26 protein-coding genes (2 of these 26 cut by a window edge) are annotated in these 57,671 nt (G+C 65.8%); 10 read left to right on the top strand and 16 right to left on the bottom strand.

The genetic code is table 11. From position 1 onward, the window contains the following. The 3 genes from A5766_RS01545 to A5766_RS01535 form a co-directional block, all read left to right on the top strand. Positions 1 to 26,469: the 3' portion of a non-ribosomal peptide synthetase gene (locus tag A5766_RS01545; protein ID WP_156527330.1), read on the top strand. The gene continues 6,444 nt to the left of window position 1, outside the view; the window shows 26,469 of its 32,913 coding nt (coding positions 6,445–32,913); its start codon lies off the left edge, out of view; it ends in the stop codon at positions 26,467 to 26,469. A 76-nt stretch (positions 26,470 to 26,545) separates the two neighbouring features. Further along, entirely contained in the window at positions 26,546 to 26,779 is a 234-nt protein-coding gene (locus A5766_RS01540; RefSeq protein WP_064903141.1) for an MbtH family protein, read from the top strand. A gap of 308 nt (positions 26,780 to 27,087) precedes the next feature. Beyond that, complete coding sequence (locus A5766_RS01535; RefSeq protein WP_064903119.1) at positions 27,088 to 27,393, top strand: hypothetical protein; 306 nt, start codon at positions 27,088 to 27,090, stop codon at positions 27,391 to 27,393. A gap of 15 nt (positions 27,394 to 27,408) precedes the next feature. Here A5766_RS01535 and A5766_RS01530 read toward each other — a convergent pair whose 3' ends face one another. Together A5766_RS01530 and A5766_RS01525 are read right to left on the bottom strand one after the other, a co-directional pair. Beyond that, the gene (locus tag A5766_RS01530) at positions 27,409 to 28,023 is read right to left on the bottom strand and encodes a DUF4190 domain-containing protein (protein WP_005208424.1); all 615 of its coding nucleotides are present in this window, start codon (positions 28,021 to 28,023) and stop codon (positions 27,409 to 27,411) included. A 104-nt stretch (positions 28,024 to 28,127) separates the two neighbouring features. Continuing rightward, positions 28,128 to 28,634, bottom strand: coding sequence for a hypothetical protein (locus A5766_RS01525; RefSeq protein WP_005208423.1), 507 nt, complete (start codon positions 28,632 to 28,634; stop codon positions 28,128 to 28,130). A gap of 146 nt (positions 28,635 to 28,780) precedes the next feature. On the opposite strand from A5766_RS01525, the gene A5766_RS01520 reads away from it, so the two are divergent. Beyond that, positions 28,781 to 29,890: an LLM class flavin-dependent oxidoreductase gene (locus A5766_RS01520; RefSeq protein ID WP_005208422.1), complete on the top strand. Its 1,110-nt coding sequence runs from the start codon at positions 28,781 to 28,783 to the stop codon at positions 29,888 to 29,890. After that, positions 29,887 to 30,552, top strand: coding sequence for an FMN reductase (locus A5766_RS01515; protein WP_005208421.1), 666 nt, complete (start codon positions 29,887 to 29,889; stop codon positions 30,550 to 30,552). Before A5766_RS01520 ends, A5766_RS01515 begins: the two co-directional genes overlap by 4 nt. Positions 30,553 to 30,584: 32 nt before the next feature. On the opposite strand, the gene A5766_RS01510 is transcribed toward A5766_RS01515, so the two are convergent. Both A5766_RS01510 and A5766_RS01505 read right to left on the bottom strand, forming a co-directional pair. Further along, a complete protein-coding gene (locus tag A5766_RS01510) occupies positions 30,585 to 31,598 on the bottom strand; it encodes a pirin family protein (protein ID WP_005208420.1) in 1,014 nt (337 codons plus the stop codon). Positions 31,599 to 31,733: 135 nt separating this feature from the next. Beyond that, positions 31,734 to 32,480 carry an acetoacetate decarboxylase family protein gene (locus tag A5766_RS01505; protein ID WP_005208419.1) on the bottom strand — a complete coding sequence of 249 codons (747 nt, stop codon included), beginning with the start codon at positions 32,478 to 32,480 and terminating at the stop codon, positions 31,734 to 31,736. 442 nt (positions 32,481 to 32,922) lie between these two features. Between A5766_RS01505 and A5766_RS01500 the strand changes: the two genes are divergently transcribed. Then, positions 32,923 to 33,255: a LuxR C-terminal-related transcriptional regulator gene (locus A5766_RS01500; protein WP_051994091.1), complete on the top strand. Its 333-nt coding sequence runs from the start codon at positions 32,923 to 32,925 to the stop codon at positions 33,253 to 33,255. 4 nt (positions 33,256 to 33,259) lie between these two features. On the opposite strand, the gene A5766_RS01495 is transcribed toward A5766_RS01500, so the two are convergent. The 7 genes from A5766_RS01495 to A5766_RS01465 all read right to left on the bottom strand — a co-directional run bounded on the left by A5766_RS01495 (position 33,260) and on the right by A5766_RS01465 (position 51,778). Next, positions 33,260 to 34,252: an alpha/beta hydrolase gene (locus tag A5766_RS01495; RefSeq protein ID WP_005208417.1), complete on the bottom strand. Its 993-nt coding sequence runs from the start codon at positions 34,250 to 34,252 to the stop codon at positions 33,260 to 33,262. A gap of 78 nt (positions 34,253 to 34,330) precedes the next feature. Then, entirely contained in the window at positions 34,331 to 35,203 is an 873-nt protein-coding gene (locus A5766_RS01490; RefSeq protein ID WP_005208416.1) for an anti-sigma factor, read from the bottom strand. Beyond that, positions 35,196 to 35,855, bottom strand: coding sequence for a sigma-70 family RNA polymerase sigma factor (locus A5766_RS01485; RefSeq protein ID WP_005208415.1), 660 nt, complete (start codon positions 35,853 to 35,855; stop codon positions 35,196 to 35,198). Before A5766_RS01485 ends, A5766_RS01490 begins: the two co-directional genes overlap by 8 nt. Positions 35,856 to 35,902: 47 nt before the next feature. Then, positions 35,903 to 36,685, bottom strand: a complete 783-nt coding sequence (locus A5766_RS01480) for an ABC transporter permease (RefSeq protein WP_005208414.1) — start codon at positions 36,683 to 36,685, stop codon at positions 35,903 to 35,905. Beyond that, positions 36,675 to 37,778, bottom strand: coding sequence for an ABC transporter ATP-binding protein (locus A5766_RS01475; protein WP_005208413.1), 1,104 nt, complete (start codon positions 37,776 to 37,778; stop codon positions 36,675 to 36,677). Before A5766_RS01475 ends, A5766_RS01480 begins: the two co-directional genes overlap by 11 nt. Further along, positions 37,771 to 38,016, bottom strand: coding sequence for an MbtH family protein (locus A5766_RS01470; RefSeq protein ID WP_005208412.1), 246 nt, complete (start codon positions 38,014 to 38,016; stop codon positions 37,771 to 37,773). Before A5766_RS01470 ends, A5766_RS01475 begins: the two co-directional genes overlap by 8 nt. Before the next feature lie 13 nt (positions 38,017 to 38,029). Continuing rightward, positions 38,030 to 51,778: a non-ribosomal peptide synthetase gene (locus tag A5766_RS01465; protein WP_064903117.1), complete on the bottom strand. Its 13,749-nt coding sequence runs from the start codon at positions 51,776 to 51,778 to the stop codon at positions 38,030 to 38,032. 442 nt (positions 51,779 to 52,220) lie between these two features. On the opposite strand from A5766_RS01465, the gene rplN reads away from it, so the two are divergent. The 4 genes from rplN to A5766_RS01445 are packed head-to-tail and all read left to right on the top strand — an operon-like array spanning position 52,221 to position 53,673. Further along, positions 52,221 to 52,589, top strand: coding sequence for a 50S ribosomal protein L14 (gene rplN / locus A5766_RS01460; RefSeq protein ID WP_005208410.1), 369 nt, complete (start codon positions 52,221 to 52,223; stop codon positions 52,587 to 52,589). 1 nt (position 52,590) lies between these two features. Continuing rightward, on the top strand, positions 52,591 to 52,908 hold the full coding sequence (rplX, locus tag A5766_RS01455) for a 50S ribosomal protein L24 (protein ID WP_005208409.1): 318 nt from the start codon (positions 52,591 to 52,593) through the stop codon (positions 52,906 to 52,908). A gap of 1 nt (position 52,909) precedes the next feature. Continuing rightward, on the top strand, positions 52,910 to 53,488 hold the full coding sequence (gene rplE, locus A5766_RS01450) for a 50S ribosomal protein L5 (RefSeq protein WP_005208408.1): 579 nt from the start codon (positions 52,910 to 52,912) through the stop codon (positions 53,486 to 53,488). After that, positions 53,488 to 53,673 carry a type Z 30S ribosomal protein S14 gene (locus A5766_RS01445; RefSeq protein WP_005170384.1) on the top strand — a complete coding sequence of 62 codons (186 nt, stop codon included), beginning with the start codon at positions 53,488 to 53,490 and terminating at the stop codon, positions 53,671 to 53,673. Before rplE ends, A5766_RS01445 begins: the two co-directional genes overlap by 1 nt. 210 nt (positions 53,674 to 53,883) lie before the next feature. Here the strand turns inward: A5766_RS01445 and A5766_RS01440 are convergent, their stop codons facing one another. The 5 genes from A5766_RS01440 to A5766_RS01420 form a co-directional block, all read right to left on the bottom strand. Continuing rightward, positions 53,884 to 55,572 carry a signal peptidase I gene (locus tag A5766_RS01440; RefSeq protein WP_051994089.1) on the bottom strand — a complete coding sequence of 563 codons (1,689 nt, stop codon included), beginning with the start codon at positions 55,570 to 55,572 and terminating at the stop codon, positions 53,884 to 53,886. A gap of 25 nt (positions 55,573 to 55,597) precedes the next feature. Then, positions 55,598 to 56,242 (bottom strand): SipW-dependent-type signal peptide-containing protein, encoded by a 645-nt coding sequence (locus tag A5766_RS01435; RefSeq protein ID WP_005208406.1) that lies wholly within the window; start codon positions 56,240 to 56,242, stop codon positions 55,598 to 55,600. Further along, positions 56,239 to 56,766, bottom strand: a complete 528-nt coding sequence (locus tag A5766_RS01430; protein WP_141630949.1) for a hypothetical protein — start codon at positions 56,764 to 56,766, stop codon at positions 56,239 to 56,241. Before A5766_RS01430 ends, A5766_RS01435 begins: the two co-directional genes overlap by 4 nt. A gap of 50 nt (positions 56,767 to 56,816) precedes the next feature. After that, positions 56,817 to 57,464, bottom strand: coding sequence for a signal peptidase I (locus A5766_RS01425; protein WP_005208404.1), 648 nt, complete (start codon positions 57,462 to 57,464; stop codon positions 56,817 to 56,819). 159 nt (positions 57,465 to 57,623) lie between these two features. Next, positions 57,624 to 57,671: the 3' portion of an alternate-type signal peptide domain-containing protein gene (locus tag A5766_RS01420; protein WP_082933578.1), read on the bottom strand. The gene runs 522 nt beyond the window's last position; the window shows 48 of its 570 coding nt (coding positions 523–570); the start codon falls outside the window, past its right edge — the gene reads right to left on this strand; its stop codon occupies positions 57,624 to 57,626.

Raw genomic sequence — 57,671 nt, 5'->3', positions numbered from 1 at the left:
ACGGCGTTTTCGCCGCTGTTCCAGGTTGGACTCACTTACCAAGCGCGTGACGTCGACTTTGGAGAATCGTTCGACATCGGCGGCCTCACCGTAGAGCCGGTCGTGGTGCCGACGACGACGACAAAGGTCGACCTGGCCTTCTCGTTCGTCGAATCCGGGCGCGGGGCGAGTGCGCGGCTGAGCGGCGAGATGTCCTATGCGACTGCACTGTTCGACGATGTGACCGCGACCCGAATCCGTTCGATCTTTCTGCGCGTGCTGCGTGCGCTGGCGCTGCGCTCTGCGAGCGCGATTCGCGATATCGACATCATCGACCAGGACGTCGACAGCGTTGCCGTCCCAGCCGTCGGTGACGCACCGCCGCCACCTGGAACGATCCGAGAGCTGTTGTCACGCAGGGCGATCGTCGAAGGCCGACCAGCCATTGTCTGTGGCGATCGCGAAGTATCCTATGCCGAGTTCGAATCGGTGACGAACACGTATGCACGTCGGCTCGTCGGTGAAGGGATCGGACCCGGAAGCGTTGTGCCCGTTGCCATCGAACGCTCCGTCGAGTCGGTGACAGCGGTGTGGTCGATCCTCAAGGCGGGTGCCGCGTATCTGCCCGTCGACCCGCGCTATCCACGGCACCGCGTCGAGCACATGCTCACCGATTCGGGAGTAGGGATCGGTCTGACCACGACCGAGTTCATCGACAACGTCCGGGGTGGCGACGTCCGCTGGACGTGCCTCGACGACTCGTCGAACCCGCCGGTCGACGACGCAGGTGCCCCCCTCGCCGACGACGAGCTGCTCGCACCCCTGACGATCGATCACCTCGCCTACCTGATCTACACATCTGGCTCCACAGGATTGCCGAAGGCCGTGGCCGTCAGCCAGCGTGGTCTGGCCGCGTTGGCAGCAGCGCAGCAGCGCATGTCGGGTTCCGCGGACGACACGCGTGTCCTGCACGTCGCCTCTCCGAGCTTCGACGCCGCCTTCTTCGAGATGATCTGGGCGTACGCGGGTGGCCACACACTCGTGGTCTCGCCCGCGGAGGTCTACGGCGGTGACGACCTGCGGGCAGTCATCACGGCGGGACGCGTCACGGACATGGTCGTGACGCCGACAGTTCTCGCCACCCTGACATCGGCGTCGAGCAAGGCAGGGTCGACGGAGTCGGTAGCCGGTGGACACGCTGCACTCGACGGTGTTCGCCATCTCACGACCGCGGGCGAGGCGTGCCCTCCCGAGTTGGTCGAGGTCTTCGGCACCACCACCGAGATGCTCAACCTGTACGGCCCCAGCGAGTCGACCGTCTGGGCCACGGTGGCGAGATCGATTCCAGGGCAGTCGATCACAATCGGACGACCGATCACCGGATCCGCCGCAGTCGTGCTCGACGCGTGGCTACGCCCGGTTCCCACGGGCGTCGTTGGTGAGCTTTACCTCGCTGGAGACGGCCTGGCCCAGGGCTATCTGCATCGCGCAGGGCTAACCGCGTCGAGCTTTGTTGCGAACCCGTACGGGCAGCGCGGTGAACGCCTCTATCGCACCGGCGACATGGTCCGCTGGACATCGTCGGGTGATCTGGAGTTCGCAGGACGGTCAGATCATCAGGTGAAGATCCGCGGTCAGCGAATCGAGCTGGGCGAGATCGACGCCGCGCTGGGCTCGCATCCGCTTGTCGCGCAGGCCGTCACGATCGGTCGGTCCGATCAGTCCGGCACCGACAGGCTCGTGTCCTACGTCGTGGCCGCCGACCCCTCGCAGGTGCCCAGCGAGTCGGCGTTGATCCATCACGTCGAAGGGCTACTCCCGCATTACATGGTGCCGGTGAGCGTCATCGCGCTGCCTGCTCTGCCGTTGACCCCGGTCGGGAAACTTGATCGCGATGCGCTACCGGAGCCCGAGATCAGCGCGGAGACAACGGCATCCGAGCCGACCAACGATGTCGAGGCGCGGGTCGCCGATATCATGGCGGCGACGCTTGGTGTCGACAGGGTCTCGACCGATGCGTCGTTCTTCGCACTCGGCGGCGACTCGATCATGTCGATCCAGTTCTCGTCGGCACTTCGTGCTGCCGGATTCGACTTGCGCCCACGAGACATCTTCGAGGCCAAGACTGTTCGTGCATTGGCTCGCGCCGTGGACGAGGCCGGGGTCGACGTCCTGCCTGAGCTTTCTGGCGGAGCATACGGCGAGATCACGCTCCCCCCGATCATCAGGTGGCTCGTTGATCGCGTCGACCAACCTTCTGAACTGGCAGATTTCTCGCAGGCCGCGATCGTCCTGCACCGGGAGGACGCAACGGTTTCCGACGTCGTCGCGGTGCTCGGGGCACTCGTCGAGAACCACCCCATGTTGTCGGCAGACCTCGGCGTCGACGCATCGGGAGCGTGGCGACTGACCGCAACGGGACGTCGCTTCGACGACGACATGGCCAGTATCCGTCATACCGAGAGCCATCCGGGCACAACAGAGTTCGAAGAGGAACTCGTCGCCGAGCACGCCGCGGCCGTGGGTCGACTCGACCCGACATCCGGTCGAATGCTCTCCTATGCCGCGCTGCTCCCGGCGTCCGGAGGGCCCGGTCGGGGCATCGTCGCGATCCATCACGCCGTCGTCGACGCTGTGTCGTGGCAGACCATCATCACCGCTGCCGTGACCGGATTCGCTCAGCGTGCGGCAGGCTCGCCGGTTGTACTCGCGGCAGAGGTTACGTCGGTGCGACGGTGGTCGGCGGCTTTGGCTGACACCGCAGCCCAGCGATCGGACGAAGTCGCAGGGTGGCTCGAGGCCCTGCCCGCACAGGTCGAGCCGGGGCTTCGGCCCATCGATCGCGGTACCGATCGCGAATCTCGCGCCCGGACCTTGCGTCGCACCCTGCCCGCCGAACTCGGCGAGCGGGTTCTCACCTCAGTGGCCAAGTCGTTCCGGACGACGCCGCAGACGGCGATGCTCGCCGCACTCGGTGCGTCGATCGGTCGCTGGCGGGTCAGCCAGGGCGTGACGTCGACGTCGCCGGTGGCGATTCTCGTCGAAGGGCATGGGCGCGAGGAAGATCTGGCGCCGGGCGCCGACCTCGCGCGCACCGTCGGATGGTTCACCAGTCTCGCTCCTGTCACCGTGGATCCCTTCGTCGATGCCGAACCGCTGGCGCTTGTCAAGCAGGTCAAGGAATCACTTGCGTTCCAGCCGGATCGCGGCGCCGCCTACCTCGCCCTCTACTATTCCGACGCCGGGCACGCGCTCCGGGAGCGGCCCGCGCCGCTGATCACCTTCAACTATCTCGGCAACCGGGTGTCGCTCGAGGCAGAGACCACTGAGCAGGCCGACGACGCGCCGACGATGACATTCGTACCTGCCGCCGAGCGTGTGGCATTCCCTGGTTCGGTATCGGGGAGCATGGTTGCCGCGGGTGCGCTGTCTGTCAATCTATCGAGTACACCCGGCCCTGACGGACGTTCATTCGACGCCGATTTCACCTTCCTCGACACCATGCTTGACGCCGACGCAGTTGCGCAGATCGCGGCTGATTTCGAGGACCAACTACGCGCGATCGCCGACCTCGTGGACGCGCTCGGGGACGTGGGTCGCACCCCTTCCGATGTGGCTGGCATCGGACTGACCCAGTCCGAGATCGACGACATCGAAGATGCGCATCCAGGTGCCGACCTCGTGCCGCTCGCACCGCTGCAGGCCGGTCTGCTGTTCCAGAGCGACATCGCGGACGGACGCTCGGGCGCCGACGTCTATGTCGCCCAAGTGATTCTTGAGTTGTCGGGCGAGGTGGACGCGGATCGGCTGCGGGCGGCCGCGCACGCGGTCGTGCGCCGACATGAGGTCCTGCGAACCGCGTACGTACGAACGCACGAGGGGACACCTGTCGGCGTCGTCGTCGACGATATCGAGCTTGCGTGGCGGGAGATCGACTCATCGGAGTCCGACGTCGCTGCCATCGCCGCAGACGATCGGATGGAGCCTTTCGACCTCGCCCGACCGGGCCTGATCCGATTCACGTTGGTGCGCAATGGTGTTGGCCGGTCTGCGTTCATCGTCACCAACCACCACATCGTCCTCGATGGTTGGTCGGGGCCGATCGTCCTCAACGATCTATTCCTCGCGTACGCCGACCCGACGCTCATTGCCACTCCGACAGTCGGATTCGGCGCATTCCTCGAATGGCTGTCGGCTCGTGATCGCGACGCCGACACCGCCGCGTGGCAGGAGGCGCTGCGCGGATTCGCAGAACCGACCCTCATTGCTCCCGGCGCGTCCCGGGACGTTGTCGTCGAACCGCTCGATGTCGCGACGGAACTCGACGAGGAGCTCGCATCCGGGATCGCGGAGCTCGCGCGCAGTACCGGGGTGACGGGGGCGACGATCATTCAGTTCGCCTGGGCCGTCGTGCTCTCGCGGGCGACCGGACAGCAGACCGTCGTATTCGGCGAGACGGTGTCGGGTAGGCCAGCCGACCTCGACGGTGCCGAGCAGATCGTCGGCTTGATGATCAACACGCTTCCCGTCGCGGTGAACGTCGACGACGAGCGGCCGCTGACCGATTGCCTGGTCGAATTGCACCAGCAGAAGATCGCGGTCCTCGACCATCAGCACATCGGGCTCTCGGAAATCGCCGAGACGCTCGGTACGCCGGTGCTCTTCGACACATTGACTGTGTACGAGTCGTATCCAGTCGACGCCGCGGGGATCGGAATGGCCAGCGGCGCAGGTGGTCTGCACATCGCCGGGGTCGCGGCCTCCGACGCCAGCCACTACCCCCTCACAGTGGTGGCAGCACCGATGGGGGACGGACTACGTCTCACTCTGAAGTTCCGGCCCGATGCAGTTGCCGACCCTTTCGCGAACGCGTTGCTGGAGTCGCTTCACTACGTGCTCGACCAGATGATTGCTGCTCCAGATCTCGGGTGCGGCGACATTCGTGTGGTGACGGCCGCGCACGCGCGAATGCTCCTCCCGAGCGGACCCGAACCCACGGAGCCTGCGACACTCGCCGAACTCCTGCGCGCGGCCGCGACCACTCACCCCACTGCCGGCGCGGTGTCTGGGCCGGACGGGAGTGCCACCTATGCAGAACTCGATGCGATATCGGATCGGCTGGCAGCCTGGTTGATCCGACGCGGTGTCGGCCGTGGCGACCTCGTTGCGCTGGCCATGCCGCGCGGTCGCCGACTCCTGACGGCGATCTGGGCGGTGACCAAGACGGGTGCGGGGTTCCTGCCGATCGATCCGGGTTACCCGGCCGAGCGCGTCGCCCACATGGTCACCGACTCCGAGGTCGGTATCGGTTTGTCTGCTGCCACATCGGCCGATGAACAAAGCGCCGAAATGAGATTCGACGCTGCACACGGCCATGTGGACTGGGTCGACATCGACGTCGTCCTGGCTGGCGATGAGCTGCCGGATCACGCTGGCGTCGCTCGACTGAATCCCGGTACATCGGTCGACGAGATCGCTTACGTGATCTACACGTCTGGATCGACGGGAACCCCTAAGGGTGTTGCGGTCACGCACAGAGGTTTGGCGAACTTCGCTCTGTCGCAACAGCAGAACGCGCAACTCGATGCAGGCTCGCGCGTCCTCGGCTTCGCATCACCGAGTTTTGACGCGTCGATCCTGGAGGTGTTGCTCGCGGCAACTGTCGGCGGTGAGCTCTACTACCGAGCCGCCGATGTCGTCGGGGGACGTGCACTGGCCGACCTCATCGGGACCGCAGAGATCAACGCCACGTTCCTCACTCCGGCGGTGCTCGAGACACTCGATCCCGCTACCGTGCCCGGCCTGGGCGTCGTACTCGTCGGCGGCGAGGCGATACCGCGTGCGCTGGTCGAACGGTGGGCTGACCACACGCGCCTGGTGACGGTGTACGGGCCTACCGAGACGACGATCGCGGTGATGCTGGGTCAGCTGGAGGCAGGAGAACCCGTTGTCCCGCTGGGCAATGCCACCCGGGGGATCGAACTCCGCATACTCGACCGGCGCCTGCGACCGGTGCAGGTGGGTATGGTCGGTGAACTCTATGTCAGTGGTCCTTCGCTTGCTCGGGGATACCTGCACCGTCCTGGCTTGACTGCTGCGTCGTTCATCGCCGATCCCGACAGTGATTCGGGTAAGCGTCTCTATCGCACAGGTGATCTCGTTCGCGTGGAGGTCGACACGAGTGGCTGGCGAACCGTTGTATATGTCGGTCGCTCGGATCATCAGATCAAGGTTCGCGGATTGCGGATCGAGCTCGGCGAGATCGAATCGGCCATCGGCGATCAGCCGGGGATCGAGGCGGCGATCGTCGTCGGGATAGGGGTACCGGCTGTCACCGAGTTGGCCGCCTACGTCGTACTCGATGGCGACGCCGATCCGGAATCCACCATCGGGTCCGCTCGTGCTTCTGTGGCGCAGCGGCTTCCGGAGTTCATGGTCCCCGCCACCTTCACCGTCCTCGATACATTCCCGCTGACCCCGGTCGGGAAGATCGATCGTCGAGCGCTTCCGCAGCCACAGCGGGCGGTCGCAGAGATCGACGTACCCGCAACCGAAACCGAGCGTGTGATTGTCTCGGTGTTCGCCGACGTGCTCGGGGTCAGCGACGTCTCGGTGACGGCGTCGTTCTTCGACATCGGCGGCAACTCGTTGTCGGCCACCCGTGTGGTTGCTCGGGTTGCCGATGCTCTCGAGGTGGAAATCGGTGTGCGTGAGCTCTTCTCGGCGCCGTCGGCACGCGCTCTCGCGGCCGTTGTCGGCGCAGGAGGTGTGCGACCGACCGTCGCGCTGACGCGTGGATTGCGTCCGCAGTATCCGCCGTTGTCGTACGCCCAGCAACGGATGTGGTTCATCAATCAGTTCGATACCGCGGCCTCCACGTACACCGTGCCGATCGCGCTCGAACTCACCGGCACGCTCGACGTCGCGGCGCTGGAACGGGCGGTGTTCGACGTGGTCGAGCGCCACGAGATCTTGCGCACGGTTTTCCCGATGGATCCCGACGGAGCGCCCTATCAGAACGTCGTGGACATCGAGACCGCGACAGGCCTACTGGAATGGCGCACCACCCTACGAGAAGACGACATCAGCGACTTCGTGTCCGTGGGCTTCGACGTGTCGCGCGACCTGCCCATCCGCGTGCTGCTGTGCTCGCACGACGACGAGCGCCACCTACTCGTCTTCGCGTTGCACCACATCGCAGCTGACGGCGAATCGTTGACCCCGTTGGTATCGGACGTCGTCGCAGCCTATCTCCGACGCCGCTCGCCTGACGCTGCCACTGACCTGCCGCAACTTCCGGTACAGTTCGTCGACGTCGCGCTGTGGCAGCGCCGCGTGCTCGGCGCGCTCGGCGACCCGGAATCGCCGCTTGCGCAACAGATGTCGTACTGGACTCGTCAACTCGACGGCATTCCCGAAGTCATCGAGCTACCGACCGACCGACCGCGGCCCGCAGTAGCCTCGCATCGCGGCGCGATGCTCGACTTCGATATCCCAGGCGATCTCTCCGCCGGAATCGCTTCGCTCGCCAAAACTCTCGGCGTCACCGAGTTCATGGTCACCCATGCAGCTTTCGCGCTTCTGCTCTCGCGTATAACCGCAACCGATGACGTGGTTATCGGAACGCCGGTGGCCGGGCGCGGCCGTGCGGAACTGGACCCGCTGATCGGGATGCTGGTCAACACTCTTGTGCTTCGGACAAGCGTCGACCCTGCCGCAGGTTTCGCCCACTTGGCGCGGAGCATCAAGGCGCGCGATGTCGAGGCATTCGCGCACGCCGATGTCCCGTTCGAGTCGCTGGTCGACGCGATGAAACCGACACGCTCGGAGGCATTTTCGCCGCTGTTCCAGGTGATGTTGACCTACTCCGCCGACCACGGCGCGGCGTCGCGCGAATTGGCAAGACTCGGCGACCTGACCGTTCGCCGGGTCGACACCGACGTCGTACCCGCGCAAGTTGATCTGACGCTGGGTATCGTGGCCACACCGAACGGTTGGCGCGCAAGCCTCGTCTACGCCACCGACCTGTTCGACGAGTCGACAATCATCGGTCTGCGAAACATGTTCCTGCGCATAGTGCGTGAGGTTCTCGACGATCCATCACGTCCCGTCGGCGACATCCCGGTGCTCACCGACGCCGACCAATGTGACATCGTCGCACTCGGCGAGGGGCCGCGGGTGCAGATCGAGCCGCGCACACTTGTTGACGTTATCGGAGCAGATCGGGGTGCCGCGCCGCACGTACTGCGGGCGGGTGACCGGACGGTCGTGCGTGACGAGTTCGACGCACACGTCGCCGTGCTCGCACGCAGACTGATCGCGGCAGGCGTCGGGCCGGATGTAGCGGTCGGGGTCTGTATCGACCGATCTGTGGAGCTGCTGGTCGCTGTACACGCCGTGATCGCCGCGGGCGGGCACTACGTGCCGATCGACACCGATGCGCCGGTAGAGCGCGCGGAGTACATGGTGCAGACGGCCGGCGTATCCGTGATGCTCGTAGCCGCCGGACTGCTTCCGGTGCCGGTCGGCGCCCTGGGGAACGTCGACGTCGTCGAGGTCGACTGCAACGCAGCCGAACTCGCTGAGGATGCTGATCGGCGGCCGATCACCGACGACGAGCGCATCCGGCCGTTGGGGCCAGACGACGCGGCCTACACGCTGTTCACGTCGGGGTCCACTGGCCGGCCCAAGGGCGTCACGGTGTCACACCGCGCGATCACCAACCGCATCGCGTGGATGCAAGGTGCGTACGGGCTGACCGCCGACGACGTCGTCCTCCAGAAGACCCCGTACACGTTCGATGTCTCGGTGTGGGAGTTGTTCTGGCCGTTCATGGTCGGCGCAACTCTGGTGATCGCTGCGCCGAGGGCGCATGGCGACGCGGAGTACTTGGCGGATGTCATTGCGGCAGAAGGTGTCACCGTGGCGCATTTCGTGCCTTCGATGCTCGCCGCGTTCGTCGCTGCGCATGGAAACACGCATGCCCCGTCCACCACTACCCCGTCCACCGATCCGCTGAACTCCATGCGTCAGATCTTCACCTCGGGTGAGGCGCTCACTCCGGCGACGGCGTCTGCGGCAGTGGCGCGCATGCGTGGCGTCGAACTCCACAACCTGTACGGGCCAACCGAAGCTGCGGTCGACGTGACCGCGCAGGTGGTTAATGAAGGTATGGCGACCGTGCCGATCGGCACGCCGGTCTGGAACACCGACGTCTACGTGCTCGACGACCGCCTGCATGCGGTTCCCCGGGGCGTCGTCGGAGAGTTGTATCTCGGTGGCGTCCAGCTGGCGCGTGGATACGCATCCCGACCCGATCTCACAGCCGAGCGATTCGTCGCGGCACCGGTGGGCGAGGGGAGCGGGCGACGCCTCTACCGAACCGGTGATCTCGTGCGGTGGAGCGCCGCCGGAGAGCTGGAATACCTGGGGCGAAGCGATTTTCAGGTCAAGTTGCGCGGACAACGCCTCGAACTCGGCGAGATCGAGGCGGTGCTCGACACCGCTCCAGGAGTGATTCATGCGGCAGCCGCCGTGGTGAGAGCACCTGGTGGAGCTGACCACCTCGTCGGGTATGTGTCTGGACCCGGCGTGGTAGATCTCGACGCTGTCGTCGAGTCGCTCGGTGCACGGCTACCCGAATACATGCGACCAACCATGTGGGTTGTGCTCGACTCCATGCCGAGGAGCTCGTCCGGCAAGATCGATCGCAAGCTGCTACCGGCACCAGACTTCGGCGAGACCACCGCGTTCGTGGAGCCTGTGACAGAGAGCGAGCGGCTTGTCGCGTCGGTGATGGCGGCCGTCCTTGGCATGTCGGCGATCTCGGTGACGGAGTCGTTCTTCACGCTCGGCGGCGATTCGATCATGTCGATCCAGTTGTCGTCGCTTTTGCGAGCGGCCGGCGTTGCTGTCACGCCGCGACAGATCTTCGAGCATCCGTCTGCGCGTGCACTCGCGCAGGTGTCCGGACATGTCGTCGCACCACCTCTGAACGAACTTCCCGGCGGCGCGAGGGGCCGTGTCGCGGTTCCCCCGGTCGCACAGTGGATGATCGACCTTTCCTCGAAGCCGGCTGATCTCGACGATTTCGCGCAGGCGGCTGTCTTCACACTTCCCGAGTCGGTGTCGACCGACGACGTGCGTGAACTCCTGACCGCGATGATCGAGAACCATCCGTCACTCGCATCGGCGATGAGGGCTGACGATGCCGGACTCTGGTTGGACATCGGTGTGGGACAGCTGACGGCTGGCGTCACCGAGGTGCGTACCGACGCACGTCCTGGTGAGATAGCGTTTTCCGACGCGATCGAACGCGCGCACCGCGATGCCGCAGGACGCCTGCATCCCGAGACGGGCACCCTCCTACACGCGGTCGTGGTGCGCGCCGAAGCGCCGTCGTCGGGTCGGCTGCTGATTGTCATCCATCACCTCGGGGTTGATGCGGTCTCGTGGGGAGTAGTGGCAACCGAACTGGCTCTGGGTGTCGCGCAACTGCGAGCGGGCGAGGCGATCGCGCTACCCGCGGAGCGGACGTCGTTCCGTAGGTGGTTGGTGGCCCTGACCGAACTTGCAGAGGATCGACGCGCCGACGTCAAGTTCTGGGAGCGACAATTGCCCACGGGCACACCGCTGTTCGGTGTTGCTGCCGATCCCGTCCGCGATCGGATGTCGGAGGTGTCGTCGCTGCGTCGTGAGTTGCGGCCCGACATCGGTGAGGCGCTTTCCGATACCGCGGCGGCGTTCCGCGCCGGTCCGTCGGATCTACTCCTCGCCGCGTTGGTCGCAGCCCTAGGCGATGCGGCGGGTCGTGAGCGCGTGTCGGTTCTTGTCGAGGGCCACGGTCGCGCGGAACAGGCGGTCCCCGGTGCCGACGTCTCGGGAACCGTCGGATGGTTCACCTCGGTGGTACCCGTCGAGCTCAACGCGACCGGAACGCCCGCCGCCGTCGCCAAGAGTGTCAAGGACGCCCTTCGTACGCTTCCCGACGGCGGCCTGTCGTTCGGACCGTTGCGTTACCTCGTCGACGACTCGCCGCTAGCTGGTCGTGCGCTCCCTGAGGTTGTCTACAACCACCTCGGCGTCACCGGCCGAGGTTCGAAAGATACTGCGGGACAAGACAGTGTGATGCCAGCGCCGGAGCGGTACAGCTTGCCGCCATCGGCGTCGGGGCGTGCCGGCGCACAGGGCGTGCTTTCGGTGACCTCCGAGATGACCGGTGACGGCCGCGTGATCGCACAGTTCGACTCCTCGTCGCACCGCGTCGACGACGCGACCGTGGCACGTATCGCAGATCGATGGGAAGAGGTTCTGGGCCGGCTCGTCGCGCATGTGGCCGAGGTCGGCGACCCCGGGCTCAGCACGAGCGACGTGATCGGTGCACAGCACTCCCAGGCAGCTCTCGACGACATCGCTGTGCGCTACCCGGCAGCTGGCGTGTGGCCGACGACGGCGCTGCAAACGGGGCTCTATTTCGAGTCTGCAACGACCATGACGTCGGGGCTCGGTGACCTCGACGTCTATGTTGTGCAGACTGCGATCGATCTCACGGGCCCGCTGGATGAGACGAGGCTCAACGAGGCAGCCGACGAGTTGCTTCGCAGGCATCGGGTGCTGCGCGCGGGCTTTACGACGACCCTGTCCGGTCACGTCGTGAGCGTCGTCCCAGATGTGCTGTCGGTCCCGTTCGAGGTCGTGGACCTGTCGGCGGATGCGGCAGACGACGCCGCCGCGCGCGCCGACGAGATTGCAGATGAGCAGCGCCGCAATCCATTTGACCCTGCAGACCCGCCGCTCATCCGGTTCGTCGTCGTGCGTCTGCCCGACAATCGATCCCGACTGTTGGTGACCAATCACCATCTTATTCTCGACGGCTGGTCGGGCCCGATCGTGCTCGCCGATCTCTTTGCGCTATACCACGGAGCGACGCCGCCGCCGCCCGAGCGGGACTTCGAGGACTTCCTGCGTTGGCTCGACACGCGTGACCGCGCCGCGGCCCGCCATGCGTGGGCGAGACTGCTCGCCGAGGTCGAGGGACCGACGCTGCTCGCGGGAGGACGTGACGCGGAGACCGTCTCACTGCCAAGAGATCTCGAACTCCGAGTGGCCCCGGACGTGACAGGGCAGCTTACTGATCTTGGAAGACGGGCGGGCGCGACACTCGCGACCGTTCTGGAGTACGCGTGGGCTCTTGTGCTGTCGCGACTGACGGGTCAGAGCACCGTTGTGTTCGGCGAGACCGTGTCCGGCAGGCCTGCAGACCTCGACGGTGCGGAGTCGATGACCGGCCTGTTCATCAACACACTGCCGGTTGTCGTGGACGTCGACGGCTCGCGCACTTCGGTTGAAGAGATCGCAGATCTGCAGTCGCGCAAAGCATCTCTGCTCGACCACCAGCACCTCGGCCTCGGCGAGATACTGTCACTCACCGACGAGCAGGCGTTGTTCGACACGCTGACCGTGTACGAGTCGTACCCCGTCGACGCCACCGCGTTCGACACACCTGCGGAGAATACCGATGCAGGAGGCAACTCGGGGTCCCGCGACGTATCGGGAGCTGATGAGGTCAATTCGACCGCCGGTCACGACACACTCGCGATCACCAAAGTGTCGGGATCCGATGCGACACATTATCCGCTGAACATGGCGGCCGCGCCGATCGACGGCGGGCTCCGCGTGACCCTCAAGTACCTCGCCTCGGTGTTCGGCGAGCACGAAGTCGAGAGGCTCGGGCTGCTTTTGCTCCGTGTCCTCAGCGGCCTGGCCGCCGGTCCGGAGCGTGCGGTGGGTGACATCGCGTTGATGACCCAGCAGGAATCACAACGGCTTGCTCCGGTCCGCGGCGATGGTGGGGGCCAACAGCCTCTACCAGTGCACAGCTGGCTGGCCTCACGGCCGTTGAATCCGCAGCGTCACGCACTGGTATGCGGTGCAGAGCAGATGACCTACGCATCGTTTGACGCGGCCCGAAATCGCCTGGCACGTGCCCTGATCGCGCGCGGCATCGGACCCGGATCGGTTGTGGCGGTCGGAATCGAGCGTTCCATCGACTCGGTCGTCGCGATGTGGTCAGTGCTCTCGTCCGGAGCCGCGTACGTGCCCGTCGATCCGACGCTGCCCGCTGATCGAATCGCCTACATGCTCGCCGATTCCGGTGTCACGGTCGGTCTGACGACGACCGGAGCCATCTCGTCGCTCGACACATCCGAGGCCGAATGGATCGTGATCGACGACGAGCGCGAGGTAGGAGTGCTCGCAAAGCTGCCCGCCACGCCGATCCTCGACAGTGAACTTGCGCGGCAACCGACCGTCGACGATCTCGCCTACCTGATCTACACGTCGGGTTCCACCGGGCTGCCCAAGGCGGTCGCGGTCACTGCTCGCGGCATCACCACTATGGTGGCCGCCCAGGCAGCGGTTTCGGGGCGTGGCGACGACGTTCGCGTGCTGCACGTCGCTTCCCCGAGTTTCGACGCCTCGTTCTTCGAGATGGCGTGGGCGCTGGGAACGGGTGCGACACTGGTGATCTCGCCGGCAGGCACCTATGGCGGAGCCGGTCTGGAGGCGGTCATCGCCGAGCATGCGGTGACCGACATGGTGATCACGCCATCGGTGCTGGCAACCCTCGACCCCGATCGCGTGACAACGCTGCGCCATCTCGCCACGGCAGGCGAGGCATGCCCGCCGGAACTCGTCGCCCGCTGGGCGCGCGACCCGCGGACGATGGTCAACCTCTACGGTCCATCGGAATCGACGGTGTGGGCGACGTCGGCTGTGCTCGTGGCCGACGAGCCGGTCACCATCGGACGGCCGATTCCCGGATTCTCTGTCTGTGTGCTCGACGAGCGGCTGCATCCAGTCCCTGTCGGCATGGTGGGGGAGTTGTACCTGATGGCCGACGGCCTCGCGCGCGGCTACCTCGGACGCGAGTCGCTGACCGCGGCGACGTTCGTAGCGAACCCGTGGGGCGAGTCCGGTTCCCGGATGTATCGCACCGGCGATCTGGCGCGGTGGGACGAGTCGGACAAACTGTCATTTGCGGGGCGCGCCGACTTCCAGGTCAAGATCAACGGTCAGCGTGTGGAGATCGGCGAAATCGACGCGGCACTAACCGATCTCGACGATATCGCGACCGCTGTCACGATCGGTGTGGCCGGGCCGCGATCATCCACGAGGCTCGTTTCCTACGTGGTCCCGATGGTCGGCGCGACGCTCGTCGAGGAGTCTGTCCGCGAGGCGCTTTCTGGCCGTCTCGCCGCTTACATGGTGCCCACTCGGATACTCGTTATTGACGAGCTCCCACTGACGCCGACCGGCAAGTTGGACCGAAACGCACTGCCGAAAGCCGAGTTCGGAGGCAGCGAGCACGTCGCACCCGTCGACGCCGCCGAAGCGCGTATCGCGGCGATCTACGCCGACGTGCTCGGTGTCGAGCATGTTTCTGTCGCTGATTCGTTCTTCGCGCTCGGCGGAGACAGCATTCTGTCGATCCAGCTCACCCAGGCGCTGCGCGCCGTCGACGTCCATGTGACACCGCGCGAGATCTTCGAACTACGCTCGCCGCGCGCCCTCGCACGTTCCGCCCGAACCCAGGCGCCGACGCTGCCGGAGCTACCCGGCGGAGGGACCGGGCAGGTGCCGATCGGCCCGATGATCGCATGGATGCTCGAACATGCCGACAGTCCGGCGGATTATGTGGATTTCGCGCAATGGCTGGTGTTCACTCTGCCGGAAGCGGTCGATGAGACGCAGCTTGCCGATATCGGGCGCGCGTTAAGCTCGGCGCACCCGATGCTGACCGCGGCGCTGACGGTCAACGGCGAGAGTGTCGAACTGATCGCAGGTGCAACGGAATTCGACGACGATGCGGCTCGCATAGTGACGGTCGACACCACGGATGTCGGCACGCAGGCGTTCGCGTACGCGCTCGACGCCGAGCACGCGGCGGCACTGTCGCGCCTCGATCCGGCCCGCGGTCGTCTGATGCAACTGGTCGGTCTGAGGCCTGAAAACGGTTCGGTTGGACGACTTCTCGTCGTCGCTCATCACCTCGCCGTCGACGCCGTGTCGTGGTCGATCCTGGCTACCGATCTCGCCGTCGCATGGGGCAGGCTGGGCTCGGGTGAACGAATCGAGTTGGGTTCGCAGGCAACGTCATTCCGTCGTTGGGAGACGGCGCTCGCGCAGTTGGCCATGGACCGCGAAGCGGAACTGCCACTGTGGAGCGACGCGCTACGCGGAGCCGACGTCTTCGGTCCGCTCGACCGAGTGCGTGACAGACTGTCGACAATGCGGGTGACGACGGTAGTTGTTCCGTCGGGCATCACGCACAGTGTCCTGGGGTCGACCGCAGCGGCATTCCGCACCGGGCCATCGGAGATCTTCCTCGCCGCGCTGGCACTCGCGCTGTCGGGTCACGTTGACGTGCAGGACGAGTCGACGGGAATCGGCGTACTCGTCGAGGGCCACGGTCGTGAGGAACACGCGATCGCTGGCGCCGACCTCTCGAGAACAGTCGGCTGGTTCACCGCTCTGGCGCCCGTTGTGCTGCCAGCGGTCCCCGGCCGTCCAGGGGCTACAGAACTCGAACAAGCGGTTATCGGAGCAACGGTGAAGGCCGTCAAGGAGGCGCTTGCGGCGCAACCGGACAAGGGACTCGCCTTCGGTGCGCTGCGCTATCTCGGCGACGCCCCGTTGCGTGACGCCGCGCTTCCCTCGATCACCTTCAATTATCTCGGTGCTGGCGCCGCGGGTGCAGGTGACATCGACCTCGACGAGGTCGGGCGGAGCGCGATCGTGCCGGTGGCGGACCAACCGCGACTGACGTCGGCGGGCTCCGGTGCGATGGTGGCGCCGGCGGCACTCGCGATCAACGTTTCCACTGTTCCCGGTGCGAATGGCCGAGAGCTGCGTGCCGAGTTCGCATTTCCCGTCGGTGCGGTCGACGCCGCCACAGTCGACGAGATCTCGGCGGCGTGGGCGCGCGCGGTCGGCGCGATCGCTGACTACGCGGAGTCTGTCGGTGATCCTGGACTCAGCCCGTCCGATATCGCGGGGATGGAACTCACCCAAGGTGACCTCGACGCCGTGGACGCCAGGTATCCAGGTGCGGAAGTCTGGGCGGTGTCGCCGCTGCAGGCCGGTCTGTACTTCGAAGCGGGCATGGCGTCGCAGCGCCGTGTCGGCGACGTCTACGTGGTGCAGTCGGCGATCGAACTCGGCGGCGACGTCGATGCCGAGCGGTTCGAACGGGCGGTTGCCGCGCTGATGCAGCGACATCGCGTTCTGCGATCGGCTTTCGTCGAGACGTCGGGCGGCGAGGTACTCACGGTGGTGCCGCAGTCGGTGCAGACACCATGGCGCTTTGTCGAGCTGCGGGACCGCGACGATGCTGACGCCGCGCTCGCCGACCTGGCGCGGGAAGAACTCGAGCGTCCCTTTGATCTCGCGGTGCCGCCGTTGATCAGGTTCGCACTTGTCGCACTGCCCGCCGGTGACCACCGGCTCCTGATCACCAACCACCATCTCCTTCTCGACGGTTGGTCTGGTCCGCTGGTCATCGCCGATCTGTTCACCGCGTATGCCACGGACGCGCCTCTGGCGAATGACGACACCGCGCCCGACTACGAGAGTTTCCTCGTGTGGCTGGCCCGCACCGATCGTCGCGCCGGCATCTCAGCCTGGCGCGATCTGCTCGCCGAGATCGACGGACCGACACTGGTTGCGGGCGGGCGCGTCGCCGCAGTTGCAGAACCCGCCGACCACACCGTCGACCTCGACGCTGCCACTGCTGATGCGCTCACCGATCTGTCGCGCTCGACCGGCGCGACGATGAGCAGCATCTTCCAATTCGCCTGGGCCACACTGCTCGCCAGGCTGACGGGACGGTCGACAGTCACCTTCGGCGAGACCGTGTCGGGCAGGCCGGCCGATCTCGACGGCGTCGACTCGATGGTCGGTCTGTTCATCAACACGCTGCCTGTTGTCGCGAACGTGGCTCCAGGACAGCAGATCTCGGCGGCGCTGCGCGACTTCCAGACTGTCAAGTCGGGACTGCTCGATCATCAGCACGTCGGGCTCGCGGAGATCATGGCAGAGTCGGGCGCCACACAGCTCTTCGACACCCTCACCGTCTACGAGTCGTATCCGGTGGATACCAGTGCCGCAACGGGGCTCGACCTGGCAGGCATGAGTGTGCTCGGCGTCGAGGGGCATGACGCAACGCACTATCCGCTGAATCTTGCCGTCTCGCCGATCAGTGGCGGACTGCGCGTGACGGTGAAGTATCTGCGCGGTGTGTTCGACGACGCCGAGGTCGACCGATTCGGCGACATGCTCGTCACGATCCTGAAGGCGTTCGCCGCGAGTCCAGATAGCGCCGTCGGCGACATCGACATGCTCTCCGTGTCAGAGCGTGCACGACTCGTACCTGCCACCGGAGGGGTCGCCGTCGAAGGCATCCCCATGGTCGACTTACTGGCGACTCGCCCAGGACAACCGCATTCCGTTGCAGCGATCTGTGGTGACCGCGAGCTCGACCACGACGAATTCGAAGCCCGCACCAACGAGCTTGCCCGACTGTTGATCGCGCACGGAGTTGGACCGGGAGTCGTTGTCGCCGTTGCGATCACACGGTCGATTGAATCGGTGATCGCGGTCTGGTCTGTTCTCAAGACCGGCGCCGCCTATCTACCGGTCGATCCGGCGCTGCCTGCTGAGCGCATTGGGCACATGCTCAACGATTCCGGAGTGCGGACCGGGCTGACGGTGTCGAGATACGCCGCCGGCCTGGTGAGTGCGACGTCCGAACCGGAGTGGATACAACTTGATGACCCACGCACCGTCGGACGTCTCGACGTGCTCTCCTCGGCACCGATCGGGCGCGGAGAAGTGCTCGGCACGCCACGCGTTGACGACGCGGCATACGTCATCTACACCTCGGGCTCGACCGGCAAGCCGAAGGGTGTCGTCGTCTCGGCGCGCGGTGTCGCCAATCTTCTCGCGGCCCAACGGGATATCTCCGGAACCGGTGACGACGTGCGGATTCTCCATGTCGCGTCACCGAGTTTCGACGCCTCGTTCTTCGAAATGGTGTGGGCCATCGGACTCGGTGTCCCGCTTGTGGTCTCGCCCGCCGATGTCTTCGCTGGAGCAGAGCTCGAACGCGTGATCGTCGAAGGCAAGGTCACCGATCTCGTCGTGACCCCGTCGGTGTTGGCAACGCTGTCGCCCGAGGTGCTGCGCACGGTCCGGCACGTGACGACCGCCGGCGAGGCGATCTCTCCCGATCTCGTGGAGCGGTGGATCTCGGCCGGACACACCATGATCAACCTCTATGGGCCGTCGGAAGCCACGGTGTGGTCGACGTCCGCGCGGCTACGAACGGGTGCGCCGGTAACCATCGGAGCCCCGATCCGGGGCGTTGATGTCGTCGTTCTCGACGAACGCCTCCATCCCGTGCCCGTGGGAGTGATCGGCGAGCTCTACATATCGGGGGAGTCCACCGCTGTGGGCTACCTGAACCGTCCGGGTCTGACCGCTCAACGCTTCGTCGCCAATCCCTTCGGTGCCCCGGGGAGTCGTCTGTACCGCACCGGGGACATGGTGCGCTGGCGCACCGCGGGCGATCTCGAGTTCGCCGGCCGCGCCGATTTCCAGGTGAAGGTGAACGGCCAACGCGTCGAACTCGGTGAGATCGACGCTGCGCTCGCCGCCGACCCGGCGGTGGCCTCCTCGGTCACCATCGGTGTCAAGGACCGCGACGGCACCACTCGGGTAGTCGCCTACGTGGTGGCCGCGGAGGGCGACGCCCACGCGGCGGCGAACGGCAATCTGTCCGACGACCTCACCGCGGCGCTGGCGCGTCGGCTGCCGAGTTATATGGTTCCCGCGGCCATCATGGTGATCGATACGATGCCGGTCACGCCGCTGGGCAAACTCGACCGGAAAGCGCTCCCGGCGCCTGAGTTCGTCGTCGGGGAGCGGGTGTCACCCGCCGATAGCACCGAGCAGGCGATCGCCGACATCTACGCCGACGTGCTCGGTGTCGACGACGTCTCGGTCACCGACTCGTTCTTCGACATCGGTGGTCATTCGTTGAGCGCCACCAAAGTTGCGGCCAGAGTCGGTGACCATTTCGGTGTCCAGGTGGGTGTGAGAGACATCTTCGACGCCCCGAGCGTCCGGGCCTTGGCGGTGCGCGTACGGCCGGTATCCGGGGACCCGGCAGGTGTGCGAAGACGCGCCATTTCGGCTTATCGGCCGAGACCGCACCGTATTCCGCTGACATTCGCACAGCAGCGGATCTGGTTCATCAACCGTTACGATCCTAGTTCGCCCGCGTACAACATCCCGGTTGCGCTGCGTCTGCGCGGAGAAGTCGACCCGGTCGCACTCCGGTCGGCCCTGATCGACGTCGTCGGCCGCCACGAGGTGCTGCGCTCGACCTTCCCCGCTGACGAGGTCGGTCCACACCAGGTGGTTGTCACCGTCGACGAGGCCGCTCGCCTGCTGGACTGGGAGGTGGGCACCGACGCTGCCGCCGCGCTTGCGACAACGGCCACGGGGTTCGATGTCGCCCATGAGCTACCGATCCGGGCGCGTCTGTGTCAGAGCACTGCCGGTGACTGGCTGTTCGTGCTCGTCGTCCATCACATCGCCGCCGACGGTGAGTCGATGGGGCCGCTCGTGCGTGACTTCGTGACCGCATACGCGGCGCGCCAGGCGGGCAGCACCACGCCGTTAAACACACTCGAGGTCCAGTTCGCCGACGTCGCATTGTGGCAGCGCGACGAGCTCGGTTCCGTCGACGACGCCAACTCCGTGGTCGCACGTCAACTCGATTACTGGACAACGCAGTTGAGTGGCATCCCGGATGTCCTGGAACTGCCGACGGATCGGGAGCGGCCCACAGTCGCGTCGATGCGCGGCGCGCTGGTCCGCTTCGACATCCCGGCCACGACGGCGTCATCGATCGCCGCTGTGGCGGCGCGCTACGACATGACGCCGTTCATGGTCGTCCACGCAGCACTTGCGGCGACTCTGGGCCGGTTGGCGGCTTCCGACGACGTCGCCATCAGTGTTCCCCTCGCGGGTCGGGGAAGCAGTGTGCTCGACGACATGGTCGGGATGTTCGTCAATACGCTCGTCTTGCGTACACGGCTTGACTCGGCGCAGACGTTCGCCGAGTTGCTCGCGCAGGTGCGCTCCGATGATCTGGCGGCGTTCGCGAACTCGGACGTACCGTTCGAGTACCTCGTCGACAGAATCAATCCGGTTCGCTCGCAATCCTTCTCGCCGCTGTCCCAGGTGCTTCTGACCTTCGAGCAGCGTGCACTGCCCGAGTTCGCGGGTGGCGAGGTCGGCGGTGGCGAGGTGGCTGGTCTGCTCGTCGAGCCAGTTGCTCCAGCAGTAGTTCCCGCAAAGGTGGATCTGACCGTCGGCATCGCGACGGCGCCTGATGGCCACGACTGGCAGGCGTCGATCATCTATGCCACAGATCTTTTCGACGCAGAGACCGTCGAGACACTCGCGGACCGGCTGGTGAGTGTGCTCGATGCGGCTACCTCCGACGTCGCAACGGCGCTCGGTGACCTCCCGGTTCGTACAGGTGCCGAGATCGCCCGCGACGCACAGACGCCCGCGCCGATCGTGGACAACCCGCACGCCAAGGCGACGCTCGTCGACCTGTTCGCGCAAACCGTCGAGAGGTATTCCGATTCGGTGGCCGTGAGTGACGGGGTCTCGTCGCTGACCTACGCCGAACTCGACACGATGTCGACGCGTGTCGCGGGAGCGTTGCGGACAGAGGGTGTGGTGCCCGGCACCGCGGTCGGGATCGCGCTGTCGCGCGACCCGATACTCGTCGTCGCCATGCTCGGCGTACTCAAGGCTGGCGGAGCGTACGTCCCGCTCGACATCTCGAATCCGCCTGAGCGACTTCGACACATCGTCGACGACTCCGATCCCGCATGCATCCTGGTCGACGACCAGACGGCGAGCACGTTCGCGGCCGACGCGCGGCTGCGCGACATCGCCGGACTGCTGAATCGGGCCGAGACGTTGCCGCCAACACTCCAGGATCCGGGTGCACCGGCCTACATGATCTTCACGTCTGGATCGACCGGCGTGCCCAAGGGCGTTGTCGTCTCACATCGCAACGTCGTCGCGTTGCTCGACAGCGCCTTCGACCATTTCGAGGTCGACGAGAACGACGTTTGGTCGGTCTTCCACTCGTACGCGTTCGACTTCTCCGTCTGGGAGATATGGGGTCCGTTGACCACCGGCGGCCGTGCGGTGATCGTCGGTCGTGACGTCGCGCGAGTGCCGTCGGAGTTCCTCGATCTGCTTGCGGCACAACATGTGACGGTGTTGAGCCAGACGCCGTCGGCCTTCTACCAGCTGATCGATGCGCGAGAGCAGGCGCCGGGAGTCGAACTCGACGTCCGCTACATGGTCTTCGGCGGTGAGGAACTCCGATTCGATCAGGTCGACCGATGGTTCACCTCCTTCCCGACCGATCAGGCACGACTGGTGAACATGTACGGGATCACCGAGACGACAGTCCACGTGACGTTCCGCGAACTCGATCCGACGATCGTGCGGGAGGCCCGCGGCAGCATTGTCGGTGAGCCGCTGTCGTCGTTGGCCATGCTGATCCTCGACGACAGGTTGCGTCCGGTACCCGACGGCACAGTGGGGGAGATCTACGTCCACGGCACGCAGGCGGCGCTTTACTACCACCGACGAGCAGGGCTGACCGCAACACGATTCGTCGCGAATCCCTTCGGGGACAAAGGCGCGCGAATGTATCGCACCGGCGACCGCGGCAGGCGGGTCGGTGCGGAGATCGTGTACCTCGGACGTGGCGACGCTCAGGTCCAGTTGCGAGGCTTCCGAATAGAACTGGGCGAGGTCGAGGCAGCGCTGCGATCCGCGCCCGATGTCTCTTCCGCGGCTGCTCGGGTTGTCTTGATCGACGGCGCGGGCGACCTCCTGGTCGGATACATCGTGGGCGCAGATGATCTCGACTCCGCGGCCGTGCGAGAAGTTGCACGGGTACGGGTTCCGTCGTACATGGTGCCCGACGTCGTGATGCAGATCGACGGACTGCCACTGACCGGAAACGGCAAGCTGGACAGGGCAGCCCTGCCCATCCCCGCACGCACGGGCACAACCGCTTTCGTCGCGCCCGAGACAGCGAACGAACAGATCGTCGCCGGTGTCTTCGCTGACGTTCTCGGACTCGATGAGGTGTCGGTGATCGCGTCGTTCTTCGACCTCGGCGGCAATTCCCTGAGTGCCACTCGGGTGGCGAGCAGGGTCGGCGAAGCCACCGACACCGATGTCTCGGTGCGAGACCTGTTCGACGCGCCGTCCGTCCGCGCGTTGGCGAACCGACTGGATTCAACGTCGTCGGCGTTGCCTCCCATCGAGGCGGTCGACCCGCGACCGCGGATCGTTCCGTTGTCCTTTGCGCAGCAGCGGATGTGGTTCATCAATCAACTCGATCCCGCGTCGCCCGCGTACAACATCCCGCTCACCTTCCGTGTCGACGGCGACCTCGACGTCGCAGCAATGCACGCGGCGGTTCGCGACGTGGTGTCGCGTCACGAGGTCCTCCGAACCTCGTACAGGGTGGTCGACGGTATCGCTTCGCAGTACATTCACTCGCCACAGGATGCGAACGCGATGCTCGATTGGGCGGTGGTGTCGACGTTCGACGACGTGGCGTCGGCTGCGGCGATGGGATTCGACGTGGGTCGAGAACTCCCGATCAGGATCAGGGTGCTCGACGATCCGACCGAAGACGAGACGATACTGCTCTTCGCGCTGCATCACGTGGCCGCAGACGGTGAGTCGCTTCGCCCGTTGACAGCGGATGTCCTCACCGCATACGCGGCGCGCGCGGCCGGTGATGAGCCGCGCTTCACTCCGCTCGACATCCAGTTCGCCGACTACGCGCTGTGGCAGCAGCGAGTGCTCGGATCCGTGGACGATCCGACATCGATTGTCAGTGAGCAACTTTCGTACTGGATGCGAACTCTCGAGGGAATGACCGATGTTCTGGCGCTGCCTACCGACCGGCCGCGTCCAGCCGTCGCGAGCATGCGTGGTCGCCGGATCGAGTTCGAGATCCCGGCCGCCGTCGCACGTACTGTCGACGAGCTGGCACGAGCACACGACGCAACGACTTTCATGGTGATCCACACCGCGCTCGCCACCCTCCTCGCGCGACTGGCGAATTCGTCGGACATCGCGATCGGTACCCCGATCGCGGGGCGCGGCCGAAGTGTGCTCGACGACCTCGTAGGTATGTTCGTGAACACGCTCGTGCTGCGCACCGAGATCCGCGGGGCCGACACCTTCTCCGAGCTCCTCGACGACGTACGGCGAGTCGACCTCGAGGCTTACGCACAACCCGACGTGCCCTTCGAGATGCTCGTGGAGAAGCTCAATCCCACCCGCTCACAATCGTTTGCGCCGCTCGTACAGGTACTTTTGTCGCTCGATCAGAGCGCGGGACCGTCGGGCGATGTGATCGTGTCGACCGACGAACTGACGCTGAGGGCCGTCGACCCGGGTGATCCGCCGGCGCAGGTTGACCTCACCGTCGGCGTGAGTACCCGACCAGACGGCGAACCGTGGCACGGTTCGATCATCTACGCCACCGACCTGTTCGACGAGGCGACGGTCGGGACCCTTGCGCAACGGTTCGTCGCCGTTCTCGCGGCCGCCGGATCGTCGTCCGAACTTCGCGTGGGTGACCTCGATCTGCGGACGCCGACGGAGACACGACTTCTCGACGAATTGGCGGTCGGCGCAGAGGTGGCCGTCGATTCCCGGCTGGTTCCCGACGTCATCGCCGACCAGACACGGCGCAGCCCGAATGCGGTTGCCTTGATATGGGAGGGACGCAAGATCTCGTTCGCAGAGTTCGCGTCCCACGTGAACTCCCTTGGGCGTCGTCTCATCTCGATGGGAGTCGGTCCCGACATCGCGGTTGCGGTATGCATGCCTCGTTCCGCCGCAATGGTCGTGGCAATTCACGCGATCGTCGCCGCAGGTGGGCAATACGTGCCCATCGAAACCACCGTTCCGGCCGAACGAGTGCGCTACATGCTCGACACCGCCGGTGCTGCACTCGTTCTCGCCGATGCCGCCGGAACGCCGGACGCGATCGTCGAACTGGCCACTCACACCCGTGTGGTGCCCGTGGCGCTGGCTGAATCGGCACCGGAAACCTCGCCCATCACCGACGCCGAGCGACTGGCGCCGCTGCATCCCGACAACGCCATGTACACCCTGTTCACGTCCGGGTCGACCGGACGGCCAAAGGGTGTCACGCTGTCGCACTCAGCCGTTGCCAACCGACTGTGGTGGGGACTTGCGCAGCTTCCGATCGACTCGTCGGACGCGGTGATGCTCAAGACGCCATACACATTCGACTGTTCCGTGCCAGAGCTCTTCGCGCCGATGATGGTTGGCGCGCAACAGGTCATCGCTCGCGCCGACGGTCATCTCGACCCGGTGTATCTGTGCCAGCTCATCGAAGAAACCGCCACCACGATGGTGCATTTCGTGCCGTCGATGCTGTCGGTGTTCCTCGACATAGCCGGTGCCGACCGACTTGCCCGCCTCACCACGGTGCGGTTCGTGTCCACGACCGGTGAAGCGTTGCCTCCCAACGTCGCAACCGCGACGCGCGCTCTGATGCCCGAAGCAGCGCTGTTCAACCTGTACGGACCAACCGAAGCCGCAGTCGAGATCACCTACGCCCAGATCGATTCGGTCGCCGGACCGGTCGTTTCCATCGGCGTTCCGGTGTGGAATTCGACAGCCCACGTCCTCGACGCACGTCTGCGCCCGGTCCCGCCGGGCGTGGCAGGCGAGTTGTATGTCGGCGGCGTTCAGCTTGCCAGGGGATACGCCGAGCGGTCTGATCTGACCGCGGAGAGGTTCGTCGCCAATCCCTTCGACTCGAGGGGCGAGCGGATGTACCGGACCGGAGATTTGGTGCGGTGGAACAGCGCAGGCGAGTTGGAGTACCTGGGGCGCACCGACTTCCAGGTGAAGCTGCGCGGTCAGCGCGTCGAGCTCGGGGAGATCGAGGCGGTACTCGCGGCGGCGCCGGGAGTGATTCATGCTGCGGCCACGGTCGCTATCGCCCCGTCGGGTGGCGATCACCTCGTTGCTTACCTTGCGGGCGAGGATCTTTCGCTTGCCGAGGTCAAAGAGCATGTGGCCGGGGTGCTTCCGGAGTTCATGCGGCCGACGGTGTGGATGATGCTCGACGACATCGCGCTCAACTCAGCCGGAAAGCTCGACCGGCGTGCGCTTCCGGCCGCTGAGTTCCGTGAGGAGCGCTACGTCGCTCCCGCGGACGGAACCGAGCAGATCGTCGCTGATGCCTACGCTGCGGTGCTGGAGTCCGACCGAGTGTCGGCGACCGCAGGGTTCTTCGATCTCGGCGGCAACTCGCTGACGGCCACGCAGGTGCTCGCCCATCTACGCGAACGCCTGGGCCCCGACATCGAGTTGGCCTGGGTCTTCGAGGATCCGACGGTCCGTGGTCTTGCCGCGCGCATCGACGGGGATCGCAAGTCCGACCAGGTCTTGCTTCCGCTCAGGGTGGACGGAGCACTGTCTCCGCTGTTCTGCGTTCACCCCGCAGGCGGGCTGGCCTGGTTCTACGGAGGACTCGCACCATATCTGCCCGATCGGCCGATCTACGGACTGCAGGATCCGAACGTCGCCAACGGCGAGCCCAGCCTCCACTCTGTGGAGGATCTGGCGCGCCGTTACGTCGACGAGATTCGCGCCGTGCGTCCCCACGGTCCTTATAGTCTGCTCGGCTGGTCACTCGGCGGCTACATCGCACATGCGATGGCGGTGCTTTTGCAGGAGAGCGGCGAGCGCGTCGAATTCCTGTCGATCATGGATGCGATGCCTGTCGACGACGAGAAGCCGAGGGCAGCCGAAGAAGATCGCGGGGGCCGCGTGAACAACGATCTTGGGCAGCACGACCTCGGAAAGTACGAACTCGGAGAGAACGTGCGCGATGTCCTCGGCGGGTGGCGCGAACTGTTCGACATTCCGGATGACGTGTATGCCGAAACGTCGGACGATCTCGCGACCGTCATCGGGAACGCCATCGCGAAGACCGGACTGCTGACCGGAGACCAGGTTCGACGGGTGATGGACAGCTTCGAGCGATCCGACGATATGGTTCCCCGCCATCGTGCCGGGGTGTTCGACGGTGAACTGCTGTTGTTCACAGCTACTCGGGACCGGCCGGCGGAGGCCGATCTCGCCGCGGCATGGCGCCCGTACGTGACGGGTCGGATCGACAACGTCGATGTGGACTCGCACCATCTCGGGATGGCAGATGCGGAATCTCTCGCCGTCGTGGGCCCACGCCTCGCCGAAGGTCTGCGAAGGCAGAGTAACCGGCAACAGCGCAACTGGCCGGGGAGCGAATCGGGCAGCTGATCGGACCGGCAGGCGACTAATTAGGCTGTACTAAGGGACCGGGCGGAACGACCGCCGACGATTGGAAGGATTCATCATGACAAACCCCTTTGACGACGAAAACGGACGCTTCTTCGTGCTTGTGAACGATGAGAACCAGCACTCGCTCTGGCCGACGTTCGCCGACATCCCGGCCGGATGGACAAAGGTTTTCGGCGAGGACAGTCGGGCGGCGTGTTTGGAGTATGTCGAGCAGAACTGGACGGATCTTCGTCCGAAGAGCCTCATCGACGCGATGGAAGCGGACAAGTCCGCCGGAGAGGTGAACTGAACGTCGCGTCGCCAGGGACGGAGCTCGATGGCGAAGACCGCCTGGTGGACGCCCGGCGGTAACGAGAAGTATCACGACGGTGTCTCAAGTTCACTCCAGCATCGTTGGTCCCCTTGGTGAAGATTTGTCTCCGGAGTTACATTTGCGGAGGGTTGGACTTCTCTCTCTGATGTGTTATAGGTCACAATTTGCAAACGAGCTGTTTCTCAATTCGTTACCGACAGGGAATGCTTGGTGGTACCAGAGCCGCCGCGTCCACTGGGGAGAGTGGTTGAGGTGTTGTCATCATCGACTCGGGGGACGGGCATATGAACGATTTGCTACAGGACATCGAGTCCCGAGCGCAGGTGACGCCGTGGATGCCCGCCGTCCGTGTGTCGGGCACCATGGTCACCTATGGCGAGCTCGGTAGCGCGCTGTCGTCTTACGGCACAGTCGTCGAGAAGTACGGAATGTCGCGCGAGTCCGCGTTCTACGCGGCCATCATGCACACGATGCCAGCGCTTGCCTCGCTTGATGACGTCGACGAGCAGAGCGTGATTGTCGACCAGGTCGTCGGGTGGCTCAGTCGCCACCTGCCGCCCTCTGCGGGTGGCCTGCAGGTCGCGGGCTGAGCGACCCACAGCTCGTCACAACCCGGCGATCGCCAGCACGAGCAGCAGGATCGGAATGCCGATCACGGCCGCGATGGTTCCGAGGATGATTCCGGTGACCGCGCGGCCGCTGCCGCGATAGCGGGTCGGGTGTCGATGGATCTGTCGAACACCTGCGGCACCGAGCGCGATCGACATGAGCCCCGCGACCCCGCCGATGCCCAGTACCGGAATGAGCGGGAACGCCGCCAACGCGGTCACCAACGACGCCGTCGTCAAGGGAGACGTTCGTGGCTGCGCAGGCACCTGGCCCACGAGCGATACCGGATGAACCGTCGGGATCACCGTCGGCATGAGTATCGCGTTTTCGCGATGGGCGAGGTCCCAGTAGTCGCCGACCTCCGGTAGCGGAGTATCTCGGGATGTATCTCGTGTCCGTACGCGAAGGCCCTCAATGGGCACCGGATTGCGTTGCGGCCGCTGCGCGTGGGTCGTGACCGGCCCGGAGTGGCTGTCGGGGGTATGAGAACCCGACGGGGAATCCGGTAGTAAGGGCAGCGACATCGACTCGAGCACGTTCGATTGTGGCCAGCGCTGGTAACGATCGGTGATCGCCGGTTCGATCGGCGCGGTGTGGTGTTCGGTTCGCATCGGCCCTCCTCGCAACGAGTCTACCGACGCACACCGCGCCGCCCCGGAGAAGAAAATCCGGAACGGCGCGGTGTGGGTGTATCGGTGTTGCCCGAGACGGCGAATCAGCCGCCGTGCTGGCCCATCATCGACGAGAGCTGCGTGACGGCATTGCCGGACAGCTTCCACTCGCCGTCGACCTTTACGTACGAGAGCGTGATGTTGGCGGGGTTGGACGTGTGCGGGCTCTTGACCTCCACGCTGGCATCAGCAGCGTTGTCGCCGGTCTTCTTGACCTCGGTCACGGTGTAGACATCGGGTCCGTAACCCGCTGCAGACGCGCCCTTGGCGTACGCCTGGATCGCGGTCTTGGTGACCGGGTTGCTGGTGTCGACGACCTTCTCGAGCTCATCGGACGAAGTGTTGGGGTCGACGGCCTTGCGGAGGATGCCCTGGGCGTCGGAGTTGGTCAGGCCCGCGATGGCCGCGGCGGCCTGGCTCGTCGCCTCGGTGACCTTGCTGGTGGCGCTTGCGACGGTATCGCTGGCGCTGTCCGAACCTGAACAGCCCGCTACAGCGACAAGTGCGGCGCCCGCGATCATGGCTGCCGCGAGAGACTTCCGAAGCTTCATTGCTACTCCTGACGACGAATTGTAAGGCCACACTAACCGATCGCTTGACGTCGACAAGGGGCGGTACCTCGCGTGGGAATTAACCGGACCGTGGTCCGGTTATGGCGAGTGAAAGGTTTCGTATCCGTCATTCCAGGAGGCATGACATGCAGTTCGGACTGTTTTCCGTCAGCGACATCACGGCCGACCCTACGACGGGAGTCGAGCCGACAGAACATGAGCGCATCAAGGCGTCGGTGGCGATCGCGAAGAAGGCCGAGGACATCGGCCTCGATGTGTATGCCATCGGCGAGCACCACAATCCACCGTTCTTCTCGTCGTCACCGACGACGACGCTCGCCTACATCGCAGCTCAGACAAGCAAGCTGCACCTCTCCACCGCGACGACTCTGATCACCACCAACGACCCGGTCAAGATCGCTGAGGACTTTGCCATGTTGCAACACCTTGCCGATGGCCGCGTCGACCTGATGCTCGGTCGTGGCAACACCGGCCCGGTGTACCCGTGGTTCGGCAAGGACATCCGTCAGGGCATCCCGCTGGCCATCGAGAACTACCACCTGCTGCACCGGTTGTGGACCGAGGACGTCGTCGACTGGGAAGGCAAGTTCCGCACCCCGCTGCAGTCGTTTACCTCGACGCCGCGTCCGCTCGACGACGTCGCGCCGTTCGTGTGGCACGGGTCGATCCGCAGCCCGGAAATCGCCGAACAGGCCGCCTATTACGGCGACGGCTTCTTCGCCAACCACATCTTCTGGCCAGCTGAGCACTCAAAGCGACTGATCGATTTCTATCGGGAGCGCTACGAGCACTACGGACACGGAAAGGCGCACCAGGCGATCGTCGGACTCGGCGGTCAGTTCTTCATCAGGAAGAACTCCCAGGACGCCGTCAACGAGTTCCGTCCCTACTTCGACAACGCGCCCGTGTACGGGCACGGACCGTCGTTGGAGGACTTCAGTCGCGAGACGCCGCTCACCGTCGGCAGCCCGCAGGAGTTCATCGACCGCACGCTCTCGTTCCGCGACACCTTCGGCGACTACCAGCGCCAGCTGTTCCTCGTCGACCACGCGGGCCTGCCGCTCAAGACGGTCCTCGAGCAGCTCGATGAGCTCGGCGAGGTGCTCCCCGAACTCCGCAAGGGGTTCGCGGAAGGGCGCCCGGCCGACGTTCCCGACGCTCCTACGCACGCCTCGCTCGTCGCGGAACGCGACGCAGAGGAGCTTGCAGGGCAGGAAGCACAGGTGAACGCATGAAGCCGGTAACGCTCGTCGCGGTCAACGCCGGACTCAGTGAACCGTCGTCGACGAGGATGCTCGTCGACCGGCTCACCGACGACGCCGCGTCGCTCGTGCGATCGCAGGGCGGCGATGTCGACGTGCAGATCATCGATCTGCGTGATCTCGCCGTCGACATCGGGCGTTCGCTGGCAACCGGTTTCGCGACCGGTGCTGCCGGTGACGCCATCCGGTCCGTGCAGGACGCCGACGCGCTCATCGTCGCGACCCCGGTGTTCAACGCGTCGTACTCAGGCCTGTTCAAGTCGTTCTTCGACCTCGTCGATGTCGATGCGATGGAGGGTAAGCCGGTACTCATCGCGGCGACCGGTGGGAGCCCCCGGCACTCGATGGTCCTCGACCACGCGCTGCGTCCGTTGTTCGGCTACCTGCGCACCGTCGTCGTACCGACCGGCGTCTACGCGGCGTCGGAGGACTGGGCGTCGACCTCCGGCGACACGGCAACGCTGTCCGACCGAATCCGTCGGGCCGCAACACAATTGGTGGCGCTCATGCCCACCGGAACGAATCGGCGGGCGGTTGCGTCGCAGGCCTCGGACGCTGATCGCGGCGAGCAGCGGATATACGCGGGCGAGGAGGCGGGCATCGCCAACTTCGCTCGCCTGCTGGCCGGCGACTGAGCGATAGAGACTGGCCGAAACAGACTGACCGTCTATGCGCGCCCGGGAGTGTTCTCCCGGGCGCGCAGTCGTGTGCCAGGAAGTGTCGGCGCGGGCAGATGCTGCACCTCGCCGGTGTACCCCTGCACCTGGCCGAAGCGTTCACTGTGGGCCATCCACTCCTCGCGCGCTGCCACGATCTCCTCGTGCGTGCGGCCGACGAAGTTCCACCACATGATGATGTCGTCGTCGAACGGCGCGCCACCGAGCACGATGACCCGCGCGTCGTCGTCGCCGCGATTGGCGAGGACGACGGTTTCGGCACCGACTCCGACGTAGCCGAGTTCGGTGCGCTCGAGCGGGCCCGTCGTCGAATCGACGATCTCCACGCGTCCCGAGTCGACGAGGAATCCGTGTTCGAATCCGGGGTCGACGTCGAGGGTGACGTCGGTTCCCGGCGGGATGCGCAGTTCAGCGCCCAGTAGCGGCGTGAACGTCTCGACCGGCGACGTGCTGCCGAGCAACGTCCCGAGAAAGACGAGTGCCGTCACGCCGCCGACGGTGATCGCCGGCGGCGCGTAATGGGCGAAGTAGCGAGCGGTGTTCGCCGCGTCTGCCGGGAGTGCGACCCACAACTGCACGCCGTGTAGGACCGTGGTGTCGGGAGTGGAGACCTCGGTATGGGCAATGCCGTGGCCCGAAGTCATCAGGTTCAGTTCGCCCGGACGCACCATCGCATGATTGCCCATCGTGTCCCGATGCTCGATCTCACCGGTGAAAAGCCAACTGACCGTTTGCAATCCGATGTGCGGATGCGGAGGCACATCCATGCCGCCGGTGGCCGAGACGTCGTCGGGTCCGTAATGGTCGGCGAAACACCACGCTCCGATCAGCGACCGCTCCCGCTGCGGCAGGGTGCGGTGGACAGTCATGGCACGCGGGCCGCCGAGCGGTACGTCGCGCGCGGTGAGCACCTCGACCCGCAGCGATCCGTCGTGATCGGGGTCGGCGTTCTCGACCTCGGTCTGACAGTCGATTTCGGCCGGATGTGCTTCGAGGTTGCTCATGGCGTCACGCCTTTCGGCTTCTGTGCTTTTCGGCTTTGGGCTTTTCGGCCTTTGGGGCTGATGACGCCAGTCTAGGAACAGTCGGGTCGACGACGCGTGCGCGGTGCGATCGGTGAGCTGCCGGCAGGCCGAATCTCAGAGATCGGTCGCGTCGTCGAACGTCATGGCCAGGTGTCCCACCGACATGGTGATGGCGGCGTGCCGGGCCAACTTCAGGCCGCGTAGTTCGTCCGCGATCGGGTGTCCGCCGAGCGTGAGGGTTGCGCCGCCGATGCGGGCCCGGACGCCGCTCAGCGATCCGAGTCGCCACGGTATGGAGCGCAGCTTTCCGTCGAGGCACGAGTAGGCGGTGAGTTCCGCGTCGCCCGGAGCCGCGGGGACCGGCAGGCCCGGTGCGGTCTCGAGGGCAGCGATGAGGCGTCCGTCCTCCGAAACACTGCCGCGCTTACGCGAGCCATCGTGGTCGACATCGAAATCGGCGAGAAACTTGGGAAAGCCCCAGATCCCGCGTCCAGCCTGTCGGGTGAACTCACCGTCGACGGGGAGTCGATGGATCAGCGCGTGCGCATCGCCGCGCACCACAGAGCCGAGCGCGCTGAGCGGAGACGCGGGCGCAGTCGGATTCTCGACGAGCAGGCACACCCCGAACTCGTTGTACGGGCCGAGATCTCCGTCGACATAGTCGACGAACACCAGCATCACCATGCCGCGGCCCGGGCGTATCCGCAGCGGACGAAGCGGAGAGGCGCCCGACGCCGCTATGGTTCTCGCCATCGCGTCGGCGTCGGCGGTGAATCCCGCAGCGATGCACCGCGCATCTCTGACCTCGACGGGTATCGTGAGCGTGGTACCTGCGACGGTGTGGGTCGACGGGGAGGACATGAGGCCCCTTTCTGACAGCGATGTATTCGGGCGGCGACGTTTTCTGCAGCGATGTATTCGGGCGGCGACTTCGGGCAGCGAAGTACGCGGGCAGCCGCGTGCTGGCAGCGAGCGCCCGAGCGTGCCGCGACGAACAAACAAGAACGTGTTCTAGTTTGGCATACCGTCTGCTCTCCCGGTCTGAATGTGTGTCTTATCGATAGATGTGGCTGCTGCAGCGCCCACATCTGTCGATGGGACACACATTTAGCGTGCGGCTTTCGGCGCCGATTCTTGCGAATGCAACAAAGGCCCCATTTAGGGGACTACCGACATGTCAGACCTAATCCTTACTATTTGCTGAGTGTTGGGGATCGCTGTCGTAACGACATGATGTAAGGACGTAACGGTGACCGTAGTAACAGAGACCGGGGGTGCCCTCGGGGCGCCATCGCCCGTGCCTGTGTCCCCTGTTGTCGCAGATCGCGGCGCGGCGTCGAATTCATTCGGCTCCGCCCAGATCGCCCGGATGGACGACTACCGCCACGGCCATGACGCCGCCGTGGCACGTCGGCCGATGCTGTCGCGCCGCGAGGTCGAGGTGTTGTTGACCTGGCTGCGTGCGGAATCAAAAGAGGACGCCGCGGCGACGCTGTTCATTTCAGCCTCGACCGTGAGCACCCACCTCGCGCGCATTCGCACGAAGTACACGGCCGCGGGTCGCCCCGCCCCGACGAAGACGCACCTGCTGGCTCGCGCTCTGCAGGACGGCTACACCAGCCTCGACCGCTGGTGAGGTCTCACGCCCCGATGTCGCGGGCGAGAGACGGCCAGGTCTGGTGCAGGTCGTCCTGCCAGTAGCCCCATGAGTGGCTTCCGGCGGGACGCAGATTGACCTTGGCGGGAATGCCGAGCTGAGCGAGGCGCGTCGCCATCTGGCGTGTGCACTGATCGATGCCGAACTCGATCGCGCCGCCGAGCAGAGCCTGGTTCGCCAGTACCAGCCCGTCGCCGTCGATCGACGGATCGGACAGGCGTTCGTGCTTGCCGGGAAGCCCGGTGCCCGCGGTCATATAGACCCTGGTGCCGCGTAGCTTCGCCGCGTTGAGATAGGGATCGTTGGCCCGCCAGCCGGGTCCGTTCAGCGGTCCCCACATATTGACCATGTTGCCTCCGCCGCGGTTCTCGACGACGAAGCGGATGTATTGCTGCCCGACCGGGTCGCTGGTGCGCGCGCAGCCGCTGAACGCGGCAATCGAGCGGTACAGACCGGGGGCAGCGAGCGCGAGGTTGAACACCGTGGTCCCGGCCATCGAGATGCCCGCTGCAGCAACCTTTCCCGTGGTCGGGAAGCGCTTGCCGATCAGTGGTGGCAGCTCTTTGGTGAGGAACGTCTGCCACTTGTTGCGGCCGAGGACCGGGTCGTCGCGTTGCCAATCGGTGTAGTACGAGAACGCACCGCCGATCGGGGTCACGACATACACGTTCTTGTCGGCGAAGAACTTCTTGTAGTCGGTGCGGGCATCCCAGGTGGCCGAATCCTCGCCACCGCCTGCACCGTTGAGCAGGTACAGCGTCGGTGCCGCACGGGTGCGGTTCTTCGGGGTCAACACCGTGACCGGGACGATTCGATCCATCGACGCCGAGTGCACCATCAGCGTCACCTGCTGGGGTGAATCGTCGGTGGAACTGACGATGCTCGACGTCGGCGCCGCCTGTGCGGGTGCTGTCGCCCCGAGGAACGCGGCCAGCATGAGCCCAAGGGTCAGCCAGATCAGGTGTTGTCGACGCATTGTTCACTCCTGCGATCACTCGGGACTTCTCCGAGGCCGCCCTCTCGGCGATCTCCACCCCGTAGCCGTGCGTCGCGGCTACAGCGCGACCTGCGTCAGGATATCTGTCGTCGGTTGAGGCGATCCACCCTGTGGCTCGATGGTCACCGCGAGCACGGACGAGTCGTCGAGCGAATCGATCACGTGCGGGGCAGCGGAGCCGGTACCCGCGACGAGGCCCGCCGACACCGGCGTGGCTGCTTTGCCGATCAGCCACAACTGGAACGTCTGGTCCGCGGCGATGGGATTGCGCTGGTCACGCACCACGGCTACGGCGCGGTTCGCCGACTTCGAACTCACGACGGTGATGGTGCCCCGATTGTCGGCGAGCGACGAAACCGTCGACCGCGCGTCCGGTGCGGCGAGAATGTCGGACACCTGTTGGGCGGTGGTCGACGACGGTGTCTGCTCCGGCGCCGTGGTGCGCCCGATGAGTACACCCGCACCGAGTGCGACGGCCACCGCGACCGCCGCGGCGCCGACCGCGAGTGCCGCGCGCCCGCGTCTGCTGCGCGCACGGTCGATCGGGACGACGGCCGACGGCTCTGAGTTACTTTCGGCGGTCCCTGGCTCTGAGTCACTCTCGGCGGTCCCCGGTTGCTCGGTGTCGGAGACGCCCCGTTGCTCGGTGTCGGAGACGCCCCGTTGCTCGGTGTCGGAGACGGATTCCGGGTCGGCGCTGAATGCGCGGTCGAGGACCGTCGCGCGCAGTTCGGCGGGCGCGGCGAGTGCGAATCCACTCGCGAGGTCGGTGATGGCCGACTGGATGTCGGTGATGCGGGCGAGGTAGATCCGGAGTTCGACGGCGCTGAGGTCGTCGAGTTCGCGGCGCACGCGTTCGGTCTCGGCGGGCGTCAGCGCGTCGATGGCGTACAGCTCGACGTGGTCGTCGAGCCACTCGGTGTCAGCCATCGGCTTCTCCGTGCAGACACTTCTTGAGCCGTCGGAGGCCGTCGCGGATGCGGGATTTGATGGTCGGTAGCGGAGTGGACGTGACCGCGGCGACCTCGGGGTAGGTCATGCCGTTGAAGTACGACATCTCGATGCTGGCGCGCTGAAGCTCTGTCAGCCGATCGAGGCACGTGTGCAGGGTGCGGGTCTCCTCGCGGTCGACGACCACCTCGAGCGGGATCGGGTGCGGGGTGCTCGCGTTGCCTGCGCCGTACTCGGCGGCTTTGCGCTGCTGGAGTTCTTCGGTGCGGACACGGTCGACGGCGCGCCGGTGCGCGATCGTCATCATCCACGTGATCACCGAGCCGCGCGACGGCTGATACTGGTCGGCCTTCTGCCAGTACTGCAGGTACGACTCCTGTACGATCTCCTCGGCGTAGTGCACGTCACGGATCACCCGCAGGGCGAGGCCGTAGATGCGCGCGCTGGTGAGGTCGTAGAGCTGAGAAAATGCAGCGCGGTCGCCGCCGGAAGAGGCGGTCAACAGATCACGAAGGGTGCTGGCTTCCGACGTCGAGCCTGCGGGGCGGTCGTCGTCTCCCGTCGCTGCGTGGCCCGATGTCACTCCACCACCGTAGCCACGCCCGAGCTCGGGTGTGGCGGTTCGGTCCATACGGCGTCGTGTCGGATCGACATCGGCGCGCCCATCGGGCCGATGACTCATCTGCTTGCCGCGCGCCGATAGAGCATCAGCGACAACGGCATGCACACCGCCAGGATCGCCACGCTCCAGCCGATCGAGTAGGCGAGCGCGTGGTCGGCGACCCACCCGGACGGTGGCACGAAGTTCGACGGCGCGCCGTTGCCGAGGTGATCGCGACTCGTGGTGGCGACGGCTGTCACCGGATTCCACTCGGCGATCGTCCGAAGCGGCCCCGGCAGGCTTGCCGCGGAGATGAAGGCCGACGACAGGAAGGTCACCGGAAACATCCACAAGAATCCGATGCTTTGCGCCACTTCGACATTGGGTGCGATCAGTCCGGTGACCGCACCGACCCATGCCATCGCGAGCGCGAACACGATGATCACCCCGAATGCGATTGCCGCGTCGGCGAGCGAGCCGTGGACCCGCCAGCCGATGACGAGGCCGCTGATTACCATGACCGTGAGTCCGACGAGGCCGAGCAGCATGTCGGAGCCCACTCGGCCTGCGATGACTGCCAGTCGTGACATGGGCAGCGAGCGCAGCCGGTCGATGATTCCGTCGGACATGTCGTTGGCGAGTCCCACGGTGGTGAACGCCGCGTTGAAAACAACCGTCTGCGTGAAGATCCCGGCCATCAGGTACTCGCGGTAGGAGTGTCCTCCGAAGGTCGCGCCGAAGACATAGGCGAAGAGGAACACGAACATCAGCGGCTGAATGGTCGCGCTGACGAGCAGGGTGGGGATACGTCGCACAGTGAGCAGATTGCGCTCGACGAGGACTGCGGTGTCAGTGAACATCGGCGGGCTCCCGTGTGTCGAGGCGCGTCGTCGTAGCGCTCGTGTCGTCGTCGACTGCGTGCTCGGTCAGCTGAAGGAACACGTCGTCGAGTGTCGGTCCGGCGACGGAGACGCTGCGTGCAGGTGTGCCTCCCGCGTCGAGCGCGCGGATGGCATCCGGGATGTCGGCGGCGCCGTCGGCGACCGGCACCGTCCATGTCCCTGTTTCCGACCGATGCGGGTTTCCGACGCCGATCGCCGCCAATGTTCGTGCGACGACAGCGGATTCGGAGACGGTGTGCTCACCGTCGAACTCGACACTGAGGATTTCCGGGGTGATCGAGTTCTTGAGCTCGTCTGCACTACCCTGCGCGCGGATTCGTCCGTGGTCGATGACGGTGATCTCGTCGGCAAGCGTGTCGGCTTCCTCGAGGTACTGGGTGGTCAGCAAGACGGTGGTTCCCGCATCCACCTGCGCGGCGATCAGGTCCCAGATCTGGCGTCGACCGCGTGGGTCGAGTCCGGTGGTCGGTTCGTCGAGGATGACGAGTCGCGGGTGGTTGATGAGTGCTCCCGCGAGGTCGAGTCGCCGCCGCATGCCGCCCGAGTAGGTGCGCATCGGTCGGTCGGCGGCATCGTCGAGTCCGAGTTCGGCGATCATGTCGCGCGCAAGGGCCGACGCGTCGCGTCGACGATGGCCGTAGAGCTGGGCCACCATGCGCAGGTTCTCGAAGCCGGTGAGCGTGCCGTCCACGGCGGCGTACTGCCCTGAGACACCGATGATTTCACGCGCCCGGTCGGGTTCGCGCAGCGCGTCGATCCCGGAGACGGTCACCGTGCCGGCATCGGGGCGCAGCAGGGTCGCCACCATACGAACGGTGGTGGTCTTGCCCGCACCGTTGGGCCCGAGCAGCGCGTGCACGGTGCCTGCCGGGATGGTGAGGTCGAGATCCTCCACGGCGATCACGGCGCGCCCGCGGCGCAGCAGGCCGGAGGTGAATACCTTTCGTACACCGCGGATCTCGAGTGCGTTGCGTGTGGCCGTGTCTGGCGTATCCGCGTCGATGGGCCCAGTCATGTTGATGGGTTCAGCCATGTTGATGGGTTCAGTCATCCTGTGTCGTCCTGTGGTCGGCACGCGTACTCCCTTCCATTGCTTCGATGAGGCTCTTCGGCCGTAGGTCGGTCCAGTTCTCGTCGACGTAGCGCAGGCAGTCGTCGTGGTCGGACGGCCCGTGCACCCGACGCCAGCCTGCGGGGACAGGCGCGAACTGGGGCCACAGCGAGTGTTGGTTCTCGTGGTTGACCAGCACCAGGAAGACGCCATTGACGTCGTCGAACGGATTGGTCATGAGTGATTCCTCCTCAGTTGATGTCTTCGGTTGGCGTGACGCGACTGGTGTAGCGCCATCGATGGGACGTCGTTGCGGCGTCGTCTCTGCGATGCCGCGCTGATCGACGCGGTGGTGGCGAGAGGGCGTAAGCGAAATCGGCCACGTTGTCCGGCAGCAGCATTCGTGCGTGCGTGCAGTCGACGTCGATGTTGCGGATGTACCCGTCGACGTAGGGACGCCATCCGTCGACGGCTCGCGCTCCCGGCTGTGATGCCCTGGTGGCGGAGACGAAGGTGATGTCTCCGTGGAACACTCGCGGGCGCCACGGATTGGCGAGGGAGCCTGCCTGCTCGAAAACGCGGTGCACCGTGCCGAATTCGGCTCTCGACAGCCCCGCGAGCATCCCGCCCGCCGCCCGCACCGCGTGCCAGGCGTCGTCGACATCGGGCGATGCGGTGGGATCGGCGGTGACGGAATCGGTTGCGGTGATGCCGAATTCGATCATGAGCTCACCGATGGAGGGTTCGGTGACGAGGTCGGGGCGGTCGGAGAGGACGTACGAGTCGAGGATCGTCAGATCGCCGACCTCTTCTCCGCTTCCCTGGAGGATCACCGCGATCTCCTGGGCGATGATCCCGCCGAGTGACCAACCGAGCAGGTGGTACGGCCCGGTGGGCGCAACCGACTGGATCTGCTCCGCGTAGTAGGCGGCGAGCTCGCCAAGGGACGACGGGGCAGGTTGCCCGGACAGCGAGGGGTGTTGGAGTCCGTAGACGGGACGGTCGGGTTCCAGGTGGGGGAGAAGCGACGCGAATGCCCACGAGAGTCCGATCGCCGGATGTACGACGAACAGCGGCGCAGTCGCCGATGCGGACTCGCGCGGTGTCGACCGCAGCGGGATGAGTACCTCCCAGGCGGAGCGGGAGCCTTCGGTGCTGTCCAGCTCGTGTGACGCGGGGTCGATCTGGGCCGCGAGTTCTGCGACGGTGGGTGCCGCGAACACCTGATGTGCGCGGATTTCGACTCCGAGAGCGCTCGACAGACGATCGGTGAGAGTCGTTGCCTGTAGCGAGTTTCCGCCGAGGTCGAAGAAGCTTGCGTCTGCCGCGATCTCATCGTCCGGCAATCCGAGCACCTCGACGAAGATGGCCGCGATGGTCTTCTCGGTGCCGGGGAGCGGGGCGCGGCCGCGTCGTGTGATCTCCGGCGCAGGGAGTGCCGCGCGGTCGAGCTTGCCGACCGGGGTCAGCGGGATCTCGTCGAGGATCGTGACCGTCGCGGGCACCATGTGGCGCGGAAGACGTTGTCGCAGAAGACCCCGCAGGTCGTCGCCGAGAGCGCTTCGTTGCGAGTTGTCGACGAAGGCGGCTCGTTCGGTGAGCGTCACGTAGCTGTGCAGCGTGGAACCGCCCTGCGTCGACGTGGAGTCGCGCTGGTCGGGGCCAACGACCACGGTGACCGCGAAATCGACACGCGGGTCGGCGGTCAGGGCGTCGTCGATTTCGCCGAGTTCGACGCGGAAGCCCCGGATCTGTACCTGACCGTCGCTCCGTGCGACGTAGGACAGTCGCCCGTCGCGCGTCCACCGGACGAGGTCTCCCGTGCGGTACATGCGGTGACCCGCGAACTCGTCGCCTGCGACCATCGGGACCGGCAGGTACCGGGTGGCCGTGAGGGCGGGGCGACGGTGGTAGCCGCGAGTCACCTGCGATCCGATCAGATACAACTCGCCCACAACACCTGCGGGTACCGGATGCAGCCGCGCATCGAGGACGAGTGCGCTCACACCGTTGTTCGGTGTGCCCATGGTCAATTCGTCGTGTGCGCGCAGCGGGTCGCTGGAGGTGGTGATCACCGTGGTCTCGGTGGGGCCGTAGACATTCATGATCCGACGCCCCGCCGACCACCGTCGCGCGAGATCTGCTCCATAGGCCTCGCCGCCGATTGCCAGGCACTTCAGCGTCGGGGCGTCGGTCGGCGACATGCTCGCCACCGCGGCGGGCGTGATGAATGCGTGGGTGACCCCGGTTCGAGTGAGGAACTGCGCCAACGGTTTACCGCCGAAGACATCAGTGGGAGCAATGACCAGGCACGCCGATCCCGCTGCGGCGAGCAGGAATTCGAGCACCGAGGCGTCGAAGCTCGGTGACGCGAAATGCAGAACCCGTGAGCCTACGTGTGGTGTCATCCGCGCTTGCAACTCATCTCGCACCGCGCGCAACCCGGAGTGTGGTACCAGAACGCCTTTCGGGCGTCCGGTCGAGCCAGAGGTGTAGATGATGTAGGCCAACTGATCGATGCCTGCGGGGGTCGCCTCGGCATCGGTGAGCGGCGCTGCCGACGTCCGTGCGAGCCGGTCGAGTACGGGCTGCTCGTCGACGACGATCACCGGTGTGGTCGACGACGGGATGCGCTCACGGGTTGCCGAGTCGGTCACCACGAGCTGCGCACCACTGTCGGTGAGCATGTGCGCGATCCGCTCGGGCGGATACGTCGGATCGACGGGAACGTAGGCGGCACCGGTTCGCACGATCGCCCAGATCGCAACGAGCGCCTCGATCGACCGCGGAATGGCCATCGCCACAACAGGTTCTGCCACGGAATCAGAGTCCCTGACCCCGCTCGCCAGAAGCAGACGTGCGAGTCGGTGCGCTCGTGCGTCGAGCTCGCGGTAGGTGATGTCGGTGTCGCCGTCGGTGGCGGCGATGCCGTCGGGGTTGCGTGACACGGCGTCATCGAGAATCTCGCCGAACGTCATCGGTTCGCCGCTGCGCGGTCCGCGCGCGGGGGCGACGTCGGCCACCTCGAGGGGATCGGTGATGCGGATATCGCCGACAGCCCGCTTGGTGTCGGTGGTGATCGCACGAACCACCCGCAGGAATCTGACAGCGAGATCGTGGGCGTCGCGGTCGTCGTACCGGTCGGCGGCGAATGTCACCTCGAGGGTGGCGTCGGGGGAGTGCAGGTGCGCCACCGTGAACTGGAGACCGAATTTTGCCTGTGCGGAGCCGATCTCGTCGATCTCCCCATGTAATCCCGGCGCCAGCTCGACCTGGCTGTGCGCGACGTCTGCCCCGTAGTCGTGGACAGAGAGTGCGACCTCGAAGAGTGGATGCCCGCCGACCGACCGGTCGGGGTTGACCGCGGCAACGACGTCGTCGAAGGGCACGTCGCGATGGTCGAGCGCATCGAGATCGTCGTCTCGTACCCGCGCGAGAAGATCGCGAACGGGCTCGGTGCCGTCGAGCCGTGTGCGCAGAGCGAGGGTGTTGACGAACATTCCGACGACGCGGGTGAGGTCGGTGTCGGAGGTATCGGCGAGTTCGGGGACGTCCCGATTCGCCACTGGCGTGCCGATCACCACGTCGTCGCCCACTCCGAGTCGGTGCAGGAGGGTGGCGAGCCCGGCGTGGAGCAGGGTGAACGGGGTGGTCGAATAGGTTCGTGCGCAGTCGATCACAGCGTTGCGCAGCGCGTCGTCGAGTGGGATCGATACCGAACCGGCCAGTGACGGTGAACCCTCGGGTGCGTCGGCCCGAGTTGGTGCGGTTCGGGTCGGCTTGGGTGCGCAGTCGGCGGGTGCGCCGGCGAGCAGGTTTGTCCAGTAGGCGAGATTGTCCTCCGCGTCAGTTCGACGGTCGGCCCCGGTGACGATCGCCGCATAGTCGCGATAGTCGAAAGCCGAAGCCTCCCAGATGGTGTCACGGCCGCCCAGCCTCTCGGAGTAGGCCGTGGCGAGGTCGTCGATCAGAATCGGCAGCGACGCCCCGTCGGCCGCGGCATGGTGGATGAGGAGGACGAGGATGTGCTCACCCGTGGTGCCCTGCGAGATCCGCGTCAGGAGGTGTGCGCGTATCCCCGGCTGCGCCGAGATGTCGATCGGGGTGGTGCACAGGTGCTCGATCAACGCCGACGCGTCGTCGTTGTCGCTGTAGCCGAGCGGTTGCATATGTCCGATCGCGCGGTCTGCTCCGATCAGCACACCTCCGACCTGCGTACCGCCTGTTTCGGAGGGGTAGACGGTACGCAGGCCGGCGTGCCGCGACACGAGATCGACCAGTGCGTCGCGGAGCATCTGACGGTCAAGGGTTCCCGTCAGATGCAGTGTGAAGGGCATCAGGTAGTCGGTCGACGCCGGATGCGTTCGGGCAAGGGAGAGCAGTCGACGTTGCATCGGCGCGACCGGAACGACGCTGCCGCGCTGTGGAATCAGCGGATGGTGGGTGGAATCGTTTGTGTCACTTGTGTGCTCGTCCTGGCTGACGAGTGCTGCCAGCGCGGCGACAGTCGGGTGATCGAAGATTTCCCGCACACGAAGCCTGGTTCGGTCGTCGGTCCGCAGTTTCGCCGCGAGAGCGGTGGCCTGCAACGAGGTTCCGCCTGCCGCGAAGAAGTCGGTGTCTGCGCCGACGCTGTCGCGACCGATGCCGAGGACGTCGGCCATCGCGTCGGCGACCCGCTGCTCGGCTGTCGAACCGACTTCTCGCGCAACGGTCGTCGCCGGTGCGGTCGGCGCAGGTAGCGCCCGACGATCGATCTTTCCGTTGGGCGTCAACGGGAATCGATCGAGAACGACGACGCTCGACGGGACCATCTGTCGCGGGAGGCTCGCAGCAACATGTGCGATGAGTTCGCGGTCGGACAGTGAGTCGGGCGGGGTCGAGGTGACGTAGGCGACCAGGCGTGCGTCCGCGCCTTCGCCGCGCACGAGTGTCAGCGCGGCGTCGACGTCAGGATGTGACGTGAGGGCGTTGCTCACCTCGTCCGGTTCGATGCGGAAGCCGCGCACCTTGACCTGGTTGTCGCTGCGTCCGTCGAACACCAACGACCCAGCTGTGGTGCGGTGCACCACGTCGCCGGTGCGATACATGATCGCGCCACGCGCTCGTGGATCGGCGACGAATCGTGCGGCGGTCAGGTCCGGGCGGCCGAGGTAGCCGCGCGCGACTCCCGGCCCCGCGAGGTACAGCTCGCCCGGTACGTTGTCGCGCACGGGATTGAGACGATGGTCGAGAATCTGTGCAGTGCAACCGATCACCGGCTCGCCGATTGTGATCGCCTCACCGGGACTCAATGGCTGCGACATCGTCGCCACGATTGTGGTCTCGGTGGGTCCGTAGCAGTTGACGTAACGCCTCCCGGGTGCCCAGGCGGCGACGAGTTCCGCGGGCGACGCCTCACCGCCGACGCCGAGGGTCCGGAGCAGTGGCAGGGGGCTGGGTGCCGCGGCCATGAGCGCGGCCGGTGTGATGAATGCGTGCGACACGGCGTGCTCGTCGAGGAACTCGACGAGTTCGTCTCCGCCGAAGATGGTCGGCGGCGCGATGACCATCGTCGCACCCGCATCGAAGGCGAGGAGGAACTCGAGGAACGTCGCGTCGAAGCCGGGTGACGCGAAATGCAGTGTGCGATCGCCAGACTGAACGTCGTAGCGGTCCCGCTGGCTCTGGCTGAACGCGCCGATGCCCCGGTGAGTCACCGTGACGCCCTTGGGCACGCCGGTCGAGCCGGAGGTGTAGATCACGTAGGCCGCGGCGTCGGGTCGACGCGGCGCGGGGGCCGGCGGTGCCGCGCTGCCGCGATCGAGTGCTCCGGTGTCGAACCAGTGCAGGTCGGACGACGCGTCGAGCTGAGCGCTTCCGATTACCCCGTCGGTGTCGGTGATTCCGACTGCCACGTCGGAGTCGCGGAGCATGTGCTCGATGCGTTCGAGGGGGTATCGCGGATCGATGGGGAGCACCACGCCGCCCGAGCGCAGCACTGCCCAGAGCGCGGCGACGAACCGCCACGACCGGGGGAGTGCCACGGCGACAACGTCTTCCGGACCGACACCCTCGGCCCGGAGAGCGTTCGCCCAGCGTGCCGAGATCTCGTCGAGGCGCGCGTACGTCAGCGCGACGTCGCCGTCCTCAACGGCGATGAGATCACGGTGACGGGTGGCCGTGAGCTCGAGTAGGTCGCCGAGATGAACCGGGTCGGGTGACGTGATGGCAGGCTCAGCCTGTGGTGCGAGTTGATGGGTTGCGACGAGATGCTCGTCGACGCTGCGGTCGGGGTGCGCGATCAGTGCGTGGGCGAGTTCGACGAAATCGTCTGCCAGCGCTTCGATTCGGGCACGGCTGAACAGGTCGGTCGCATACGTCAGACGAAGCGTGTCGCCGCGCGACTGCACCTCCAGATCGAAACGTGCTGCGCCGGTGTCGACTTCTTCGATCTCGGTGCGCACTCCGCGCAACGCGGAATCCGTTGTGGCGAGCGGATCATCGTCGACGGTCAGCGAGATGGTGAAGATGGGGTGACGACCCGTCCGTGACGGACGTAGATCTGCCACGACGGCGTCGAACGGCATGTCCGCGTGCGAGAGGGCGTCGAGGTCAGATCGGCGCACCTCGTCGACGAGTTCGGTCGCCGACCACGCCCCGTCGACGCGGGTGCGGAGTGCGACAGAGTTGACGAACATTCCGACAAGTTGCGCGAGACGGGGATCGGCGCGGCCCGCGGCGGGAGTTCCGATGACGATGTCGGCGTCGGAGCCGCGGGTGTGCACGTCCTGGTCGGCGCTGTGGTGGCGCAGTAGAGCGGCGAGCACCGCGTGCATTGCCATGAACTCGGTGATCGTCGAGCTACCGAGTTCGGTGAGGCGCGCACGGACGGCGCTGTCGAGGGTCACCTCGACGACATCGGCGCCGCGTTGTGCCGCTCCATCTTTCGCGGCGACATCGGGTAGCAGAACCGGGGCGGAATCGAGACCGTCGAGTTCTGCGTGCCACCACGCGGTCAGCTCCGGTAGGCGGGCATCTAGCGTGTCACGCTGCCACCGCAGGTAGTCGCGATAGTCGAGAGGGAGCGGATCTGCCGACGGTGATCGACCGTCGGACAGATCCGCGTAGGCGCCCGCGAGGTCACGCGCGAGTGGCGCCATCGACGCGCCGTCGGCGGCGATGTGGTGCACGACGACGGTCAGCTTGTGGTGGTCCGCGGCGTCGTTGAGCTGGTGCAGCGCAACGCGGATGGGCAGATCGCGGGTGAGGTCGAACGGACGCTGCGCCAACGATTCTGCGGTCACCCGCCAGTCCGACGCCGAGATATCCTGCACGTCGAGCGTGAGATCGCTGCTCGTGGCCGCCACCATGGTCGGCAGTCCGTCTTGCTCGGGATAGACGGTGTGCAGTGGCTCGTGGCGGTCGATCACCCACCGGAGCGCACCTGCGAGCGCGTCGACGTCGAGTGCGCCGCGCATGTCGAGTGCGAAGGCGATCGAGTACGACGCATCGGGTGCGTCGTCGTCGGCGCCGAGCGTGTTGAGGAACCAGAGCTGCCGCTGAGCAGGTCCGCAGACCAGCTCGGTGGTCGGATCATGGTGCAGGAGAGCGTGTTGCGCAGGTGTCGCCTCTGCGCACAGGGGCGCGAGCTCCGCAGCGGTCGGATGATCGAAGACGTCGCGCACGGCCAGGCGTGAGCCGGTGTGCTGCGCGAGTGCATCCACCAGCTGTGTCGCCAGCAGTGAGTTGCCGCCGAGGTCGAAGAAGTCGTCGTCGACGCCGACGTCGGTGATTGGTCGGTCGAGTACCCCGGCGATGACGGAGCAGATCATCCGCTCGGCGTCGGAACGCGGTGCCACGGGCACGGACTCGCGTGCGGTGTCGGCGTCGCCGGGGGCGGGTAGCGCGCGCAGGTCGATCTTGCCCGCGGGGGTCCTCGGGATCTCGGGAACTGTGATGATGGCCGAGGGAATCATGTGCCGCGGCAGACGTTCTCGCAGCTTGGTGAGCAGCGCCGAACGCGCGTGGTGGTCGGCATCGACCCCGTCGAACGCGACGAACGAGATCAAGCGCGCCGTCGCGCCGTCGCCGTCGACGATGCTCACCGAGGCCTGTACGTCGTCGAGTGCGGTGAGCGCAGCGTCGACTTCGCCGAGTTCGATGCGGTGGCCACGTACCTTGGCCTGGTCGTCGGCGCGGCCGCGGAACTCGAGGCGATGATCGGCGGTCCAGCGCACTAGGTCGCCGGTACGGTACATCCGCTCGCCGGGATCGCCAAAGGGATTGGCGACGAAGCGTTTCGACGTCAGTCCGTGCACTCCGTGGTAGCCGCGTGCCAGGTGTGTGCCTGCGACGTAGAGTTCGCCGGTAGTCCCGGGTGCGACGGGGAGGAGCCGCTCGTCGAGGACGACGGTCGAGACGCCGCGGATGGGTCTGCCGATCGTGACGCGCGGCGAGTACGACGTCGTCGGGTGTTCGACGATCGGATCCGAGACCGTCGCCACGACCGTCGTCTCCGTCGGCCCGTAGGCGTTGAAGATCGTCGTGGTCTGCGCCCACCGACGGACGGCTTCGGCATTCGGATGCTCGCCGCCGATCACCAGCACCTCGAGATCCGGCACGGCGTCGGGATTCATGGTGGTCAGCAGCGAGGGCGTGAGGAATGCGTGGGTGATGCCTGCGGACCGCATCAGATCGGTCAGTTCGCGACCGGCGACGGGATCAGGTCCGACGATGCGCATCGTCGATGCGCCGGAGAACGCCATGAGGAGTTCGAGGACCGAGGCGTCGAAGCTGGGCGACGCCATGTGCATCGTGCGGCTGTCGGCGGTGAGGCCGAACTGCGACACCTGTTGTGCGGCAAAGTCGGCGAGGCCGCGATGGCTGACGACGACGCCCTTGGGTGTGCCGGTGGTACCCGAGGTGTAGATCATGTACGCGGGTTGGTCGACGGAGAGGTCGGGTGCGTTGTCGCGTTGTGGCGCTGGGGCGTCGCCGCCCGAACGGTGGATCTCGTCGAGCGTGATGGTCGTGATGCCGTCGGCCGCGGTGCCGAGTTTCGGGTGAGAGTCGACGTCGGTCAGCAGCAGGCGCGCACGGGAATCGGTCAGCATGAACTCGATACGTGCGTGCGGATAGGCGGGATCGATCGGTACCCATGCGGCTCCGCATCGGGTGACCGCCCAGACCGCGCGCACCCACTGCGCGCTCCTGGGTAGCGCAATTGCGACGAAGTCCTCTGGGCCGACTCCGTTGTCGCGCAGGCACTGCGCGAGAGTCTCGGCGGCGGAGTCGAGTTCGCGGTAGGTGAGTGAGGTGTCGCCGTCGGTCACGGCGATCCGGTCGGGCTCCGAGCGAACCGCTGCCGCGAGGATCGACGAGAAGTGCTCGACGGGGCGGGTTCCCACGCCGACGGCCGGCACCAGTCCGAGTCGCTCGCTCGGGTCGAGGACGGCGATGTCGCCGACCGCGAGTGTCGCGTCGTCGGTCACCGTGGTGATGATTCTGCTCAGTCGCGAACCGATACCGCTCACGGTGGGGGCGTCGAAGAGGTCGGTGGCGTAGCCGATCTCGACGTCGATTCCGGACGGTTGCCCGTGCTCGTCGGTGTGTTCGACGAAGGTGAACGAGAGGTCGAACTTGGTCGACGCGATGTCGATCGGCGAGGCCGTTGCGCTCACGCCGGGTAGGTCGATGGTGATGTCGTCGCGGTTGTCCACCGCGAGTGAGACCTGGAAGAACGGATGCACCTGGGCCGACCGCTGCGGATTCAGTTCGGTCACGAGGTGATCGAACGGTATGTCGGCGTGGTCGAAGGCGTCGAGGTCGGCGTCGCGGATCTTGCCGAGCACAGCGAGGAACGAGGCATTTTTGTCGACGCCCGTCGGCAGTGCAAGGGTATTGACGAACATTCCGACCGGCGCGTCGAGGTCGGCATCGCCGCGTCCGGATACCGGTGTGCCGACGACGATCTCGTCGGCGCGGGCGAAGCCGCGCAGCAGCGTGGCGACCGCGGCGTGGACGACCATGAAGAGGGTCGCGTCGTTGTCGGCGGCCAGTGTCGTCAACGCCCGGTGACGCTCGCGCGGCACGGTGATCGTCACGACGCTGCCGGCAACACCTGGGCGATCGGAGCGCGGACGATCAAGTGGCAGTTCGGTTTCGGCGGGAGCGCCGGCGAGACGACTGCGCCAGAAGTCGAGGTCTGTGCCGTCGGTGGTGGTCAACGCGGCACGGTGGGCTGCGGCAACCGTCGAGTACTCGACGGGTAGCGGCGCCCAGTCGGGTGTATGCGCGTCGACGCGTGCACGGTAGGCGGTGGCAAGGTCGGCCGCGAACGGCGCGAGCGACCACCCGTCCGCTGCGAGATGGTGAATGACGACGACCAGCGTGTGATCGTCGGACGACGTGCGCAGGAGTCGTGTGCGGATGGGGAAGTCGCGCGTGAGGTCGAACGGCTGTGAGGCGAGGTCGGTGGCGCGTTGCTGTATCTCGCTGACCTCGGCGACCTCGTCGAGAGGCATGTCTATCGCGGCGTCGTCGGGGGCGTGGATGTCGAGGAATGCGTGTCCGTCGTGCTCCGACACCGTGCTGCGCAGCGGCTCGTGCCGCGCGACGACGTCGTTCACGGCGGCACGCAGAGCGCTGACGTCGATAGCTCCGACAAGATGGACACTGAACGGAATGTGGTAGGCGACAGCAGAATCCGGGTCGAGGCGGGCGGTCAACCAGAGTCGCTGCTGCGCGGGCGACAGTGCGACGCGCCCATCGGTAGACGCTGCGATCGCATCGACGGACTCGCTGGTATGGAGTTCGTCGTCGACTCCCGCTGCGCGCAGTGCGGCGCTGAAGGCGGCGAGGTCCGGGGCGTCGAACACGGTGCGTAGCGGCAGCCGGTGTCCGGTTCGGCGTGCGAGGCGTGCGCTCACCCTGGTTGCCGACAGCGAGTTACCGCCGAGATCGAAGAGGTTGTCGGACGACGACACCCGAGTCGTCAGACCGAGCACCGCGGTAACCGTCTCGACGACGGCGACGTCGAGTGCTGTCACCGGCTCGATTCGTTCGCTCTGCGACGACGTGTGTGTCGGTGCCGGGAGCGCGGAGCGATCGAGCTTGCCGTTGCTTGTCGTCGGAAGATCCGCAAGAACCGTGATGGTCGATGGGACCATATGGGGGAGAAGGTGTTCGGTGAGCTCTGCGCGGACGTCGCGGGAGTCCAGGTCATCCGCGCCCGCGACGTAGCCCGCCAGTTCGATGCTACCTGTGGCCGCGTCGTCGAACGTGATGACGGCCGCGCTGCGGACGCCGGACAACGCCGCCAGGGCCGATTCGATCTCTCCCAACTCGACGCGCTGGCCGCGGATCTTGATCTGTGAGTCGGCGCGACCGAGGTACTCGATCTCGCCGTCGGCGCGTCGACGTACCAGGTCGCCGGTGCGGTACAGACGCGCGCCGGGCTGACGCGGATCCGACACGAACCGCGTCGCTGTCAGGTCGGGACGGCTCGCGTAACCGCGGGCGAGTTGAATGCCGCCGAGGTAGAGCTCACCGATCGCACCGACGGCTTGCGGCATCAGGTGATGGTCGAGCACGTGGGTCGACGTGTTGTCGACGGGTCGGCCGATCGGGATATCGCCTGCGTCGCTGCGGCATTCGTCGTGATAGGTCACGTCGACGGCGGCTTCGGTCGGACCGTAGAGATTGTGCACCGGCGCGGTGGTGAGCTCGCCGATCGCACCAACTGTCGCGGGTGTGAGCGCCTCGCCGCTGGTGAAGATGCGTCGCAGCGACGTCAGGGCATCGGGGTTCGACGACTCGTCGAGGGCGAGCGCGTCGGCGAATGCAGACAGCATCGACGGCACGAAATGCAGTGTCGTGATGGACTCTTCGGCGATCACATCGCGCAGATACCACGGATCGCGATGGCCGTCGGGCCGCGCAACGACGAGTGTGGCGCCCGCGACGAACGGCCAAAAGAACTCCCACACCGAGACGTCGAAGGTCGCCGGTGTCTTCTGCAGCACCCGGTCGTCGGAAGTGAGTTGGTAGCGATCCTGCATCCATCGCAGACGGTTCACGATGGCGCGGTGGTCGATCACGACGCCCTTGGGCCTACCCGTTGAGCCGGAGGTGAACAGCACGTAGGCCGGATTGTCGGGGCGGGGTGCGCGGAACTGCACTGTCGACGGTGATGGCTCGATCAGCTCGTCGACGGTGACCACCGGAGTGTCGGCACCGGCCCAGCCGGGTGCTGCGACGATCACCGCGGGCTTGGCGGTGTCGAGGATGTGCGCGAGGCGCTGCGCGGGTTCCGCGGGATCGATGGGCAGGAACGCCGCGCCCGCACGGATGACGGCGTGCAGTGCGACCACCTGGTCGGCACTTCGCGGGAGAGCAACGCCGACAACCGATTCGGGGCCGATCCCACGCGCGGCAAGTCCGGCCGCCGCGCTGCGTGCGCGTGCGGTGAACGTCGCGGTGTCCAGGGTTTCGACGCCGGGTTCGATCAGCGCGGTGATCGTGTCGGTGCCCTGCTCCAGCGCGGCGTCGAGCAGCGAGATGAGCGTCGAGTCCGTTGCGGCCACGCTGCGGCCGCGTGCGACATCGTCGATGGCCGACAACTCCGACGCCGTCGCGGCAGAGATGTCGACGACGGGCGTATCGGTGGGGGCGTCGACGAATCGTCGGAGGAAGTCGACGATTCGGTTGTGGTGCACCGAGATGTCGTCTGTGGTGTATACGTTCGGGTTCGCCTCGAGGTCGAGTCGCATGCCGCCGGTGAAGCCGTCGTAGACGTTGATGGACGCGTCCTCGACGGGACCTGTCGACAGCACGTTCAGTTCGCCACGCAGTGAACCGAAGTCGATGTGCTCGAAGAAGAGCATGACGTTGACCATCGGACCGAAGAACCCGCGCCTACCGTCGGAGTCGTCGAGGATGTCGGAGGTGATCTCTTCGTGGCGGAAACGCTGATGTCGCACAGCATTTTTGATGTCGGAGTTCATGCTCCGCAGCGCGTCGGCGACGGTCGTCGCGGCGTCGAATTCGATGCCGACGGGTAGGACGTTCGACGTGAGTCCGGCAGAGGTGCGCAGCAGGTCGGTGTCGCGGCACGCCACCGGAAGGCTCAGCAGGGCGTCGTCGCGATCGTTGAGGCGTGCCAGGTAGAGGGCGACCGCCGCGGTGATCACCGACGCGGCCCGCACCCCGTGATCGGCAGCGCGCGAACGGATGTGCGCGACGAGGTCGGCGTCGAGTTCGGTGCTCTCGACGACGGCAACCGGCGCAGCCGGTGCGCTCGCCGGCGACAGGGAGGTCGGTTCGGGAGCGTCGGCTCCACCGGGGCGCAGGCGCTGCTGCCAGTGGTCGCGTGCGTGGGCGAAAGCGTCAGAGGCGTGGTACTCGCGGTCGATCTCGGCAATCTGCGCCATTGTCGCGCTGGTCGACGCGGGCGCGGCGTGACCCTCGGTGATCGCGGTGTAGTGGGCAGCGACCCGGACCATCATGAACATCGCCGCATAGCCGTCGAACGCGATGTGGTGGCCCCAGCAGTACCAGAGCGAGTGCGTCGGACCCAGCCGCAGCAGATGCGTCTCGAGGAGCGGATCGGTGTAGACGTCGACGTTGCGTGACCGGTGATCGTCGATCCATTCGAGAGCGCGCGCACGCGGATCGTCGTCGTCGGAGAAGTCGACGAGCCCGAGCCTGATGTCCCTATCACGATCGACGACGATGCGTGGTTCGCCGTCCTCGTCGTCGACGACGCGCAGGAGCCCCGATTCGGTCTCGAGTGCGGTCAGTTGCACCGCTCGGTCCATCACCTCGGCGTCGACGTCGTCGAAGAACTCGGCGAAGGCCGCGACCGACATCGGGGTGTCGGGGTCGAGTTGCTGCGCGAAGAAGATGCCGCGCTGCGCCGCGGTCAGAGAGAGCGGTCGGCTCTGGGCGTCGGCAGACATGGGCTGCCCGCCTGTGACGTGTCCGCTTGTGAAATGAGTCGTGCTCACCTCGGTGCTCACTGTGCCTCCTCATGAGGTGACCGTCGCGGTCGAGCGCGGCGATCGGTCGGTGGTGGTGGCCCTGTGCCCGGTGGATCTGACCGTGCTTCGCGTGACTGAGCGCCGCAGATGGGTGCGGATTGAAGAAGTATCGAAAGCGTGGACGGTTGTGGAGAATGGCGAAGGGGTCGTCGTGGTCATGCCTATCGGCAGCGATTTGGCCCGGACCTGCGCGTTCGCCTACACTTGTGGGGTTGCCTGCGGCGCGCCACGCGTCGCGAATCGGCTCGCGAACCCACCCGGTGGTGCGTTGCGATCGCAAGATCGGGACAAAACCCCAGGCAGGCGTGTGTCCGGTGGTAACAGACCGTGTGCGTCGGGTCGGAAATCCGGCGTACAGATGCGGTGGCCCACCTCGGTGGATCCGCCGCGTCGACGACATCCAGGTCAAGGAGACTAACGAGTGATTCAGCAGGAATCTCGCCTGCGGGTCGCCGACAACACCGGAGCCAAGGAAATCTTGTGCATCCGCGTGCTGGGCGGCTCGTCTCGGCGCTACGCAGGCATTGGTGACGTCATCGTCGCCACTGTCAAGGACGCCATCCCCGGCGGCAACGTCAAGCGGGGAGAGGTCGTCAAGGCTGTCATCGTGCGCACCACCAAGGAGCGCCGTCGTCAGGACGGAAGCTACATCCGTTTCGACGAGAACGCCGCCGTCATCCTCAAGGGTGAGAGCGACCCCCGCGGTACCCGCATCTTCGGCCCGGTCGGCCGAGAGCTGCGTGAGAAGAAGTTCATGAAGATCGTGTCGCTGGCACCGGAGGTGATCTGACATGAAGGTGCACAAGGGTGACACCGTGATCGTCGTCTCGGGCAAGGACAAGGGCGCCAAGGGCAAGGTCATTCAGGCCTTCCCGAAGGAAGAGCGTGTTCTGGTCGAGGGCGTCAATCGCATCAAGAAGCACACCGCTGCGTCGGCCAACGAGCGTGGCGCGGCGTCGGGCGGCATCGTGACCCAGGAAGCGAAGATCCACGTGTCGAACGTGATGGTCGTCGACTCCGAGGGCAATCCCACCCGCGTCGGCTACCGCGTCGACGAGGAGACCGGCAAGAAGGTCCGGATTTCCCGCAAGACCGGGAAGGACATCTGATATGACCACCACCGAAAAGACCCAGCCGCGTCTCAAGCAGCGCTACCGCGCCGAGATCAAGGACGCGCTGAACACCGAGTTCGACTACGCCAACGTGATGCAGATCCCGGGCGTCGTCAAGGTCGTCGTGAACATGGGTGTCGGCGACGCCGCACGCGACTCGAAGCTGATCAACGGCGCGGTCACCGACCTCGCACTGATCACCGGCCAGAAGCCGGAAATTCGTCGCGCACGCAAGTCGATCGCCCAGTTCAAGCTGCGCGAGGGCATGCCGATCGGCGCACGCGTCACGCTTCGTGGCGACCGTATGTGGGAGTTCCTGGACCGCCTCGTGTCCATCGCGCTTCCCCGTATCCGCGACTTCCGCGGACTCTCGGACCGCCAGTTCGACGGCAACGGTAACTACACCTTCGGCCTGAACGAGCAGTCGATGTTCCACGAGATCAACATCGACAACATCGACCGGCCGCGCGGTATGGACATCACCGTCGTCACCTCGGCCACCACCGACGAGGAAGGCCGCGCGCTGCTGCGCCAGCTGGGCTTCCCGTTCAAAGACAACTCCGTGAAGGACAACTGATGGCAAAGAAGGCTCTGGTCAACAAGGCCAACAAGAAGCCCAAGTTCGCCGTGCGGGCCTACACCCGGTGCAACCGTTGCGGTCGTCCGCACTCGGTGTTCCGCAAGTTCGGCCTGTGCCGTGTGTGCCTGCGCGAGATGGCACACGCCGGCGAACTCCCGGGCGTGCAGAAGTCGAGCTGGTGACCCAGCTCCGCTGACGAGCTGTGACCGCTGGTCGAGCTGAGACTGCTGGTTGAGCTGTGAGCGCTCGTCGAGCTGTGACCGCTGGTTGAGCTGGTCGAAACCACGACCCCGTCTCCCTCCATGGGAGACGGGGTCGTCGTCGTAGAGGTGTCAGCGATCCGTATGGGTTTTGAGCCGGTTTCCGACACAAAACCCGCACGGATCGTCCAGTCAGCCCGCTGACGGAGCTGTGACTCCGGTCGACGATGCGGCGCTGGGCTGGTTGCTCGACGTCGTGGCGACCGGGGGCGTCGTGGTTGGCGCGACAGTTGTGGTGGCGATGTCGTAGGACTGCCACGCGTCGCCGGCCTTCTTGACCAGGACGCTGCTGCCGTCGGGCTGGTGGACGGTCAGGATGTCGTCGGTGGCGTCCCAGGTGAGTGTCGAACCCGACTGCACCGTGTCGGTGAATACAGTTGCGCCCGAGGCTGTATCGGTCAGAGTGAGTGTCGTTCCGGTGAGCGATGCGCTCACAGATTTCGACGGTGACGTGGCGCCTGGCCCGGTGGCGATGGCCGTCGAAGTGACCGTGGTGGTCGAAAGGGATGAGCTCGACGGTGAAGTCGACGAGCCTGCAGCCGACGTCGAGCTCGACGTCCCACTGCTGCTCGACTGTGCTGCCGTCGACGAACTCGACTGTGCGGCCGACGAACTCGATGCCGCGCTGCTGGACGTCGAACTCGCGGCGGAGCTGCTGGTCGTGCTCGAGGTCGACGCTGCGACATCGGCTTTGAGCGCGAGACTCTGCACGCCCGACGACGTTGCGGGCCAGGTGTAGTTCACGTTGCCGTCGACCGAGCGCACTCCGCAGTTGTAGTTGCTCGTTGACGAGGCGCGGTACACGTAACCGTACGCGAAGTTCGCCGAGACCATCTGATCCGCCGTGCGCACCGTGCGGACGGTGAAGATCTGCCCGCTGGCGGCCGTCGTGTCGGTGCCGACCACATCTGTCGGCGCGGTCGCGACGTAGCTGAGGGTGCCTGCGGTCAGCGTGTATTCCGATTGGTAGGTCGTCGGTGTCGGGTCGTGATCGGCCGGGACTGCAACACCTTTCGGTAGGAACGACACCCGCACCGAGAAGCCGGATGACGGTGCGGTCCAACTGATCTTGCAGCCAGACGCGCTCCCCGCGGTGGCGATGATGACAGCGCCGCGATCATTCGGGATCGAGTTGCCGAACGTGCCCATGCTGATCGAACTGGACATCACCGCAACGTCGGTGAGCGACGCCGCGTGTGCGGCTCCGACCTGCTGCGTGGCAAGCGCCAGTGTCACCGCGGTCGCGACACCTGCCGTGGCGGTGGTGTGTCGTGCGCGATGACCCGCTGCTGGTACGCGCGGCTCTGGACCCCGGTTCCCGGGCGCGGGTTCGGCCCCGTCTCTCGTAGTTCCACGGTCATCCGTCCTGGACCCCCGGCGGCGTCGAAAAGTCAGATACACCAAAGCGATCGAGGCTGTGCCGAGCAGAATGCGGCCCGCAGGTGTCTGCATCCACGACGCAGCGTAGCCGGCGAGCGGAATCGTCACGACGACCCGATGTGCATCTCCGATGACATAGGGTGCCGGGTCGGGGAACTGATTGGCGTCGCCCTTCAGATAGGCGGTCACCGCTACCTGCGACGCTGCGGCGGTGCTGATCACGCGGTGTGTGATCCGGCTTCCGTCCGGCCGAGAGATCGATACGACGTCGCCCGGACGCACGTCGGTGCCGTGTACGGGAGCGGCGAGTGCCAGTGAACCGACCGGCAGGGTCGGAGCCATCGACCCCGAGCGGACGATCAGTGGTGTAATCCCGAACGCGTGCGCTGCGATTGCGAACCCGATGCACAGGAGGCCGAGGGCTGCACCGATGGTAAGCACGAGTTCTCTTGCTATTGTGCGCATCTCAGTTCGCCTGCGTCGCTGTGAACGTGAAGGTGGAGGTGACACCTTCGTTCTCGTCGGCCGTGTAGAGCACATCCGGGTCGACGGCGAACCAGACGCACAGCGTCTCCGACTGGCCTGCGGCAAGCGCACGCGTACCGATCCAGGGGTATGTCTTTCCGGTCACCCAGTTCGGCCACGGAACGTAGCCCGTGTGTGTCGGCAGCGTGGGGATCGTGCTCGATACGGTAGAACTCAAGCCTGGTTCGAGAGTGCCGATTGCTGTTCCGCCCGAACACTTTCCGACGCCGTTTCCATTGACAGGGGTCGCCCCCGAGTAGACACGGAAGACGCCGTGGTCGTACATTGCGCCGGTGGGCACGGGGCCAATGATGGCGCTGTAGGTGAGGTTGTACCCTCCCGCATTCTTGACAGTGAGGTTCGCAGCTCGTGAACTACCCGGCTGCATGTCGGACTGGTTCATCGCGGTCCACGTCAGCGAGTCCTGTCCATTGAGTTTAAGATCGACGGAACCCACGGTGAACGCCGCGGTCGTCACGCTTGCCGAATCGCTCCACGACGCCATCGTCGAGATCGAGCAGATGCCGAGCACCATGCCCAGTGAACACAGTGCGCGCAGACGCGAGAAGAGAAGAGTCCTGATCATTGCTGTTGGATCGCCCCGAACGTGTAGGAGCCGGTATAGGTGGAACCCGCGACCGCAGTGGCATCCAAAGTGCCACGAAGACAGAGCACTTGAGTCTGTCCGCTTGACAGTGTCACGTAGCTTCCCGCCGTGGTGAGTGCGGTACCCGGCAGCGTCGTCGCGGTCGAGCCGTCGCAGCTCGTCGCGTCGGTTCCGGGCATCACCGACGCGGTCAGCGTCAGATGACCATCGGAGGTCGCGACGTTGGTGAGTTTGTAGCCCAGCGCGGTGTCGCCGCCGTTGGCGACGGTGACGCTGACGGTCTTCATGCTCCCGGGGCTCAGCGATGTTCCGCCGAGCGCCGCCAGTGCGAGGTTGTGGCTGCCGCCCGCGGTCAGGACCAGGGCTCCCGAAGAGATGGTCGACGCCGATGCTGCGGCGCCCGTGGTCCAGTAGGCGCCGGATTCTCGGATCGAGAGTGACATCAACGCGAGCACGATCATCGTGACGAGACATCCACACAGCAGCCGACGCTGCGTGGACACGCTAGTGCGTCTGTGTGTGGGGCGCGCCGAGGCCCGGGTTGCACTGTGTGTCAAGATGTCTCACACCCGAGATGTCTGCGAGACCGTCGCCGGTCACGTGCCGCCGATAGCATCATTAGTGCCGCATAGGCGAACAGCAGCCCTGCCACCACGTAGACCGCGATGATGTGCTGGCGACCGGTGATGACCTGATTCAGGTACCCGATATAGGGCACCGAGTACCAGACCTTGCCCTTGATCTGCACGGCGCGAGCGGGAGCGGGATCGGTTGTCGGGTTGTTGTCGCCCTTCATCGTGAACAATCTCTCGCCCCGGCCGTCCTGGCCGACGCCGACGATGCGGTGGGTCACCACGTCGGGCTGACCGGAGCGCAGCTGATAGGTGATGACGTCTCCGGTATGCAGTGTCGCGGGGTCGACGGTCTTTGCCACCACGAGCGTTCCCGGTGGCATATGCGGCCGCATCGACGACGTCATGATGGTGTACGGAGTGGTCCCCGCGAGACGCGGGACGACGACGACTGCCGCCAACAGACTGACGGCGGCGAACAGAAGGAGCCAGCTCAGGATCAGTCTGAGCATGCCCAGTGGACCAGAGCCGGAGTCGACGTCCTGGTCCGAATCGGGTTGGTCGGTGTCGCGGCGGAGCGTCGAAGGTGATTCGACACGTGACGAATGTGTTTCACCGGTGATGGACATCGTTCTCTCCGCTTACATATCGGATACTGACTGGTCGTGGGTGGGGACTGACCGGGCAGAACGCAATTGTGCGTTCTGCCCGGTCAGTCCTGCAGCGCGATCCCTCCCCAGTTCGCGCGCCGCGGAAGCGGATTTTGCCAAAGGCAGAACCCGCGAGTCTCAGGACTGGTTGGGTGCTTGTACCTGATCGAGGTGCAGGCTGATGTT

Origin of the sequence: Gordonia sp. 852002-51296_SCH5728562-b (assembly GCF_001665475.1) — a bacterium.
GTDB lineage: Bacteria > Actinomycetota > Actinomycetes > Mycobacteriales > Mycobacteriaceae > Gordonia > Gordonia sputi.
Note: the sequence above shows the minus strand (reverse complement) of the source record. Positions and strands in the feature narration are given on the sequence as shown.

Bases quoted from the DNA above. Each gene is read 5' to 3' on its own strand.
- A5766_RS01540 (WP_064903141.1), top strand. From the start codon at position 26,546: ATGACAAACCCCTTTGACGACGAAAACGGACGCTTCTTCGTGCTTGTG.
- A5766_RS01535 (WP_064903119.1), top strand. From the start codon at position 27,088: ATGAACGATTTGCTACAGGACATCGAGTCCCGAGCGCAGGTGACGCCG.
- A5766_RS01530 (WP_005208424.1), bottom strand. From the start codon at position 28,023: ATGCGAACCGAACACCACACCGCGCCGATCGAACCGGCGATCACCGAT.
- A5766_RS01525 (WP_005208423.1), bottom strand. From the start codon at position 28,634: ATGAAGCTTCGGAAGTCTCTCGCGGCAGCCATGATCGCGGGCGCCGCA.
- A5766_RS01520 (WP_005208422.1), top strand. From the start codon at position 28,781: ATGCAGTTCGGACTGTTTTCCGTCAGCGACATCACGGCCGACCCTACG.
- A5766_RS01515 (WP_005208421.1), top strand. From the start codon at position 29,887: ATGAAGCCGGTAACGCTCGTCGCGGTCAACGCCGGACTCAGTGAACCG.
- A5766_RS01510 (WP_005208420.1), bottom strand. From the start codon at position 31,598: ATGAGCAACCTCGAAGCACATCCGGCCGAAATCGACTGTCAGACCGAG.
- A5766_RS01505 (WP_005208419.1), bottom strand. From the start codon at position 32,480: ATGTCCTCCCCGTCGACCCACACCGTCGCAGGTACCACGCTCACGATA.
- A5766_RS01495 (WP_005208417.1), bottom strand. From the start codon at position 34,252: ATGCGTCGACAACACCTGATCTGGCTGACCCTTGGGCTCATGCTGGCC.
- A5766_RS01490 (WP_005208416.1), bottom strand. From the start codon at position 35,203: ATGGCTGACACCGAGTGGCTCGACGACCACGTCGAGCTGTACGCCATC.
- A5766_RS01485 (WP_005208415.1), bottom strand. From the start codon at position 35,855: ATGGACCGAACCGCCACACCCGAGCTCGGGCGTGGCTACGGTGGTGGA.
- A5766_RS01480 (WP_005208414.1), bottom strand. From the start codon at position 36,685: ATGTTCACTGACACCGCAGTCCTCGTCGAGCGCAATCTGCTCACTGTG.
- A5766_RS01475 (WP_005208413.1), bottom strand. From the start codon at position 37,778: ATGACTGAACCCATCAACATGGCTGAACCCATCAACATGACTGGGCCC.
- A5766_RS01470 (WP_005208412.1), bottom strand. From the start codon at position 38,016: ATGACCAATCCGTTCGACGACGTCAATGGCGTCTTCCTGGTGCTGGTC.
- rplX (WP_005208409.1), top strand. From the start codon at position 52,591: ATGAAGGTGCACAAGGGTGACACCGTGATCGTCGTCTCGGGCAAGGAC.
- rplE (WP_005208408.1), top strand. From the start codon at position 52,910: ATGACCACCACCGAAAAGACCCAGCCGCGTCTCAAGCAGCGCTACCGC.
- A5766_RS01445 (WP_005170384.1), top strand. From the start codon at position 53,488: ATGGCAAAGAAGGCTCTGGTCAACAAGGCCAACAAGAAGCCCAAGTTC.
- A5766_RS01435 (WP_005208406.1), bottom strand. From the start codon at position 56,242: ATGATCAGGACTCTTCTCTTCTCGCGTCTGCGCGCACTGTGTTCACTG.
- A5766_RS01425 (WP_005208404.1), bottom strand. From the start codon at position 57,464: ATGTCCATCACCGGTGAAACACATTCGTCACGTGTCGAATCACCTTCG.